The 57,671-nt window shown below is 66.2% G+C and carries 45 protein-coding genes and 6 tRNA genes (2 of these 51 only partly in view); 35 read left to right on the plus strand and 16 right to left on the minus strand.

What is annotated here, in order from left to right; all coding sequences use genetic code 11:
- The 4 genes from meaB to FHS28_RS01450 form a co-directional block, all read left to right on the plus strand.
- A protein-coding gene (gene meaB, locus FHS28_RS01435; protein ID WP_088449421.1) for a methylmalonyl Co-A mutase-associated GTPase MeaB crosses the window boundary here: on the plus strand, nucleotides 1–72 show its end. The gene continues 978 nt to the left of window position 1, outside the view; only the last 72 of its 1,050 coding nucleotides appear in the window; its start codon lies beyond the left edge, outside the window; its stop codon occupies nucleotides 70–72.
- The gene (locus FHS28_RS01440) at nucleotides 65–1,597 is read left to right on the plus strand and encodes an acyl-CoA carboxylase subunit beta (RefSeq protein ID WP_088449420.1); all 1,533 of its coding nucleotides are present in this window, start codon (nucleotides 65–67) and stop codon (nucleotides 1,595–1,597) included. Before meaB ends, FHS28_RS01440 begins: the two co-directional genes overlap by 8 nt.
- A gap of 285 nt (nucleotides 1,598–1,882) precedes the next feature.
- Complete coding sequence (locus tag FHS28_RS01445) at nucleotides 1,883–3,940, plus strand: acetyl-CoA carboxylase biotin carboxylase subunit (protein ID WP_088449419.1); 2,058 nt, start codon at nucleotides 1,883–1,885, stop codon at nucleotides 3,938–3,940.
- Between the two features lie 11 nt (nucleotides 3,941–3,951).
- Nucleotides 3,952–4,416, plus strand: coding sequence for a VOC family protein (locus FHS28_RS01450; protein ID WP_088449418.1), 465 nt, complete (start codon nucleotides 3,952–3,954; stop codon nucleotides 4,414–4,416).
- Between the two features lie 138 nt (nucleotides 4,417–4,554).
- Here the strand turns inward: FHS28_RS01450 and FHS28_RS01455 are convergent, their stop codons facing one another.
- Nucleotides 4,555–5,691, minus strand: a complete 1,137-nt coding sequence (locus tag FHS28_RS01455; RefSeq protein WP_088449417.1) for an acyltransferase family protein — start codon at nucleotides 5,689–5,691, stop codon at nucleotides 4,555–4,557.
- Between the two features lie 135 nt (nucleotides 5,692–5,826).
- Nucleotides 5,827–7,638: a vWA domain-containing protein gene (locus FHS28_RS01460; RefSeq protein ID WP_221193658.1), complete on the minus strand. Its 1,812-nt coding sequence runs from the start codon at nucleotides 7,636–7,638 to the stop codon at nucleotides 5,827–5,829.
- Between the two features lie 489 nt (nucleotides 7,639–8,127).
- Here FHS28_RS01460 and FHS28_RS01465 point away from each other — a divergent pair, with 489 nt between their 5' ends.
- The 25 genes from FHS28_RS01465 (at nucleotide 8,128) to FHS28_RS01585 (ending at nucleotide 32,087) form a co-directional block, all read left to right on the plus strand.
- Nucleotides 8,128–8,292, plus strand: a complete 165-nt coding sequence (locus FHS28_RS01465) for a hypothetical protein (protein ID WP_170156651.1) — start codon at nucleotides 8,128–8,130, stop codon at nucleotides 8,290–8,292.
- Between the two features lie 174 nt (nucleotides 8,293–8,466).
- Entirely contained in the window at nucleotides 8,467–10,137 is a 1,671-nt protein-coding gene (locus FHS28_RS01470; protein ID WP_088449416.1) for an NAD(P)/FAD-dependent oxidoreductase, read from the plus strand.
- Between the two features lie 136 nt (nucleotides 10,138–10,273).
- Nucleotides 10,274–11,167, plus strand: coding sequence for a LysR family transcriptional regulator (locus FHS28_RS01475; protein ID WP_088449415.1), 894 nt, complete (start codon nucleotides 10,274–10,276; stop codon nucleotides 11,165–11,167).
- A gap of 46 nt (nucleotides 11,168–11,213) precedes the next feature.
- Nucleotides 11,214–12,644 (plus strand): 3-isopropylmalate dehydratase large subunit, encoded by a 1,431-nt coding sequence (gene leuC / locus FHS28_RS01480; protein WP_088449414.1) that lies wholly within the window; start codon nucleotides 11,214–11,216, stop codon nucleotides 12,642–12,644.
- 1 nt (nucleotide 12,645) lies between these two features.
- On the plus strand, nucleotides 12,646–13,296 hold the full coding sequence (gene leuD / locus FHS28_RS01485) for a 3-isopropylmalate dehydratase small subunit (protein ID WP_088449413.1): 651 nt from the start codon (nucleotides 12,646–12,648) through the stop codon (nucleotides 13,294–13,296).
- Between the two features lie 17 nt (nucleotides 13,297–13,313).
- Nucleotides 13,314–14,441 carry a 3-isopropylmalate dehydrogenase gene (gene leuB / locus FHS28_RS01490; protein WP_088449412.1) on the plus strand — a complete coding sequence of 376 codons (1,128 nt, stop codon included), beginning with the start codon at nucleotides 13,314–13,316 and terminating at the stop codon, nucleotides 14,439–14,441.
- Nucleotides 14,442–14,532: 91 nt separating this feature from the next.
- A complete protein-coding gene (gene asd / locus FHS28_RS01495) occupies nucleotides 14,533–15,663 on the plus strand; it encodes an aspartate-semialdehyde dehydrogenase (RefSeq protein WP_088449411.1) in 1,131 nt (376 codons plus the stop codon).
- A gap of 487 nt (nucleotides 15,664–16,150) precedes the next feature.
- The gene (locus FHS28_RS01500; protein WP_310736721.1) at nucleotides 16,151–18,802 is read left to right on the plus strand and encodes a motility hub landmark protein FimV; all 2,652 of its coding nucleotides are present in this window, start codon (nucleotides 16,151–16,153) and stop codon (nucleotides 18,800–18,802) included.
- 100 nt (nucleotides 18,803–18,902) lie between these two features.
- Nucleotides 18,903–19,685: a tRNA pseudouridine(38-40) synthase TruA gene (truA, locus tag FHS28_RS01505; protein WP_088449409.1), complete on the plus strand. Its 783-nt coding sequence runs from the start codon at nucleotides 18,903–18,905 to the stop codon at nucleotides 19,683–19,685.
- A 50-nt stretch (nucleotides 19,686–19,735) separates the two neighbouring features.
- Nucleotides 19,736–20,377 carry a phosphoribosylanthranilate isomerase gene (locus FHS28_RS01510; RefSeq protein ID WP_088449408.1) on the plus strand — a complete coding sequence of 214 codons (642 nt, stop codon included), beginning with the start codon at nucleotides 19,736–19,738 and terminating at the stop codon, nucleotides 20,375–20,377.
- 112 nt (nucleotides 20,378–20,489) lie between these two features.
- A complete protein-coding gene (gene trpB / locus FHS28_RS01515) occupies nucleotides 20,490–21,821 on the plus strand; it encodes a tryptophan synthase subunit beta (protein ID WP_375140717.1) in 1,332 nt (443 codons plus the stop codon).
- A complete protein-coding gene (gene trpA / locus FHS28_RS01520) occupies nucleotides 21,818–22,615 on the plus strand; it encodes a tryptophan synthase subunit alpha (RefSeq protein WP_088449407.1) in 798 nt (265 codons plus the stop codon). The genes trpB and trpA overlap by 4 nt, the downstream gene beginning before the upstream one ends.
- Nucleotides 22,616–22,655: 40 nt before the next feature.
- The gene (gene accD, locus FHS28_RS01525; protein WP_088449406.1) at nucleotides 22,656–23,528 is read left to right on the plus strand and encodes an acetyl-CoA carboxylase, carboxyltransferase subunit beta; all 873 of its coding nucleotides are present in this window, start codon (nucleotides 22,656–22,658) and stop codon (nucleotides 23,526–23,528) included.
- 273 nt (nucleotides 23,529–23,801) lie between these two features.
- Entirely contained in the window at nucleotides 23,802–25,058 is a 1,257-nt protein-coding gene (gene folC / locus FHS28_RS01530) for a bifunctional tetrahydrofolate synthase/dihydrofolate synthase (RefSeq protein WP_375140718.1), read from the plus strand.
- A gap of 24 nt (nucleotides 25,059–25,082) precedes the next feature.
- On the plus strand, nucleotides 25,083–26,063 hold the full coding sequence (locus FHS28_RS01535; RefSeq protein ID WP_088449404.1) for an SPOR domain-containing protein: 981 nt from the start codon (nucleotides 25,083–25,085) through the stop codon (nucleotides 26,061–26,063).
- 6 nt (nucleotides 26,064–26,069) lie between these two features.
- Nucleotides 26,070–26,609: a CvpA family protein gene (locus FHS28_RS01540; RefSeq protein ID WP_088449403.1), complete on the plus strand. Its 540-nt coding sequence runs from the start codon at nucleotides 26,070–26,072 to the stop codon at nucleotides 26,607–26,609.
- 10 nt (nucleotides 26,610–26,619) lie between these two features.
- Nucleotides 26,620–28,131, plus strand: coding sequence for an amidophosphoribosyltransferase (gene purF, locus FHS28_RS01545; protein WP_088449402.1), 1,512 nt, complete (start codon nucleotides 26,620–26,622; stop codon nucleotides 28,129–28,131).
- 71 nt (nucleotides 28,132–28,202) lie between these two features.
- Nucleotides 28,203–29,387 carry an O-succinylhomoserine sulfhydrylase gene (locus tag FHS28_RS01550; RefSeq protein WP_088449753.1) on the plus strand — a complete coding sequence of 395 codons (1,185 nt, stop codon included), beginning with the start codon at nucleotides 28,203–28,205 and terminating at the stop codon, nucleotides 29,385–29,387.
- Complete coding sequence (gene gltX / locus FHS28_RS01555) at nucleotides 29,384–30,856, plus strand: glutamate--tRNA ligase (RefSeq protein ID WP_088449401.1); 1,473 nt, start codon at nucleotides 29,384–29,386, stop codon at nucleotides 30,854–30,856. The genes FHS28_RS01550 and gltX overlap by 4 nt, the downstream gene beginning before the upstream one ends.
- Nucleotides 30,857–31,151: 295 nt before the next feature.
- Nucleotides 31,152–31,227, plus strand: a tRNA-Ala gene (locus FHS28_RS01560).
- 38 nt (nucleotides 31,228–31,265) lie between these two features.
- Nucleotides 31,266–31,341, plus strand: a tRNA-Glu gene (locus tag FHS28_RS01565).
- 195 nt (nucleotides 31,342–31,536) lie between these two features.
- A tRNA-Asp gene (locus FHS28_RS01570) sits at nucleotides 31,537–31,613 on the plus strand.
- A gap of 77 nt (nucleotides 31,614–31,690) precedes the next feature.
- Nucleotides 31,691–31,766: transfer RNA gene (locus FHS28_RS01575), tRNA-Ala, on the plus strand.
- Between the two features lie 47 nt (nucleotides 31,767–31,813).
- Nucleotides 31,814–31,889: transfer RNA gene (locus tag FHS28_RS01580), tRNA-Glu, on the plus strand.
- A gap of 121 nt (nucleotides 31,890–32,010) precedes the next feature.
- Nucleotides 32,011–32,087: transfer RNA gene (locus tag FHS28_RS01585), tRNA-Asp, on the plus strand.
- 592 nt (nucleotides 32,088–32,679) lie between these two features.
- On the opposite strand, the gene lexA is transcribed toward FHS28_RS01585, so the two are convergent.
- Nucleotides 32,680–33,357, minus strand: coding sequence for a transcriptional repressor LexA (gene lexA / locus FHS28_RS01590; RefSeq protein WP_088449400.1), 678 nt, complete (start codon nucleotides 33,355–33,357; stop codon nucleotides 32,680–32,682).
- 54 nt (nucleotides 33,358–33,411) lie between these two features.
- Here lexA and FHS28_RS01595 point away from each other — a divergent pair, with 54 nt between their 5' ends.
- Nucleotides 33,412–34,356, plus strand: a complete 945-nt coding sequence (locus FHS28_RS01595; RefSeq protein WP_088449399.1) for an asparaginase — start codon at nucleotides 33,412–33,414, stop codon at nucleotides 34,354–34,356.
- A gap of 64 nt (nucleotides 34,357–34,420) precedes the next feature.
- Here FHS28_RS01595 and FHS28_RS23820 read toward each other — a convergent pair whose 3' ends face one another.
- The 9 genes from FHS28_RS23820 to dapC all read right to left on the minus strand — a co-directional run bounded on the left by FHS28_RS23820 (nucleotide 34,421) and on the right by dapC (nucleotide 44,473).
- Nucleotides 34,421–34,792, minus strand: coding sequence for a GFA family protein (locus FHS28_RS23820; RefSeq protein WP_445677837.1), 372 nt, complete (start codon nucleotides 34,790–34,792; stop codon nucleotides 34,421–34,423).
- 387 nt (nucleotides 34,793–35,179) lie between these two features.
- Nucleotides 35,180–35,614, minus strand: a complete 435-nt coding sequence (locus FHS28_RS01605) for an organic hydroperoxide resistance protein (RefSeq protein WP_088449397.1) — start codon at nucleotides 35,612–35,614, stop codon at nucleotides 35,180–35,182.
- Between the two features lie 45 nt (nucleotides 35,615–35,659).
- Nucleotides 35,660–36,178, minus strand: coding sequence for a MarR family winged helix-turn-helix transcriptional regulator (locus tag FHS28_RS01610; RefSeq protein ID WP_088449396.1), 519 nt, complete (start codon nucleotides 36,176–36,178; stop codon nucleotides 35,660–35,662).
- A gap of 120 nt (nucleotides 36,179–36,298) precedes the next feature.
- Nucleotides 36,299–38,371, minus strand: coding sequence for an ABC-F family ATP-binding cassette domain-containing protein (locus FHS28_RS01615; protein WP_088449395.1), 2,073 nt, complete (start codon nucleotides 38,369–38,371; stop codon nucleotides 36,299–36,301).
- A complete protein-coding gene (gene prmB, locus FHS28_RS01620) occupies nucleotides 38,368–39,237 on the minus strand; it encodes a 50S ribosomal protein L3 N(5)-glutamine methyltransferase (protein ID WP_088449394.1) in 870 nt (289 codons plus the stop codon). The genes FHS28_RS01615 and prmB overlap by 4 nt, the downstream gene beginning before the upstream one ends.
- Entirely contained in the window at nucleotides 39,234–40,400 is a 1,167-nt protein-coding gene (dapE, locus tag FHS28_RS01625) for a succinyl-diaminopimelate desuccinylase (RefSeq protein ID WP_088449393.1), read from the minus strand. The genes prmB and dapE overlap by 4 nt, the downstream gene beginning before the upstream one ends.
- A 377-nt stretch (nucleotides 40,401–40,777) precedes the next feature.
- Nucleotides 40,778–41,938, minus strand: a complete 1,161-nt coding sequence (locus FHS28_RS01630; RefSeq protein WP_088449392.1) for a PilT/PilU family type 4a pilus ATPase — start codon at nucleotides 41,936–41,938, stop codon at nucleotides 40,778–40,780.
- Between the two features lie 365 nt (nucleotides 41,939–42,303).
- The gene (gene dapD, locus FHS28_RS01635; RefSeq protein ID WP_088449391.1) at nucleotides 42,304–43,125 is read right to left on the minus strand and encodes a 2,3,4,5-tetrahydropyridine-2,6-dicarboxylate N-succinyltransferase; all 822 of its coding nucleotides are present in this window, start codon (nucleotides 43,123–43,125) and stop codon (nucleotides 42,304–42,306) included.
- A 100-nt stretch (nucleotides 43,126–43,225) separates the two neighbouring features.
- Nucleotides 43,226–44,473, minus strand: coding sequence for a succinyldiaminopimelate transaminase (gene dapC / locus FHS28_RS01640; RefSeq protein WP_088449390.1), 1,248 nt, complete (start codon nucleotides 44,471–44,473; stop codon nucleotides 43,226–43,228).
- 265 nt (nucleotides 44,474–44,738) lie between these two features.
- On the opposite strand from dapC, the gene FHS28_RS01645 reads away from it, so the two are divergent.
- Nucleotides 44,739–47,579, plus strand: a complete 2,841-nt coding sequence (locus tag FHS28_RS01645; RefSeq protein WP_184293989.1) for an ImpA family metalloprotease — start codon at nucleotides 44,739–44,741, stop codon at nucleotides 47,577–47,579.
- Nucleotides 47,580–47,663: 84 nt separating this feature from the next.
- Here FHS28_RS01645 and FHS28_RS01650 read toward each other — a convergent pair whose 3' ends face one another.
- A complete protein-coding gene (locus FHS28_RS01650; RefSeq protein WP_088449388.1) occupies nucleotides 47,664–48,089 on the minus strand; it encodes an SET domain-containing protein in 426 nt (141 codons plus the stop codon).
- Between the two features lie 87 nt (nucleotides 48,090–48,176).
- The gene (gene queF / locus FHS28_RS01655; protein ID WP_088449752.1) at nucleotides 48,177–48,608 is read right to left on the minus strand and encodes a preQ(1) synthase; all 432 of its coding nucleotides are present in this window, start codon (nucleotides 48,606–48,608) and stop codon (nucleotides 48,177–48,179) included.
- 275 nt (nucleotides 48,609–48,883) lie between these two features.
- Between queF and smc the strand changes: the two genes are divergently transcribed.
- Both smc and FHS28_RS01665 read left to right on the plus strand, forming a co-directional pair.
- Nucleotides 48,884–52,396, plus strand: coding sequence for a chromosome segregation protein SMC (gene smc / locus FHS28_RS01660; RefSeq protein WP_088449387.1), 3,513 nt, complete (start codon nucleotides 48,884–48,886; stop codon nucleotides 52,394–52,396).
- A gap of 92 nt (nucleotides 52,397–52,488) precedes the next feature.
- Complete coding sequence (locus FHS28_RS01665) at nucleotides 52,489–53,586, plus strand: cell division protein FtsZ (RefSeq protein ID WP_088449386.1); 1,098 nt, start codon at nucleotides 52,489–52,491, stop codon at nucleotides 53,584–53,586.
- Between the two features lie 64 nt (nucleotides 53,587–53,650).
- On the opposite strand, the gene FHS28_RS01670 is transcribed toward FHS28_RS01665, so the two are convergent.
- The gene (locus tag FHS28_RS01670; protein WP_088449385.1) at nucleotides 53,651–54,778 is read right to left on the minus strand and encodes a hypothetical protein; all 1,128 of its coding nucleotides are present in this window, start codon (nucleotides 54,776–54,778) and stop codon (nucleotides 53,651–53,653) included.
- Nucleotides 54,779–54,856: 78 nt separating this feature from the next.
- Nucleotides 54,857–55,720: a pectate lyase gene (locus FHS28_RS01675; protein WP_221193664.1), complete on the minus strand. Its 864-nt coding sequence runs from the start codon at nucleotides 55,718–55,720 to the stop codon at nucleotides 54,857–54,859.
- A gap of 730 nt (nucleotides 55,721–56,450) precedes the next feature.
- On the opposite strand from FHS28_RS01675, the gene ku reads away from it, so the two are divergent.
- Nucleotides 56,451–57,254: a non-homologous end joining protein Ku gene (ku, locus tag FHS28_RS01680; protein ID WP_445677838.1), complete on the plus strand. Its 804-nt coding sequence runs from the start codon at nucleotides 56,451–56,453 to the stop codon at nucleotides 57,252–57,254.
- A gap of 118 nt (nucleotides 57,255–57,372) precedes the next feature.
- Nucleotides 57,373–57,671, plus strand: partial view of a DNA ligase D gene (ligD, locus tag FHS28_RS01685; protein WP_088449383.1) — the start only. The gene runs 2,641 nt beyond the window's last position; the window shows 299 of its 2,940 coding nt (coding positions 1–299); the start codon lies at nucleotides 57,373–57,375; its stop codon lies beyond the right edge, outside the window.

Here is a 57,671-nt window from a genome sequence, read left to right on the forward strand (position 1 = left end):
GGCCGGCTGGCCGCCTCGACGGCGGCCCGCCAGCTGCTTGCACGATTCTCCGGAGACAACGCAGATGCATGACATTCAACAGATGCTGGAAAACAAGCGCGAGCAGGCGCGCCAGGGCGGGGGTGAGCGCCGGATCGCGGCCCAGCATGCCAAGGGCAAGCTGACCGCCCGCGAGCGGCTGGACCTGCTGTTTGACGACGGCACCTTCGAAGAGTGGGACATGTTTGTCGAGCACCGCTGCGTCGACTTCGGCATGGCCGACCAGCGCATCCCCGGCGACGGCGTGGTCACTGGCTACGGCATGATCAACGGGCGGCTGGCCTTTGCCTTCAGTCAGGACTTCACCGTCTTCGGCGGCGCGTTGTCCGAGGCCCATGCGGAGAAGATCTGCAAGGTGATGGACCAGGCCATGAAGGTTGGCGCGCCGGTGATCGGCCTGAATGATTCCGGCGGCGCGCGCATCCAGGAGGGTGTGGCTTCCCTGGGCGGCTATGCCGAGGTGTTTCAGCGCAATGTGATGGCCTCCGGCGTGATCCCGCAGATCAGCATGATCATGGGGCCGTGCGCCGGTGGCGCGGTCTATTCGCCGGCCATGACCGACTTCATCTTCATGGTGAAGGACTCCAGCTACATGTTTGTGACCGGGCCGGAAGTGGTCAAGACGGTGACGCATGAGGAAGTCACCGCCGAAGAGCTGGGCGGCGCCACCACCCACACCAGCCGCAGCGGCGTGGCGGATCTGGCGCTGGACAATGATGTCGAAGCCATCCTGATGCTGCGGCGCTTCTTCAACTACCTGCCGCTGAACAACCGCGAAAAGGCGCCGTGCCGCCCCAGCGGCGACCCCGGCAGCCGTCTGGACCATTCGCTGGATACGCTGGTGCCGGACCACCCGAACAAGCCCTACGACATGAAGGAGCTGATTCTGAAGGTGGTGGACGACGGCGACTTCTTCGAGCTGCAGCCCGAGAATGCGAAGAACATCATCACCGGTTTTGGCCGCATGGAGGGGCAGACGGTGGGCATCGTGGCCAACCAGCCGCTGGTGCTGGCCGGTTGCCTGGACATCCGCAGCAGCATCAAGGCGGCGCGCTTTGTGCGCTTCTGCGATGCCTTCAACATTCCGGTGATCACCTTTGTGGATGTGCCGGGCTTCATGCCGGGCACCAGCCAGGAGTACGGCGGCATCATCAAGCATGGGGCGAAGCTGCTGTATGCCTATGCCGAGTGCACCGTGCCGAAGGTGACGGTGATCACCCGCAAGGCTTATGGCGGCGCGTATGACGTGATGAGCTCCAAGCACCTGCGTGGCGATGTGAACTTCGCCTGGCCGAATGCCGAGATTGCGGTGATGGGCGCGAAGGGCGCGGTGGAGATCATCTTCCGCGAGGACAAGAACGATCCGGCCAAGCTGGCGGCGCGTGAGGCGGAATACAAGGCGCGGTTTGCGAATCCGTTCGTGGCGGGCGCGCGGGGCTTCATTGATGACGTGATCCAGCCGCATGAGACGCGCAAGCGGATCTGCCGCTCGCTGGTCATGCTCAAAGACAAGCAGCTCGACAACCCCTGGCGCAAGCACGGCAACATTCCTTTGTAGCGATGGTGCCCCCCAGTCGCTGGCGCTCCTGCCCCCGAGGGGCGCCGGGAGGATGGGCCCCCCAGTCGCTGGCGCTCCTGCCCCCGAGGGGCGCCGGCCAGCGGCCCGGCAAAGCCGGTTCCGCGGCCGTAGCTGGAGGATGGGCCCCCCAGTCGCTGCGCTCCTGCCCCCAAGGGGCGCCGCCCAGCGGCCTGGCAAAGCCAGTTCCGCAGGCGTGGCTGGGTGGGGGTGGCGCATTTGTTTGGTTTTGTGTGTGCTGAGAGGCACTGAGGAACAGGGAAAGCCATGTTCAAAAAGATTCTGATTGCCAACCGGGGCGAGATCGCCTGCCGCGTGATCCAGACGGCCCGCCGCATGGGCATTGCGACGGTGGCGGTGTATTCGGAGGCGGACAAGGAAGCCCGCCATGTGGAACTGGCCGATGAGGCCGTGCTGCTCGGGCCCGCACCATCGCGCGAGTCGTATCTGGTGGCGGACAAGATCCTGGCCGCCGCCCGTCAGACCGGCGCCGAAGCCATTCATCCAGGCTACGGATTTCTGTCGGAAAACGAAGACTTCGCCCGGCGCGTGGAAGAGGAAGGCCTCGTATTCATCGGGCCCAAGCACTATTCCATCGCGGCGATGGGCGACAAGATCGCTTCGAAGAAACTCGCCGGCGAGGCTCGCGTCAACACCATCCCCGGCCACAACGAACCGATCGAGTCGGCGGAAGAGGCGGTGCAGATCGCGCAGCGGGTCGGTTACCCGGTGATGATCAAGGCCAGTGCGGGCGGCGGCGGCAAAGGCCTGCGCGTCGCCTTCAACGACAAGGAATGCTTCGAAGGCTTCACCAGCTGCCGCAACGAGGCCCGCAACAGCTTCGGCGACGACCGCGTCTTCATGGAGAAGTTCGTCGAAGAGCCGCGCCACATCGAGATCCAGGTGCTCGGCGACAGCCACGGCGAGGTGGTCTATCTGTGGGAGCGGGAATGCTCCATCCAGCGCCGCCATCAGAAGGTGATCGAGGAAGCGCCGTCGCCCTTCATCAGCGAGGCCACCCGCCGCGCCATGGGCGAGCAGGCCGTGGCGCTGGCCAAGGCAGTGAAGTATCAGAGCGCCGGCACGGTGGAATTTGTGGTCGGCAAGGACCAGAGCTTCTACTTCCTGGAGATGAACACCCGCCTGCAGGTGGAGCATCCGGTCACCGAATGCATCACCGGGCTGGATCTGGTGGAGCAGATGATCCGCGTGGCCGCCGGCGAGCGCCTGTCTTTCCGTCAGGAAGACCTCAAGCGCGACGGCTGGGCCATTGAATGCCGCATCAATGCGGAAGATCCGTTCCGCAACTTCCTGCCCTCCACCGGCCGCCTGGTGAAGTACCAGCCGCCGGAGACCTCGATGGCGGCGGCGCAGCCGGAGCGCTTCGGCGTGCGGGTGGATACCGGCGTCTATGAAGGCGGCGAGATCCCGATGTTTTATGACTCGATGATCGCCAAGCTCATCGTGCATGGCACCGACCGCGCCGATGCCATTGCCAAGATGCGGGAGGCCCTCAACGGCTTCGTGATCCGCGGCATCTCCAGCAACATCCCGTTCCAGTCGGCGCTGCTGGCGCATCCGGATTTCCAGGCGGGGCATTTCAATACCGGCTTCATCGCGCAGCACTATGCGGGCGGTTTCCATGCGGAGGATGTGCCGCACGAAGATCCGAACTTCCTGGTGGCGTTGGCCGGATTCATTCGACGCAAGGCCCGGGAGCGGGAAGCGGGCATCAGTGGCCAGTTGCCCGGCCATGAGGTCAAGGTGGAGACGGACTACGTGGCGGTGGTGAACGAAGGCGGCGGGCGCTTCAGTCGGCATCCGATCAGCATCACCGAATATGTCGGCAGCCTGGGCGAAGCGCTGGTCACGGTGGGCGAGGGCGGTGCCGCGGGCTCGTACCGCATCGTCAGCCAGTCGCGGCTCAATGACATCCGCATCAGCGGCACGGTCAATGGCCTGGCCTTCACTGCGCAGGCCGAGCGCGGCACGCCCAAGGCGCCGCTGGCCTATCGCATCCAGCACAACGGACGGGCCATCGAGGTGACGGTGTTGTCGCCGCGGGCGGCGGAGCTGCATCAGCTCATGCCCTACAAGGCGCCGCCGGACACCAGCAAGCAGTTGCTGTCGCCGATGCCGGGGCTGCTGGTGCACATCGCTGTGCAGCCGGGGCAGACAGTGCAGGCGGGCGAGCGTCTCGCGGTGATCGAAGCGATGAAGATGGAGAACATCCTCACCGCCAGCCAGGACGTGAAGGTGGCCGAAGTGTTGGCCAAGACCGGTGAGAGCCTGGCGGTGGATCAGCCGATCCTGCGCTTCGAGTGAAGAGGCCTGAGATGAGCAACAAACCCTATCGCATCCTGGGCATCCAGCAGATCGCCATCGGCGGGCCGGACAAGCAGGCGCTCCGGCGCCTCTGGGTGGACGTGCTGGGGCTGCAGGTCACCGGGCAGTTCACCTCCGAGCGTGAGAATGTGGACGAGGACATCTGCACCATCGGCAGCGGTCCGCATCGGGTGGAGGTGGATCTGATGCAGCCGCTGGATCCCGACAAGAAGCCGGCGGTGCACACGACCCCGCTCAACCATGTGGGGCTGTGGGTGGACGACCTGCCCAAGGCAGTGGAATGGATGACGGCCCACGGCGTGCGCTTCGCTCCCGGCGGCATCCGCCGCGGGGCTGCGGGCTTCGACATCTGCTTCATTCACCCCAAGAGCAACGACGAGTTCCCGATTGCCGGGGAGGGTGTGCTGATCGAGCTGGTGCAGGCGCCGCCGGACGTGGTGGCGGCGCTGGGTTGAGCGTTCGGGGCTGGGGCTGGGGCTTGAGCTTGAGCTTGAGCTTGAGCTTAAGCAGGGCGGAACCTGCCGGACCCGCGAGTTCCGGGTGCTGAACTACTTGAGTCAGTGAAATGACGATGCCGGACAGATCTGGGGCTCTCAGGAAGCCGCTTGCGACGGGCTCTGAGGCGACCCGGGCACCACTTCCGGCACCGCCACGCTCGCCGCGACCTTGGCCGCCCCACTGCTCCCCTTGAATTTCAGGATCCGCTTCTCCAGCAGTTCCCAGGACAAGGCTGCCACCACACAGGTGAAGGCGAATTGCGCCAGGATCAGCAGCGCCGGTGCATAAGGCAGCCAGCCGAAGCTGCCCGCGTAGTCGGCAAACGCCGGCACGAAGTAGTGGTAGATGTAGAAGCCATAGCTGATGGTGCCCAGATACCGCAGCGGCTGGATCTCCAGCGCCCGCACCAGCCAGCCGTCCTGCGCCGCCGGGAGGTAGCTGAGGATGGCAAAACACATCATCAGCGCGCCCAGCTCCCGCAAGCCCCGCAGCGGCCCCGGCGAGGTGAGGGAGGTCAGCGCCAGTGCCACATCCAGGAACAAGGCCAGTCCGGCACCGAACACCACCAGCAGGCCCACAGGCGCCATCGGCTGCCGTCCCGCCGCCCGCGCCAGGGCGACCAGCCCGCCACAGGCCATGAAGGCGAAGAAGGGCAGGTCCGGCAGATAGGGCTGCGGCACCCGCTCGAAATGCGAGAAATCGTAGACGGCGGCCACCACGGCCAGCCCGAGCAGGCCCAGCGTGATGCGGCGATGCTGCGACGCCGCCACCCACAGCAGCAGCGGCGAGGCCAGCATGTAGAAATGCTGTTCGATCGACAGGCTCCACAAATGGGAGATGCTGCTCCACGAATGCGACTTGAACTGCACGTAAATGTTGCCGAGCAACAAGGCGTAGTAGGGCAGCCCGTCGCTGCGCAGGCTCTGGCCGCGGAAGGCGAACATCAGCATGGCCCACGCCAGCGCCAGGTAATAGATCGGGAAGATCCGCAGGGAGCGGCTCTTCCAGAAGCTCTTGAGTTCCGCCATGGGCGCGCTGCGGCCAGCGTCCACCTTCGCACGCTGCGCATGCAGGATGCCGACGATCAGAAATCCGCTGAGCGCGAAGAAGATCTTCACTCCCAGGCCACCGAGGTTGTAGCCGTGCAGGACAAAGTGCTCCACGAACACCAGCAGCACACACAGCGCGCGAACGCCGTCCAGACCGGCGATGCGGCCCTTTGAATTGGTCATTGTTTCCCCCTGACGGCCGCGATGGTAGCGGCCGACTGGGGGAATGGTCGTGACACCCTGTGAGCGGGCTGTCCCTTCTCTCTGGAAGACGTTGTACGGCGGCCGCCCACTGGCCCCAGGAGGGGGCGCGTCGTCTTATTGCTTCAGCGTGGCCGACAACTCCGCCAGGCGAGCGAACTCGGCCCGGTGCCCATAGCGATCGTCCCCGCGCGAGTCACGGGCCAGCTGAACAAACTGTGCCGGGCCGTAGTCGCCAATCAGCGAACTGCCCCGCAGCCACTGGCCCCAGGCCGCCACCGCCACTGCAAAGCGGGTGTCGGCATCCAGACCCGCCACGCTCGGCAGCGTCGCCGGGCGCGCGACGGGTAGTTCCGTCAACCGGCTCTGGGTTTCGCCGGGCTGCTTGTAGCGCAGCTTCACCCAGGCCAGTTCATTCGACTTTGCCTGGCCCGACGTCGCTTGGCCTGCTGCGCTCTTGCTGCCCGGGCTTCCTCCGCCGCCCTTGCCACCGTGGCCACCCTTTCCGCTGTCAGGCGCCTCGTCGCCTTGCGTGCCATAGCGCAGAGGATCGACCGTCCCCTTCGCACCGCGGGGAATGAACTCATACAGCGCGGTCACCTGATGGCCGGCACCGATGTCACCCGCATCCACCTTGTCATTGTTGAAGTCCTCGCGCTTGAGTGCATGCAGCTCATAACCGATCAGCCGGTATTCCTGCACCACCGCCGGATTGAATTCAAGCTGCAGCTTCAGGTCCTGGGCAATGATGGCCAGCGTGGAGGTCATCTCGTTCACCAGCACCTTGTGGGCTTCCTGCAATGAATCGAGGTAGTGATAGCTGCCGTTGCCCACATCGGCCAGGCGCTTCATCAGGGCCTCGTTGTAGTTGCTGTCGCCCACGCCCAGCGTCGTCAGGCTGATGCCCAGCTTGCGCTGCTCTTCGACCAGCGCCTTCAGGATGAGCGGGTCGGTCACGCCGATGTTGAGGTCGCCGTCGGTCGCCAGCAGCACCCGGTTGATGCCGTCCTTGATCAGCGCTTCCCGGGCCTGCGCATACGCCAGGCGGATGCCGCCCTCGCCATAGGTGCCGCCTCCCGCGCGCAGCTGGTCAATGGCCTGGTTGATCCGCTCCTTCTGGTCCCCGGGCGTCGGTGGCAGCACCACCTGCGAGCCGCTGGCATAGGTGACCAGGCTCACCCGGTCCTGCGGCCGCAACTGGGCCGTCAGCAGTTTCAGCCCGGATTGCACCAGCGGCAGACGATCCTGCGGCCCCATGGAGCCGGAGACGTCCACCAGGAACACCAGGTTCGCCGGTGGCAAGGTGGACTTGGCCACGTCCTTGCCCTTGACGGTGATGCGGATCAGGCCGCGGTCCAGATGCCAGGGCGAGGCCATGACCTGGGTGCGGACCTTGAAGGGGTCCTTGGCGTCCGGTGCCGGGCCGGCGTCATCAAATCCGAAGTAGTTGACCAGTTCCTCCACGCGCACCGCGTCCTTGGGCGGCAGTTGCCCTCGGTTGATGAACCGGCGCACATTGGCGTAGCTGCCGGTGTCCACGCTGGCGCTGAAGGTGGAGACCGGCTGCTCCGCCACCCGCTGCCACGGATTCTCGGTGTAGGACTCGTACTTGGCCGTGTCCGGTTGCGCCTGCCATTGGGGCTGGTAGGACGGCGGCAAGAGCCGGCTGCGGCTCATGGTCCCGGTCGCCGGCGGAGCCACGGACATTGGCGCGGCCGTCGGCGGTCCTCCGACAAATTCCTTCATGGCCGGCGCCGGCATGATGAGCGCTTCGGGCGGGGGTGGCGGGGGCAGGGGTGTCGGGCTGAGTGGCGCGCTTGGGAGCAGCACCTCAGGAGGCGCTTTGGCGTCGTGGCGGGACTGCGGCGGGGGGTCGCCATTGGCGCAAGCCGTGAGCAGCGCCACGGCCGCCGTCAGCATGCTCACCATCAGCGGCGCTGCGGTGGCGGACCCGATGCCACGGGTGAGTGGGGCGCCCCTGGCACGCCGACGCCCCGAAACCGCTGGACCGGCTTGACTGGCCTGGCTGCCCTGGCTGTCCCGGCCGGGCTGCCACTGCGAAGCCTCCTGATTCCAATCGCTCAAATCGCGCATGCTGTTGCTCTCCCTGTACCGGCGGCGGGCGCCGGTTGTGCTGCATGGATGAAGTCCTGCTCCTCACACCGCGGTCGCCCGCAGGTGCGCATGGTGCACAACGTGTCACCGTCGGCGCGGTTGACCTGGCCCCCCTTGTGGTGGGGAGCCGCCAAAGGAGGGGCTGAGCTGATGTAAACTCGCCGGCTTCACCGAATTTCCGACGCTGCTCGAAGCACGTTCTGACCGGCGGGGTGCCAGGCAAGGCCAGGGGTCCCGTCAGCGTCACGGCTGGCGAGTTGTGACTTCGGTTGGGTGTCTGTTCAATTCATTACCGGAGCCAACATGGGCAACAAGATCATCACGGAAGCCGATCGCCGCGCTACCCCCCGTCCCGTGCCCCCCAAGGGCGTGACCGTCACCACCGTGCGCGGCCAGAAGAGCAGCCTGGAGCGTGGTTCGCATACCCGCAGCAAGAAGAACCCGGGCAAGCGTCCTCATTCGGGTTGATTCCGGATTGATGTCGGCTTGAGAGGAGCCGGTCCTGCGGACCGCTGGCTCCCCTCACCGCCCTCACTGCCGACTGACAGGCCCACGCCCTCCGGCGGGGCCTGTTTTCATTTCTGAAAGGCTCTGCAAGACTGCAGGCGCCCGCTTCACACCCCCTCTGCTCGATCAATCGCCATGATCCGCATCAACGAACTTCGCCTGCCGCTCAACCATCCGGAAGAGGCCCTTCGCCCGGCCATCGTCTCCCGTCTGGGCATCCCGGACGCCCACCTGCAGTCCTTCACCGTCTTCAAGCGCAGCTACGACGCGCGCAAGAAGGCCGCCATGGTGCTGATCTACAGCGTCGACTGTGAGGTGGAGAACGAAGCAACCGTGCTGCAGCGCCTGCAGGGCGATGCCCACGTCAAGCCGTCGCCCGACACCTCCTACCAGTTTGTCGGCCATGCGCCGGCGGACTTCTTCGCCGAGCAGCGCCCGCGCCCGGTGGTCATCGGTTTTGGCCCCTGCGGCATCTTTGCGGCGCTGATCCTGGCGCAGATGGGTCTGCGGCCCATCGTGCTGGAACGCGGCAAGCAGGTGCGCGAACGGACCAAGGACACCTGGGGCCTGTGGCGCCAGAGCGAGCTGGACCCCGAATCGAATGTGCAGTTCGGCGAGGGTGGCGCCGGCACGTTTTCGGACGGCAAGCTCTACAGCCAGATTTCCGACCCCCGCTATCTCACCCGCAAGGTCCTGACCGAGTTCGTCAAGGCCGGCGCGCCGGAGGAAATCCTCTTTGTGAGCAAACCCCACATCGGCACCTTCCGGCTGGTGAGCATGGTCATCAAGATCCGCGCCGAGATCGAGCGGCTGGGCGGGGAGATCCGCTTCCAGCAGAAGGTGACGGACGTGCTGATCGAGCCGGATGCCCAAGGCGTGCGCCATGTGCGGGGCGTGAAGCTGGCGTCCGGTGAGGAACTGCGTGCCGATCATGTGGTGGTCGCGCTGGGCCACAGCGCGCGTGACACCTTCCAGATGCTGCATGAACGCGGTGTCTACATGGAAGCGAAGCCGTTCTCCATCGGCTACCGCATCGAGCATCCGCAATCCATCATCGACAAGGCCCGCTTCGGACCGAACGCGGGCCATCCGATTCTCGGCGCGGCGGACTACAAGCTGGTACATCACGCCTCCAACGGCCGCTCGGTCTACAGCTTCTGCATGTGCCCGGGCGGTACGGTGGTGGCGGCGACCTCCGAGCCGAACCGGGTGGTCACCAACGGCATGAGCCAGTACTCCCGCGCAGAGCGCAACGCCAATGCCGGCATCGTGGTGGGCCTGTCCCCAGAGGACTACCGGCAGGACGGCAAGAAGGACGGCAGCACCGTCAATCCGCTGGATGGCCTGGCCTTCCAGCGCTATTGGGAGTCACGTGCGTTCGAGCTGGGGGAGGGCGGTTACCGCGCTCCCGCCGCGCTGGTGGGCGACTTCATCAAGCGGCAGCGCAGCACGATGCTGGGCGCGGTGGAGCCGAGCTACAAGCCGGGCGTCACGATGACCGATCTGCAGCAAAAGGGCCGCGGCAGTCTGCCGGAGTATGCGCTGGATGCCATCCGCGAGGCACTGCCGGCCTTCGAGCGGCAGATCCGCGGCTTCTCGATGAATGATGCGGTGCTCACGGGTGTCGAGACACGCACCTCCTCGCCGCTGCGCATCACTCGCGGCAAGGACTATCAGAGCCTGAACGTGCGGGGGTTATATCCCGCTGGCGAGGGCGCCGGTTACGCGGGCGGCATCATGTCCGCCGGGGTGGACGGCATTGAGGTGGCCGAGGCGCTGGGCCACGCGGTGCTGGCCGAGCGCTGACGACGGGCCGGGCGCACGGCCAGGGGATGGGGCGCGCAATCCCTAGGCTTCGTTGTCTGCGAAGGGACTATCATGCATGTGGGTAGTCCCAGCCCTTGAGGCGAAGGCTACAGTTCAACCTAGCCAGAAGCCCACCATGCGCCTCGATCTCACCACGCTCAACCTCGTTTTGGCCATCGAACAGACCCGGTCGATCACCCGGGGCGCCGAGCGCGAGCACCTGGCGCTGGCCGCCGCCAGCAAGCGGATTTCCGATCTGGAAACGCGTCTGGGCGTCCAGCTCTTCGAGCGCCGCGCCCGGGGCGTGGAGCCGACGGAAGCCTGCCGGGCGCTGGTCCGCCACATCCGCTCGCTGCATGCGTCCCTGCATGCGCTGGAAAGCGAAGTGGTCGAATTTGCCCGCGGCATCAAGGGCCATCTGCGCATTGCCGCCAATGCCGGCGCCATTGCAGAAGCGCTGCCGCCCGACCTGGCGGCGTTCTCCCAGGCCCATCCCCAGATCCGCATCAGCCTGGAAGACCAGACCAGCGCCGAAGTCCAGGCCGCCGTGGCCGAAGGGCGCGCCGATGTCGGTGTGTTCACCACGCCGCTGCTGGACAACCGGCTGCAGACCTGGTCGTACCGCCAGGGGCGCCTGTCGGTGCTGGTGCCCAATCGCCATGCCTTGGCCGACCGCACGTCGGTCAGCTTCGACGACCTGCTGGACCACGACCTGGTGGGTCTGCACAGCGGCGCCGCCGCCCAGGAGCTGATGCTCCAGGAAGCCATGGCCCGGGGCCGCACCCTCAAGGCCCGCCTGCAGGTGCGCGGTTTTGATGCCATCGCCCAGCTGGTGGAAGCCGGCATGGGCGTGGCGGTCCTGCCCGATGCCCCGGCCCGGCGTTTTGCCCAGGTCTTTGACGTCCGGCGTCTGGATCTGGATGAAGCCTGGGCCCGCCGCGACTATGTTCTGGGTGTGGCCCGTCAGGAGCGCCTGCCCACCGTCGTGCAGCGCTTTGTGGATGCGCTGTGCCCGCCTCCCGCCAAGTGATTCGCTCAGCGATCGCCCAGTGACCTTGCAGTGATGGAAGAAGCCCATGACTAACCCCCACGCGACCTCCCGCACCCTCTACGACAAGCTCTGGGATGAGCATGTGGTGCACACCGAAGAAGACGGCACCGCGGTGCTGTACATCGACCGCCATCTGGTGCATGAAGTGACCAGTCCGCAGGCCTTCGAAGGGCTGGACATCGCGGGACGCAAGGTGTGGCGGCTGTCCGCCAACCTCGCGGTCAGCGACCACAACGTGCCGACCACCGACCGCAGCGAGGGCATCGCCGATCCGGTGTCCCGCCTGCAGGTGGACACGCTGGACGCCAACTGCGACCGCTTCGGCATCACCCAGTTCAAGATGAGTGACCGCCGCCAGGGCATCGTCCACGTGATCGGCCCGGAGCAGGGCGCCACGCTGCCCGGCATGACGGTGGTCTGCGGCGATAGCCACACCTCCACCCACGGCGCATTCGGCGCACTGGCCCATGGCATCGGCACCTCGGAGGTCGAGCATGTGCTGGCCACGCAGACGCTGCTGGCCAAGAAGGCTAGGAACATGCTGATCCAGGTGGACGGTCAGGTGGCGCCGGGCGTTGGCGCCAAGGACATCGTGCTGGCCATCATCGGCCGCATCGGCACCGCCGGCGGCACCGGCTACACCATCGAATTCGCCGGCTCTGCGATCCGTGCGCTGAGCATGGAAGGTCGCATGACCGTCTGCAACATGGCGATCGAAGCCGGTGCGCGCGCCGGGCTGATCGCGGTGGATGACACCACCATCCAGTATGTGAAGGGCCGTCCGTTCTCGCCGACCGGCGTGGAATGGGATCAGGCCGTGCAGTACTGGCGCACCCTGCATTCGGACCCTGGCGCGCAGTTCGACAAGGTCGTCACGCTGGATGCCGCGCAGATCCGCCCTCAGGTCACCTGGGGCACTTCGCCGGAGATGGTGCTGTCCATCGAGGACCGCGTGCCGGATCCGGACAAGGAAAAGGACGCCGTCAAGCGCGGCGCCATGGAGCGGGCACTGCACTACATGTCGCTGGAGCCGAACAAGGCGATCAACGACATCCGCATCGACAAGGTGTTCATCGGTTCCTGCACCAACAGCCGCATCGAGGACATGCGCGAGGCCGCTGCCGTGGTGCGCCGCCTGGGGGGGCGCATCGCCAGCAATGTGAAGCTGGCGCTGGTGGTGCCGGGCTCGGGTCTGGTCAAGGCGCAGGCCGAGGCCGAAGGGCTGGACCAGGTCTTCAAGGCCGCCGGCTTTGAATGGCGGGAGCCGGGCTGCTCGATGTGCCTGGCGATGAATGCCGACCGGCTGGAGCCGGGTGAGCGCTGTGCCTCCACCAGCAACCGGAATTTCGAGGGCCGGCAGGGCGCCGGCGGGCGCACCCATCTGGTGAGCCCGGCCATGGCGGCTGCGGCGGCCATGGAAGGCCATTTTGTTGACGTTCGCAAGATCGGAGCCTGACATGGATCAGTTCACCATTCACAAGGGTCTCGTGGCGCCGATGGACCGCGAGAACGTCGACACCGACGCGATCATCCCCAAGCAGTTCCTCAAGTCGATCAAGCGCACCGGCTTCGGCCCCAACCTGTTCGACGAATGGCGCTACCTGGACCACGGCGAGCCGGGCCAGGATCCGGCCAGCCGCAAGCCCAATCCGGACTTCGTGCTGAATCAGCCGCGGTATCAGGGGGCCTCCATCCTGATTGCCCGGGCCAACTTCGGCTGCGGCTCCAGCCGCGAGCATGCGCCCTGGGCGCTGCAGCAATACGGGTTTCGCGCGCTGATTGCGCCGAGCTTTGCCGACATCTTCTTCAACAACACCTTCAAGAACGGCGTGCTGCCGATCGTGCTGCCGGAGCATCAGGTGGCCCGCCTGTTCGACGAAGTCGCGGCCTTCCCGGGCTACCAGCTGACGGTGGACCTGCCGCGCCAGGTGGTGGTCAAGCCCGATGGCGAAGAGCTGCCCTTCGAGGTGCAGCCCTTCCGCAAATACTGCCTGCTCAACGGTTTTGACGACATCGGCCTGACCCTGCGTCACGCTGACAAGATCAAGGCCTTCGAAGCCGAGCGCATCGCCACCAAGCCCTGGCTGAACCACCAGCTTCCACGTTAAACCCTGGGGAAGATCCCATGAAGATTGCAGTTCTGCCGGGTGACGGCATTGGCACCGAAATCATCGCCGAGGCGGTCAAGGTCCTGAAGGTGCTGGACCTTCCGCTGGAGATGGAGACGGCCCCGGTGGGTGGCGCTGCCTACGAGGCGGCCGGCCATCCGCTGCCTGAGGCGACGCTCAAGCTCGCCCAGCAGGCGGATGCGGTGCTGTTTGGCGCGGTGGGTGACTGGAAGTACGACAAGCTCGAACGCGCGCTGCGCCCGGAGCAGGCGATTCTGGGTCTGCGCAAGGCGCTGGGGCTGTTCGCCAACTTCCGCCCGGCCATCTGCTATGAGCAACTGACCCATGCCTCCAGCCTCAAGCCCGAACTGGTGGCGGGGCTGGACATCCTGATCATCCGCGAGCTGACCGGCGACATCTACTTCGGCCAGCCGCGCGGCCGCCGCACCGCGGTGGACGGCCATTTCCCCGGCAGCGAAGAGGCCTTCGACACCATGCGCTACTCGCGCCCGGAGATCGAGCGCATCGCCCACGTTGCCTTCCAGGCGGCCCGCCTGCGCAACCGCAAGGTCACCAGCGTCGACAAGGCCAATGTGCTGGAGACCTTCCAGTTCTGGAAGGATGTGGTCACCGAGGTGCATGCCCAGTATCCGGACGTGGAGCTGGAGCACATGTACGTGGACAACGCCGCCATGCAGCTGGTGAAGGCGCCGAAGAAGTTCGATGTGGTCGTCACCGGCAACATGTTCGGCGACATCCTGTCGGACGAAGCGGCGATGCTGACCGGCTCGATCGGCATGCTGCCGTCCGCCTCGTTGGACAAGAACAACAAGGGACTGTATGAGCCCAGCCACGGCAGTGCCCCGGACATCGCGGGCAAGGGCATCGCCAATCCGCTGGCTACAATCCTTTCCGCTGCCATGATGCTCAAGTTCTCCCTCCACCAGCCCGAAGCCGCCGCTCGTATCGAGCAGGCGGTTCAAGCCGTGCTGGCCCAGGGTCTGCGCACTGCGGACATCTGGAGCGAGGGCACCCAGAAGGTGAGCACCCGCGAGATGGGGGATGCCGTGGTGGCTGCGGTCCAATCCGGAACTGCAGCCGGCGCGACCAGCACCACCAAAACCACCAAAACCATCAAGAGCTGACAGCTCCGGTTCGTCTCGCCCCTGCACAAACCCGGCGAAGCGAGTCGGGCAGAGGTCAGAGGGTTTGTGGACATCCAACAAGGAACGCAAGATGACGACATTGGTAGGACTGGTGGGCTGGCGCGGCATGGTCGGCTCGGTGCTGATGGACCGCATGGCCCAGGAGCGGGACTTCGACCTGATCGAGCCGCTGTTCTTCAGCACCTCCAACGCTGGCGGCAGCGCGCCGGCGTTCGCGAAGAACGAGACCAAGCTGCAGAACGCGTTTGACCTGGAACAGCTCAAGCGCTGCGACATCATCATCACCTGCCAGGGCGGCGACTACACCAGCGAGGTCTACCCCAAGCTGCGTGCGGCCGGCTGGAGCGGTCACTGGATCGATGCAGCGTCCACGCTGCGCATGTCCAGCGATGCCGTCATCGTGCTGGATCCGGTGAACCTGCCGGTCATCGAGCAGTCGCTGGCCAAGGGCGGCCGCGACTGGATCGGCGGCAACTGCACCGTCAGCTGCATGCTGATGGGCGTGGGCGCGCTGTACAAGGCCGGGCTGGTCGAGTGGATGTCCACCCAGACCTATCAGGCGGCATCCGGCGGTGGTGCGCAGCACATGCGTGAACTGCTGACCCAGTACGGCACCCTCAACGCCGAAGTGCGCGCCCTGCTGGATGACCCCAAGAGCGCCATCCTGGAAATCGACCGCCAGATCATCCAGAAGCAGCGCAGCCTCTCCGCCGACGAAACCGCCAACTTCGGCGTTCCCCTGGGTGGCTCGCTGATTCCCTGGATCGACAAGGATCTGGGCAACGGCCAGTCCAAGGAAGAGTGGAAGGGCATGGCCGAGACCAACAAGATCCTGGGGCAGGGCGAGGGCTTCGGCACCGCGGCCATCCCGGTCGATGGCTTCTGCGTTCGCATTGGCGCGATGCGCTGCCACAGCCAGGCGCTGACCTTCAAGCTGAAGAAGGATGTGCCGCTGGCCGACATCGAAGAGATGATCGCCGCGGACAACGAATGGGTGAAGGTGGTGCCCAACACCCGCGAGGCCACCATCCGTGACCTGACGCCGGTGGCGGTGACCGGCACCATGACCATCCCGGTGGGGCGTCTGCGCAAGATGGCGATGGGCCCCGAGTACCTGGGGGCCTTCACCGTGGGCGACCAGCTCCTGTGGGGCGCGGCCGAACCGCTGCGCCGCATGCTGCGCATCCTGCTGGCACGCTGAACGCTCAAGGTCGAGCGCTGAGCGCCGACACCGGCCCCCCGACGGATCCTTGGCGTTGAATGCGCCTGCGGCGCCAGGATCCCCCGGCGACCGGGTAACAGCGGTCGCCGGCTGTCACCAAACCCGCCCTGGCTGAGCCCTCTTCCGGGGGCCTGTCGGGGCGATCCCGCTTCCTGTGGGGTCTCTCTGGACCTACGTCACAGACTTCGCGTTGCCCGTACGCGACAAGCTGGTAACCGGCTGTGAACCATGGCCAGTTCATCCATGCTATTCAGGGTCTTTCTCAGCAACGGAGCGTATATGCTTGCCACCGTTGTGATTTTCTACCGCGGGAACGGAGCGGGCATTGCCAAACGCTCGCGTCACACAACAACAATACGTCATGACAGGCGGTCCAAGTTTTAGGGGCCGCTTTGTTGCTTTGGGGGACGCCTTGAAAAAACATGCAAGCGCTTATGCGCGATTTGCCCTGAGCCAAGTGGCTGCGGTGACTGCTCTGAGTCTCGCAGCGGGTTCGGCCTGGGGGTTGGGACTGGGCAAGCTGACGGTGCAATCGGCGCTGGGGGAGACTCTGCGCGCCGAGATCGACGTCACCAGTCTGACGCCCGAGGAAGCAGCTTCGCTGAAGCTGAAAGTGGCGAACCCCGAGGCCTACCGGGCCAGCGGTCTGGATTACAACGCCGTGCTGACCAGTGCCCAGGTGCAACTGGCGCGTCGTGCCGACGGTCGTCCTTATCTGCGGGTCACCAGTGACCGCGCGGTGCAGGAGCCGTTCGTTGACGTCATCCTGGAGCTGAACTGGTCCAACGGTCGACTGACGCGTGAATTCACGCTGCTGTTCGATCCGCCCACCAGCAACGTGGCGCGCAGCAACGACAGCGGCACCTCGCCGGTGATCTCCGCTCCGGCCGGCTCGGCTCAGGGTTCGGGCTCGGCACCGGTGGCCAGTTCCAATGGCCGCGCCGCCTCGGCAGCGCCGATGCCGCCGGCTCCCGCCGTGACCGCCCGCCCGAAGGGCAGCGCTGCGGCACCGGCCCCGGCCACCGCCAAGGCGCCCGCACCGGCCCCGGCGACTGGCGCCAGCGAATACACGGTCAAGCAGGGTGACACGCTCTCCCGCATTGCTTCCAAGACGCAGCCTTCGGGCGTGTCGCTGGACCAGATGCTGGTCGGGCTGTATCGCAACAACCCGGACGCCTTCATCAACAACAACATGAACCGGCTCAAGTCCGGTGCCGTGTTGCAGGTGCCTGGCAGCGATTCGCTCACCAGCATCACCCCGCAGGAAGCCCGTCAGGTCATCCAGGCACAGAGCAGCGATTTCGGTAGCTACCGGTCGCGTCTGGCGGAAGCCGCTCCGACCCTGAAGCAGACCGACAGCGAGCGCCAGGCCAAGGGCCAGGTGCAGGCCGCGGTGGATGAGCGCAAGAGCGCTGCAGCCCCCACCCCGGACAAGCTGACCCTGAGCAAGGGTGCTGCTGCCGACAAGGCCGAAACCAAGGTCTCCAAGGAGACCGAGAAGAAAGACTCCGCCGCCCGCGTGGCCGAGCTGACCCGCAACGTGGAAGAGCTGAAGAAGCTCAGCGCTGCGGCCAAGCCGGCGTCCGCCACCGCGCCTGCGGCTTCGCCCGCACCGGCCCCGACGCCTGCACCGGCCCCCGCACCGATGGCTGCGCCGTCCGTACCGGCCGTGACCGTGGCTGGCAACACCCCGCCGACTGCCGCGTCGGAAGCCTCCAGCGTGCTGGCCGATGCGGATGCCGCATCCGCGCCGGTCGCTGCTTCGGCACCGCCCGTGGCCCGTCCGATGCCTCAGCCTCAGCCCCAGCCGGAAGAGCCGGGTCTGCTGGAATCCCTGAAGGACTATCTGCCGGCCATCGGTGCCGCGCTGCTGGTCATCGTCGGGGGTGTGGGTTATCGCACCTGGAAGGCCAAGAAGGACGCCGCCAACCGCGGTGAAACCGCCTTCGCCGAAAGCCGCCTGGCACCGGACTCGTTCTTCGGCCACAGCGGTGGCCAGCGCGTGGACACCCGTGACGGCGCCGCCAGCGGCCAGTCGTCGATGAGCTATTCGCTGAGCCAGCTGGATGCCATCGGCGACGTGGATCCGGTGGCAGAAGCCGACGTCTACCTGGCCTATGGCCGGGACCTGCAGGCCGAAGAAATCCTGAAGGAAGCGCTGCGCGCCAATCCCGAGCGTCTGGCCATCCGCCTGAAGCTGCTGGAGGTCTACGGCAAGCGTCGCGACATCAAGGGCTTTGAGCAACTGGCTGTGCAGCTGTATGCCGAGACCCGCGGTCAAGGCGAAGACTGGGCCAAGGTGCAGGAACTGGGCCGTCAGGTGGATCCGGAAAATCCGCTGTACCAGCCGGGCGGTGCGCCCGTCCTGCTGGGCGACGATGAGGACCGTCCCGAGCCGATGAACGCCAGCACGCTGCCCGCCGCCGGACTGGTGCCGCCGCCTGCCAGCCGCGCTGCGCCGGCTGCTGCTGCCGCCGCTGCTGCTGCGGCCGTGGCTGCCGCGCCGCGTGACACCGGCCCGTCCAGCCTGATGGATCTGGACCTGGACCTGGACCTGGGTTCCAACCCGGCTCCGGCCCCGGCCATGGCTTCGACCCAAGCGCTGCCCAGCGCCGTGAATCAGCCCGACCTGGGCATGGATCTGGACCTGAGCACGCCGCCGTCGGCCCCATCGGCAGCGGCCGCCCGCGACGAACTCTCGTTCGACCTGGGTGACCTGGCCGACACGCCGCGCACGGCGCCGAAGTCGGCTCCGGCCCAGGCGCCGGAGTCGCTGGACTTCGACCTCGGTGGCATCGATCTGGATCTGCCCGCCACGTCCAGCCCGGCCCCGGGCCAGACGCTGGACATGGCTTCGCTGGACCTGCCTGACCTGGACGTTCCCGCTCCCGCACCGGTGCCTGCCGCCGATACGATGAGCCTGGACGACCTGGGTGTGGACCTGGACAGCATCGACCCGAACGATGACGACGCGCTGCAGCGTCAGCTGGAACTGGCGGAAGAGTTCCGTCAGATCGGCGACACCGAAGGCGCCCGCGACGTGCTGCAGGAACTGGTGGCCAAGGCCTCCGGCCCGCTGCGCGACCGTGCCCAGGCGATGCTGAACCAGCTGCGTTGATCGCAGGCTGAAGGCAGCCGCTGCCTCCAGCGCAGCGGCTACACTTGATCAAAGGCGCTCGGCCACAGCCGGGCGCCTTTTGTTTTTGTGAGGGCAGGGGATGCGCGTTGCGCTGGGTGTGAGTTATCGCGGGACCGCTTACAAGGGCTGGCAGAGTCAGCCCGGTGGCGGCACGGTGCAGGATGCACTGGAGGCGGCGCTGGGGCAGTTTGCCGCCCAGCCCATCCGCACCATCTGTGCCGGCCGCACCGACACCGGCGTGCACGGGCTCAACCAGGTGGTGCACTTCGACACCCCGGTGGACCGGGAACCCTTCTCCTGGGTGCGCGGCACCAACCGCTACCTGCCTCCGGACATTGCGGTGCAGTGGAGCGCCTTTCCCGGCGACGACTTCCATGCCCGCAACTGGGCCCGCGGCCGACGCTACTTTTATCTGCTGCTGGAATCGAATGTGCGGCCGGCCATTGAGCAGGGCGCCGTCGGCTGGACCTTCCGTCCACTGGACGGGGATGCCATGCGTGATGCAGCCGCCCGCCTGATCGGCGAGCACGACTTCAGCTCCTTCCGCTCGGCGGAATGCCAGGCGGCGTCGCCGATCAAGCAGTTGCGGCGCATCGACATCCAGCGCCGTGGGGCCTACTGGCGCTTCGAATTTGATGCGTCCGCCTTCCTTCATCACATGATCCGCAACCTGATGGGCTGCCTGATTGCGGTCGGCAGCGGCAATCGGCCGGCGTCGTGGATGGATGAGGTGCTGGCAGCCCGCTCGCGGGATGCGGCTGCCCCGACCTTTTCGCCGGATGGCCTGTATTTCGTCGGGCCGTATTACGACCCGCATTTGCAGCTGCCTGAACGCACGGCGGCGATGGACTGGCTGCCCTGAGCGGACCCGAGCGGCGGCGAAGGGCGCCGAAGGGCTGCACAATGCCGCCCATGACCCGAACCCGAATCAAGATCTGTGGCCTGACCCGTGAGGCCGATGTGGATGCTGCCGTTCAGGCCGGCGCGGACGCCATCGGGCTGGTGTTCTACGACAAGAGCCCCCGCGCCGTGACCGTCGCGCGCGCGGCCGAGCTGGTGCGGCGCCTGCCGCCCTTCGTCACGCCGGTGGGACTCTTCGTCAACGCGGCAATCGCAGAGATCGACGCCGCGCTGCAGGCGCTGCCGACGATGACGCTGCAATTTCACGGCGACGAGACGCCTGAGGACTGCATGCGCTGGAATCGCCCTTATTTGCGTGCGGCCCGCATGGCACCCGGCTTTGATTTGTTAGACTTCGCTCATCGTTTCTCCAGCGCCCAGGCTGTCCTGCTCGACGCATTCGTTGACGGGTATGGTGGGGGTGGAAAGGTGTTTGATTGGTCACTGCTGCCTCCAAGCGTTCCCTCTCCGGTCGTTTTGTCTGGTGGGTTGAGTGCAGCCAACGTGATCGATGGCGTGCTGAAGGTACGGCCCTGGGCCGTTGACGTCAGTTCCGGTGTCGAGGTCGCCAAGGGCCTCAAGGACACCGACAAGATCCGCCAATTCTGCGACGCTGTGCGCCAGGCAGACCAGCAGCTGTCTTCCGGCCATTGAGCGTTGCCCTCTATGAGGACACCTCATGTCTTCCACCATGCTTGATCGTTCCACCGCGCCCCAGGGCGCGCTGAGCAGCACGTCCGATGTGCCCGTCTCCCTGACCACGCCGTTGCAGGGGTATGCCCAGCCGGATGCCGCCGGCCGCTTCGGCCCGGTGCAGACGCCGGCGTCCAGCGGCTACTACGGCGGCCGCTTTGTGGCCGAGACCCTCATCCATGCGCTGGATGAGCTGAACGCAGCCTACGAAAAGTACAGCAAGGACCCGGAATTCATCCGCGAGTACCAATACGAGCTGGCGCATTTCGTGGGCCGCCCCAGCCCCATCTATCACGCCCGCCGGCTGAGCGAAGAGCTCGGGGGTGCGCAGATCTTCCTCAAGCGGGAAGACCTCAACCACACCGGCGCCCACAAGGTGAACAACACCATCGGGCAGGCACTGCTGGCCCGCCGCATGGGCAAGAAGCGGGTGATCGCCGAGACCGGCGCCGGTCAGCACGGCGTGGCCACCGCCACCATCTGCGCCCGTTACGGCATGGAATGCGTGGTGTACATGGGCGCGGAAGATGTCAAGCGTCAGTCGCCCAATGTCTACCGCATGAACCTGCTGGGCGCGACCGTCGTGCCGGTGGAGTCGGGTTCCCGCACCCTCAAGGACGCGCTCAACGAAGCCATGCGCGACTGGGTCACCCACATCGAGAACACCTTCTACATCATCGGCACGGTCGCGGGTCCGCATCCCTATCCGATGATGGTGCGGGACTTTCAGCGCATCATTGGCGACGAATGCCTGATCCAGATGCCGGAGATGATCGGCCGCCAGCCGGATGCGGTGATTGCCTGCGTCGGCGGCGGCAGCAACGCCATCGGCATCTTCTATCCCTACATTCCGCATGAAGGCGTGCGGCTGATCGGTGTGGAAGCGGCCGGACACGGCGTGGACACGCCCAAGCATGCTGCCACGCTGAGCGCCGGCACCCCGGGCGTGCTGCATGGCAACCGCACTTACCTGCTGCAGGACGAGGCCGGCCAGATCATCGAGACGCACTCGATTTCCGCCGGCCTGGACTATCCGGGCGTGGGTCCGGAGCATGCCTACCTGAAGGACATCGGCCGTGCTGAATATGTGGGGGCCACCGACGCGGAAGCGCTGGCGGCGTTCCATCGCCTCTGCCGGACCGAAGGCATCATCCCTGCGCTGGAGTCCAGCCATGCGCTGGCCCATGCGATGAAGCTGGCGCCGACGATGCGTCCGGATCAGCACCTGCTGATCAACCTCTCCGGCCGCGGCGACAAGGACATCGGCACCGTGGCCGACCTCTCCGGCGCGACCTACTTTGACCGTCCGTCGATGGGCGGCCACGCGGTCAAGGGGGGCGCCGAGCTGTCCGGGAACGGCGCCCATCATGGCTCGCATGGCGGTGCCCAGGGAGGTGCGCAATGAGCCGCATCCAGTCCACCTTTGAGCGCCTGAAGGCTCAGGGTCGCAAGGCCCTCATCCCCTACGTCACCGCTGGCGATCCCTATGCCGACGTGACGGTGGAGCTGATGCTGGCCATGGCCCGTGCTGGCGCCGACGTGATCGAGCTGGGCATTCCCTTCTCCGATCCGATGGCCGACGGCCCGGTCATCCAGCGCGCCAGCGAGCGGGCGCTGGCCAAGGGCATCACCTTGCGCCAGGTGCTGGCGATGGTGCGCGAATTCCGGACCCAGGATGCCGACACCCCGGTGGTGCTGATGGGCTATGCCAACCCGATCGAGCGCATGGGCCCCGAGGCCTTTGTCACGGCGGCCAAGGAAGCCGGCGTGGACGGGGTGCTGGTGGTGGACTATCCGCCGGAGGAAAGCGACGCTTTCGCCGCCTCCCTCAAGGCTAGCGGTCTGGATCCCATCTTCCTGCTGGCGCCCACCTCCACCGACGAGCGGGTCCGCCGCATTGGCGAGCTGGCCAGCGGTTACGTCTATTACGTCTCGCTGAAGGGCGTCACCGGGGCCGGCCACCTGGACACCAGCGCGGTGGCGGACGCCATGCCGCGCCTGCGGGCCCATGTGAAGATTCCGCTGGGCGTGGGTTTTGGCATCCGGGACGGCCAGACGGCGGCCGCGGTTGCGCGCGTGTCGGACGCGGTGGTGATCGGTTCGGCACTCGTCCAACTGATCGAGGTCCAGACGCGCGATAATGTCGCCAACCAGGCTGCGGCCTTCATTCGAGACATCCGCCAAGCGCTGGACCGCTGATCGACCGATCAGCGGGCTGTCGCCCACCAAGGAGCCCGCCATGAGTTGGCTTGAGAAACTGCTACCGCCCAAGATTCAACAGACGGACCCGGATCAGCGCCGCACGGTGCCCGAAGGTCTGTGGATCAAGTGCCCGTCCTGCGAAACCGTCCTCTACAAGACGGACCTGGAGCAGAACGTCAACGTCTGCCCCAAGTGCTCGCACCACCACCGCATTGGTGCCCGTGCGCGTCTGGACGCCTTCCTGGACGGCGAAGGCCGTTACGAAGTCGGCCAGGAAGTGCTGCCGGTGGACGCCTTGAAGTTCAAGGACAGCAAGAAGTATCCGGACCGGCTCAAGGAAGCGCTGGAATCCACCGGAGAGACCGATGCACTGGTGGTCATGGGCGGCTCGGTGATGAGCGTGCCTGTGGTGGCCGCCTGCTTCGAGTTCGACTTCATGGGCGGCTCGATGGGCTCCGTGGTGGGCGAGCGTTTTGCGCGGGGTGTGGAAACGGCGCTGGAGCAGAAGACCCCGTTCATCTGCTTCACCGCCACCGGCGGCGCGCGGATGCAGGAAGGTCTGCTCTCGCTGATGCAGATGGCCAAGTCCAATGCGGCGCTGACGCGTCTGGCCAAAGCCAAGCTGCCCTACATCAGCGTGCTGACCGACCCCACCATGGGCGGCGTGTCGGCCAGCTTCGCCTTTGTGGGTGACATCGTCATCGCCGAACCCAAGGCCCTGATCGGCTTTGCGGGCCCGCGGGTGATCGAGAACACCGTGCGCGAGAAGCTGCCCCCCGGCTTCCAGCGGGCCGAATTCCTGCTGGAGAAGGGCGCCGTGGACATGATCGTGGACCGCCGCAAGCTGCGCGAGACCATTGCCCGCAGCCTGGCCATGCTGCAGCGCCAGAGCGCTGACGCGGTCGCCTGAGTCGCTGCTGCACACATCGTCCGCGTCTGTTGCACTGAGGTGCTCGGCGCAGCCCTGGGGACGGTCTCCAGGGCGCCTTGAATCAATGGCCAGCCGGCAACGGACTGGCCGTGTTTGTTTTGGGCCTAGATTCGCATGACAAGTTCTGGCGTTCCCCCTGTTCCCGCCGCGGCGTCCGTGGCGTCCCTTCCTGCCGGGTTGTCGGCAGATCCCCAGCAGGCGCTGGACCAATGGCTGGCCCACTGCGAGCGGCTGCACCCCAAAGAGATCGACATGACCCTGGCCCGCGTGGCCCAGGTGCGTGAAGCGCTCGGCCTCAGCTTTGGCGAGACGCCGGTGGTGATGGTGGCGGGCACCAACGGCAAGGGATCGACCTGCGCGATGCTGGAAAGCGTGGCGCTGCAGGCCGGTTACCGGGTGGGGCTCTACATCAAACCGCATCTGGTGCACTTCCAGGAGCGCTGCCGGGTCGATGGCCGCCCGGTGGATGCAGCCTCGCTGCTGCCGCACTTTGCCGCGGTGGACGCGGCCCGCGGTGATCTGGCCCTGACCTATTTCGAATTCACCACCCTGGCCATCCTGCACCGGCTGGCGGCCGAGCCGCTGGACCTGGTCATTTTGGAAGTCGGGCTGGGTGGACGGCTGGATGCCGTCAACGTGATCGATGCCGACTGCAGCGTCATCACCAGCATCGACCTGGATCACACCGAGTACCTGGGTCCGGACCGGGAGTCGGTCGGGCGCGAGAAGGCGCACATCATGCGGCCGGGCAAGCCGGTGGTGGTGTCCGACCCGATGCCGCCGGCCAGCATTGCCGCCCACGCGGAAGCGGTGGGCGCCGACCTGCGTCAACTGGGCCGAGACTTCACCTACAGCGGCGACCGCCAGCAATGGCAATGGGCGGGTCGCAACCGACGCTACAGCGGCATGTCCTATCCCGCGCTGCGGGGGGTGAACCAGCTGCTCAACGCCGCCGGGGTGCTGGCCGTGTTCGAGGCGCTGTATGAGCGACTGCCGATCAGCGCCCAGGCGGTGCGCGCCGGGCTCGCACTGGTGGAGCTGCCCGGCCGCTTCCAGGTGGTGCCGGGCTCGCCGATGCTGGTGCTGGACGTGGCCCACAACCCCCATGCGGTGGCCGCGCTGGCCCAGAACCTGGACCAGATGGGTTTTTATCCGCGCACCCGGGCCGTCTTTGGCGCGATGGCGGACAAGGACCTGGCCAACATTCTTTCGCGCATCGCGCCGCTGATCGACCACTGGCACTTCTGCGACCTGCCCATCCCCCGTGCGGCGACCGCCCAGGCGTTGGTCCAGCGTTTCGAGGAGGGCAGGGCACAGGGCCTGCTGAAATCCCCGGCTGATGTGGGCACGAGTGTGCATCCGGACCCGGCCACCGCATTGGCCGCCGCCGCATCGCAGGCAGACCCCGCTGATAGAATTTTGGTCTTTGGTTCCTTCTACACCGTCGGGGGTGTGCTCAAGCATGGGCTGCCCCGTCTGGGGGCTGGCGTGGTGCCAGAGCTCCCTTAACGCCAGCATAGGCATTGAAGCTCCATGGGTCTGTTGTCTTTTCTGAAGCGCGGCGGTGCTGATGACGGCGCCAAGGCGGTGAACACCGCCCCCGCCGGTCGACAGGCCCGCAGCAACCGGGCCTCGACCGAGGCGGTGGATGATGTCCAGCAGCTGCGGCTGCGGGTGCGTCGTCGCCTGATCGGCTCGGTGGTCCTGGTGGTGGCCGCGGTGCTGATCTTCCCGCTGCTGTTCGAGACCCATCCGCGTCCCATCCCGGTCGATCTGCCGATCGAGATTCCGCGCAAGGAAGGTGCGGCGCCCCTGAACGTGCCGGGCCCCAAGGTGGCCCGCACCGACGATACGGTCGATCCCAAGGAAGCCGGCCGCGCCGCCATCATCCAGGAAACCGCCGAGCAGGCCGCCGCTGACCGGGCGGTGCCGCCGCCCGAGACCGCCCAGGCCCCGCGGGACCTGCCGGTCGATCCGGCCGCCCGCAGCGATGTGAAGCCCGAGGCCAAGGCCCGTATGGCGGAACCGGCGCATGCGGAGACGAGTCCGAAAGCCGCGGACAAGCCGGTCGACAAGCCGGCGCAGATCCGTGTGGTCGAAGCCAGGCCGGTCAGGCCCGAGGTGAAGGTGGAAGCGAAGCCGGAGCCGAAGGTCGAAGCCAAACGTCCTGCGACCTCGAATGAATCCGCCCGCGTGCAGGCGATGCTGGACGGCCATGCCGCGGACCGCAAGGCCGCCGACGCCGCCGCCGCAGACCGCAAGGCGGCAGAAGCTGCGCCGAATGGCAGCCGGTTCATCGTCCAGGTGGGTGCCTACGCGGATGCCAAGGCCGCGCAGGACGCGCGCAGCAAGGTGGAGCGCATGGGCCTGAAAACCTATACCCAGGCGGTGGACACACCGGATGGCAAGCGCATCCGCGTGCGGGTCGGCCCCTTTGGCAGCCGGGATGAGGCGGACAAGGTGGCCGCCAAGGTCCGCAGCGGTGGGCTCAGCTCCGCGGTGCTCACGCTCTGACGGCGCATGATGAGCTGGGTCGACCTCGCACTCCTGGCCATGCTGGTCATCTCCGTCCTGCTAGGCGTGTGGCGGGGTCTGGTGTTCGAGGTGATGACCATCGTGGGCTGGCTGGTGGCCTGGATGGCCGCGCCCTTCGTCGCGCCGTGGATCGAGCAGGTGCTGCCGCAGGACAAATGGAGCCCGACGCTGCTGCATGCGTTGGGCCTGGTGCTGGCCTTCCTGCTGGTGCTGCTGCTTTGGGGCCTGGGGGCCAAGCTGGTGCGGGCGCTGATCCAGGCCACGCCGCTGAGCATCATCGACCGGCTGGGTGGCGCGGTCTTCGGCGTGCTGCGCGGTGTCTTGCTGGGGCTGGTGGTGGCGGTGGTCGTGGGCATGACACCCGCGGTGCGCTCGCCGGCCTGGAACGAATCGCTGCTGGCGCCCTGGCTGCAGGGCACCCTGGTGCAGGTCCGGCCGCTGCTGCCGCAGGCCCTGCACGACTACATTCCCATTCCGGCCTCACCATCACAAGTGGTCAGGTCTCATCGTTTCTCAGTGATTTGAAGGATCAGCCATGTGCGGCATCGTCGGTGTAACCTCCAAAGCGCCGGTCAACCAGCTCATTTATGACGCGCTGCTGCTGTTGCAGCACCGTGGGCAGGACGCGGCCGGCATCGTCACCATGCAGGGCAAGAAGTGCTTCATGCACAAGGCGCGCGGCATGGTGCGGGACGTGTTCCGCACCCGCAACATGCGGGCGCTGCCCGGCACGGTGGGCCTGGGTCAGGTCCGCTACCCGACTGCCGGCAATGCCTACAGCGAAGAAGAAGCTCAGCCCTTCTACGTCAACGCCCCCTACGGCATCGTGCTGGTCCACAACGGCAACCTCACCAATGCCCATGCGCTGAAGGACCAGCTGTTTGAAGTGGACCGCCGCCACATCAACACCGAGAGCGATACCGAGGTGCTGATCAACGTGCTGGCGCACGAGCTGGAAATGGCCGGTCGCGAGCTGCCGCTGACGCCGGCGTCCGTCTTCAAGGCGGTGGCCGAGGTGCACAAGCGGATCAAGGGCTCTTATGCCGTCATCGCGCTGATCGCCGGCCACGGCCTGCTGGCTTTCCGCGATCCATATGGCATCCGTCCGCTGTGCTTTGGCCAGTCGGCCGAGGGCGATGTGATGGTTGCCAGCGAAAGCGTGGCGCTGGAAGGCACCGGCCACCAGCTGACGCGCGATGTGGCCCCGGGTGAAGCGCTGTTCATCGACACCGCCGGCAACATCCATACGCAGCAGTGCGCCGAGAATCCGACGCTCAACCCCTGCATGTTCGAGTTCGTCTACCTGGCACGCCCGGATTCGGTGATGGACGGCATCTCGGTCTACCAGTCCCGCCTGAACATGGGCGAGACCCTGGCCCAGCGCCTGATCTCCACCATCCCGCCCTCGGAAATCGACGTGGTCATCCCGATCCCTGAATCCAGCCGGCCTTCGGCCATGCAGCTGGCACATCGCATCGGCAAGCCCTATCGAGAAGGTTTCGTCAAGAACCGCTATGTGGGCCGGACCTTCATCATGCCGGGCCAGTCCACCCGCAAGAAGTCGGTGCGTCAGAAGCTCAATGCCATTGGCCTGGAGTTCAAGGACCGCAATGTGCTGCTGGTCGATGACTCGATCGTGCGGGGCACCACCTCCAAGGAGATCGTGCAGATGGCCCGCGAGGCGGGTGCACGCAAGGTCTACCTGGCTTCCGCGGCGCCGCCGGTGCGTTTCCCCAATGTCTATGGCATTGACATGCCCACCAAGGAAGAGCTGATCGCCCACGGCCGTTCGATCGAGGAAATCCGCCAGTTCATCGGCGCCGACGCCCTGATCTATCAGGATGTGGATGCGATGAAGCGGGTCGTGGCCCAGCTGCGTCCGGGACTGAACGGCTTTGAGGCGTCCTGCTTCGATGGCAGCTACATCACCGGTGATGTCAGCGCCGAAGACTTCGCCACCATGCAGGCGCAGCGCAAGTCGCAGGCGGAAGAAGACGATCTGCCGGCGCGCAGCCGCCTGGCCCTGCAAAGTGGAGGGGACCAGTGAGCAGCCAGGACGCCCAGCCGAACGCCAAAAAGGGCGGCATCCCGCGCGTGGCCTTGCCGGAAGACGCGCGCATGGCCACGCTGGCCGTGCGTGAGGGCCTGCCGCCGACGCCCTGGGGCGAGAACTCCGAAGCCCTGTTCCTGACCAGCTCGTTTGTGCATCCGGATGCCGCGACCGCCGCGCGCCGGTTCGCCAACGAGGAAGAAGCGTTTGTCTACAGCCGCTTCTCCAACCCGACCGTCATGATGATGGAGCGCCGTCTGGCGGCGCTGGAAGGCACGGAAGCCTGCATCGGCACGTCCTCCGGCATGTCGGCCATCATGCTGCTGGTGATGGGTCTGCTCAAGGCCGGGGACCATGTGGTGTGCTCGCGCTCGGTGTTCGGGTCCACGATCAAGCTGCTGCAAGGAGAGTTTGGCAAGTTCGGCGTGCAGGTCAGTTTCGTGTCGCAGACCGACCTTTCCGAGTGGAAGGCCGCGCTGCAGCCCAACACCCGCTTGCTGTTTGCCGAGACGCCGACCAATCCGCTGACAGAGATCTGCGATGTGGCCGCATTGGCCGAGATCGCCCATGGACACGGCGCCCTGCTGGCAGTGGACAACTGCTTTGCCTCGCCCGCGCTGCAACAGCCGGCCCGATTGGGTGCCGACTTCATCATCCATTCCGGCACCAAATATCTGGACGGCCAGGGCCGGGTGATCGCCGGCGCCATCTGCGCCAGCACGCACTACATCGACAACGTGTTCACGCCGGTGATGCGCAGCGTCGGCATGTCGCTGTCGCCCTTCAATGCGTGGGTCGTGCTCAAGGGCATGGAAACGCTGGGCGTGCGCATGAAGGCGCAGACCGAAGGCGCCGCTGCACTGGCCGAATGGCTGGAAGCGCATCCTTCGATCGAACGGGTCTACTACCCAGGGCTGAAGTCCCACCCGCAGCACGCGCTGGCCATGCGCCAGCAAAACGGGCAGGGCGGGGCGGTGGTGTCGTTCGTCGTGCGCAGCGCTGCTGGCGCAGACGATGGCGGCCGCGCTGCCGCCTTTCATGTGATCGACCACACCCGCATCTGCTCCATCACCGCCAATCTGGGTGATACCAAAACCACCATCACCCATCCCGCCAGCACCTCGCACGGGCGCCTGACCGAGGCGCAGCGTCAGGCTGCCGGCATCACCCAGGGACTGATCCGCGTGGCGGTCGGCCTGGAAGACATTGAAGACCTGAAGGCCGACCTGGCCCGTGGCCTGAACTCGCTATGACCTCCACTGTGATCCGCACCCGCATTGCACCGTCCCCGACGGGTTTCCTGCACCTGGGCACCGCCCGCACGGCGCTGTTTTCCTGGGCCTATGCCCGCCACTACGGCGGTCAGTTCGTGCTGCGCATTGAAGACACGGATGTGGCCCGCTCGACGCAGGATTCGGTCGAGCAGATCCTGGCTTCAATGAAGTGGCTGGGCCTCGAGTATGACGAGGGGCCGGTCTATCAGATGCAGCGCCTGGAGCGCTACCACGCGGTGGTGCAGCAGATGATCGAAGCGGGCACCGCTTATTACTGCTACTGCACCCCGCAAGATCTGGACGAGATGCGCGAAGGCCAGAAGGCCCGCGGCGAGAAGACCCGCTACGACGGCCGCTGGCGCCCGGAGGCCGGCAAGACGCTGCCGCCGGTCCCGGCCGGTGTGAAGCCGGTGGTGCGGTTCAAGAATCCGCTGGAAGGCGATGTGACCTGGGAGGACCTGGTCAAAGGCCCGATCACCATCAACAACCGCGAGATCGATGACCTGATCATCATGCGGCCGGCCGATGGCGGCGCAGAGGCCGGCGGCAATGCCAATGGCGATGCGCAGAGCGGGCAGGGCGCTGCTGCACGGCTGGGCGTGCCGACCTACAACTTCGCCGTGGTGGTGGACGACTGGGACATGGCCATCACCCATGTCTTCCGTGGCGACGAGCACATCAACAACACGCCCTGGCAGATCAACATCTTCCGCGCGCTGGGCGCGCCGCTGCCGCAGTTCGGCCATATCCCGGTGATTCTGGGCGACGACGGCCTCAAGCTGTCCAAGCGCCGCGGTGCGGTCAGCGTCACCGCCTATGAAGAGAACGGCTATCTGCCGGAAGGCATGCTGAACTATCTGGCACGCCTGGGCTGGAGCCACGGCGATGACGAACTGTTCACGCGTGAGCAGCTGGTCCAGTGGTTCGACGGCACCCACATCCACAAGAGCCCGGCCCAGTGGGATCCGGCGAAGCTGGAATGGGTCAACGCCCACTACATCAAGCAGGCGGATGACGAGCGTCTCGCCACCCTGGTGACCGCTCAACTGGCCAAGCGGGGTCTGTCGGCGCCGGAGCGCCTGCCTGCCCTTTGCGCCTTGTTCAAGGACCGTTGCAGCACCACCGTCGCGCTGGCGGATTGGCTGTCGATGTATGTGGCGCCGGTCACGCCGTCGGAGGAAGACAAGGCGACGCATCTGACGGATGCGGTCAAGCCCGCGATTCGGACCCTGGCCGACAAGCTGGACGCGCTGGCCGCGGCAGACTGGACCAAGGCCGCCATCAGCGCTGCCATCAAGGAAACCATCACCGCCCACGGCCTGAAGATGCCGCAACTGGCGATTCCGGTGCGGGTGCTGGTGTGCGGTCGTGCACAGACGCCGTCGGTCGATGCTGTGTTGGAACTGTTCAACAAAGAAATTTTGGTGAACCGCTTGCGTTCCGTTTAAAACTCGTTCTATACTCTCGTTCTCGCTTGAACAGCGCGAAACGAAATCAGAAACAACTGATGAGTTTGAAGAGGGAAGTCGTAAAGAAGTAGCAAGTGAACCGGTCTCACCCATGTGATGGCAGGGAAACTTGGCAAAACAACCCTCAGCAAACCGCTCGCAGCGTTAGTTTCTAAAATCAGTGAAAAATCTGGTTTAGAATATAAGGCTCAGCAGTCAGCAGTATGTGGACGACGGAGTTGCCCGAATTGAGGAGTTTGATTCAACCAGTGCTGGATGAATCAGGTTTCAAAAAGGGGGTATAGCTCAGCTGGGAGAGCGCTTGCATGGCATGCAAGAGGTCAGCGGTTCGATCCCGCTTACCTCCACCAAATTCAAGGTGGCGCGCAGTTCAAGAGAAGAAGGTTTAGTCCCCTTCGTCTAGAGGCCTAGGACACGACCCTTTCACGGTTGTAACAGGGGTTCGAATCCCCTAGGGGACGCCAAGTTGATGTGCTTGGTTACTGACTGGAAAATTGGATGATGCGTTCGTTAATTCGAAAGAATCATCAAAAAACTCTGGTATAGTAACGAAAACGTCGCAAGTAATTGCAATGTTGTTCAAAACCGCGAAAGCGGTTGAGACAGCAAGATGCAAAGACAGTCACAAGCCGAAAGGCGAGCCGATTGTCAGCGTATCTGGAGTGGTAGTTCAGTTGGTTAGAATACCGGCCTGTCACGCCGGGGGTCGCGGGTTCGAGTCCCGTCCACTCCGCCAACAATCTATCTTTGCTACTGGACTCGAGTTGGTCCACTGATGCAAAGCAGTGCGCAAGCGCTGCGATCAAGCATTCGGGGGGTATAGCTCAGCTGGGAGAGCGCTTGCATGGCATGCAAGAGGTCAGCGGTTCGATCCCGCTTACCTCCACCAAGTTTTCTTGGTGGCTGACGCGAGAGCGGTAGCAATGAAAGAGTGAAGTCCCCTTCGTCTAGAGGCCTAGGACACGACCCTTTCACGGTTGTAACAGGGGTTCGAATCCCCTAGGGGACGCCAAGTTTGACAAGGCTTGGCTCGCAGAAGTGGAGCGCCGAACTCGTTCGGTCGTTCAATCACTGCGGCGCAGCTTGTCCAAAGGATTGAGGCAACAGAACAGTGAATAACTGGCCTTGAATCTGGAGTGGTAGTTCAGTTGGTTAGAATACCGGCCTGTCACGCCGGGGGTCGCGGGTTCGAGCCCCGTCCACTCCGCCAATCTTCAGACCCCGCTAGCGCAAGCTGGCGGGGTTTTTGTTTTGGTGCTATCTAAAGCTGTCACGAAGACGCTAGGTCAGGATCGCTGGAGTATCTGGACGGCTCCGATCTGCTCTCCATGAGCTTCAACCCGTGCGCCTCATTCCGTCAGGTGCCCGGGGTTGCCAAACTCAAACCCGGGTTGCCGGGATGGCTCCATACTCGGGCGCGGATAAGCGCATCATTGCCGGGCTGCAGTTGTGATACCTCGCCGCAGCTTGCCGGCATTCCATCAAGCGGCGCCATTCGAAACCCTCCGCCTCAACCACGCGGATATCCGCGTGCGGCAATGTCGTCGCGAGAACGCACAAAGAAAAAGGCACCTCCGAAACTATCGGTGGTGCCTTTTTACCTTCTCCGCGCCCGCCCGAAGAATCTCGCAGCGCAACGCAAGCTTAAACCAAATCGGTGAGACAGTCGCTGACAGCAGCGGAGCATCCCGACAACGGCAGTTCAGCTCCTCACCGCGCGCAGATGCCCTCGAATTCCAACGGTCAGACGCGCCGGGGCTCTTCAACCGTGCGAACAGCGTGACGCACGGTGCAGCAGTGAATCAGTTGAATCCCGCCCGAATCAGCCCGACCGCCAAACCTTCCAGGGCAAACGACTCATCACCCGCCAGCACCTCGATCGGTTGGAAGTCGGTGTTTTCCGGCAGCAGGCGGACGCCTCCCGCGTGACGCTGGAAACGCTTCACCGTCACCTCATCGCCCAGTCGCGCCACGACGATCTGGCCATTGCGCGCCTCACTGGCTTTCTGAACTGCGAGCAGGTCGCCGTCCATGATGCCGATGTCTTTCATGCTCATGCCGCGCACCCGCAGCAGGTAGTCCGGCACGCGGGAGAAGGTGGAGGGGTCGACGCTATAGTGCTGCTCGACATGTTCCTCCGCCAGGATGGGCGCGCCGGCAGCAACCCGGCCGACCAGGGGCAGCGACAGTTGCGCCAGGCTCGCCAGGGGCAGCGCAAACTGACTGTGCTCACGCGCCTGGTTTACCTGCTTGAGAGCAGGTGAGGGCAGGCGGATGCCGCGCGCCGTGCCGCCCACCAGTTCGATGACGCCTTTGCGGGCCAGCGCCTGCAGATGTTCTTCGGCTGCGTTGGCGGAACGAAAGCCCAGCTGCTGCGCGATTTCTGCGCGGGTGGGCGGAGCGCCGGTGCGCTCGATGCTGCGCCGGACCAGGTCAAAGATCTGTTGTTGGCGTGCGGTGAGTTTTGGTGGTGTGTTCACGGTTGACCTGAGTATCCATCCAGTGCTCTGTATTTTTATCCAGGAGAAGCCAAATTGCAAAGCGGTAACGAGCGAATTGTGATCATCGGCACCGGCGGCACCATTGCGGGCGCCTCCGGATCGGCGACAGACAACGTCGGCTACAAGGCCGGGCAGCTGTCCGTCGGCTCGCTGGTCGCCGCCGTGCCGGCGCTGCAATCAGCCTCGCTCGAAGCGGAACAGCTCGCGCAGCTGGACAGCAAGGACATGGATGAAGGGACCTGGGCCCGACTGGCGCGCCGGGTGCAGCACCATCTGGACCGGGACGATGTGCGCGGCATCGTGATCACCCACGGCACCGACACGCTGGAGGAAACCGCCTACCTGCTGCAGCGGGTGCTGGCGCCGCGCAAGCCCGTCGTGCTGACCGCGGCCATGCGTCCGGCCACCGCGCTGCAGGCGGACGGTCCGCAGAATCTGCTGGATGCGGTGTCGCTGGCCCAGACGGCTGGGGCGCAGGGCGTGGTGGCCGTCGTGGCCGGGCAGGTGCTCCACGGTCTGGAGATTCGCAAGACTCACACCTATCGCCTGGATGCGTTCCAGCCGGGGCCGGACACCGGTCTGCTCGGTGTGATGGAAGAGGGCGTCGTTCGCCAGTTCCGGGACTGGCCGACCGGGGAGGCGCTGGGCGCCACGCTGCTGCCCGAGGCGGCAGATGCCTGGCCCTGGGTGGAAGTCCTGGCCAGTCACGGCGGCGCACGCGCGCAGGCGGTGCAGGCCTGGCAGCAGGCAGGTCTGAAGGGACTCGTGCTGGCTTGCACCGGTAATGGCACGATCCATCAGGCGCTGGCGGCGCCCCTTGAGGCGCTGCGTCAGGCGGGCGTGCCGGTCTGGCGCACGACTCGCTGCGCGCAGGGGCGGATCGTCGGTGCTGCGGATGAAGCCGCGGCCAGCCTCACGCCTTGGGCGGCGCGTGTTGAACTGACCCTGCAGTTGCTGCAGCAGTCCGCCACCGGGTGAGTTGTTCAGGGCGGCTCGGCGCTGAGTGGGGCACTGTGCTGCCTTCGCCAACGGTGTGCCGGGCCTACTCGTCCAGGAAGGTCCAGGTCTTGGCGCCATCAAATCGGCGCACATGGACCTGCTCAAGCAGCTCAGGCGGGAACATTCTCAGGTTGACGCCGTGTTTGGCGCCGTCCTCTGGCGCCAGCGGTTCCCAATGGGTCGCACATCCACAGCGCACGCATCGCAGGGTGCGCAGGGTCTTGTCGCCCCAGATGTAGGCCTCCAGTGCGTCGTCTGCGGCGTGAATCCGGACGCTTGTCCAGTCGAACATGCCCCAGATCGCTCCCAGCCTGCGGCAGATGGAGCAGTTGCATTCGGTGGCGCGCGCCGGCATGTTGGGCAGCGCCAGTGTCACGGCGCCGCAGTGGCATGAGCCCTGTAGAAGATCTTCCACCCTCGTGCCTCCCCGACGGGTGATTCATCAACACCTGCGGCGTCTGCGGGCGCCACCAGGCAGTCCCCTGGAGCGCAGTGGAACCAGGCGCGTCCATCATCGTCCAACCGCGGACCGTGACCAGCCCGCTTTCAGGGGGCACGGCAGCCGCAGATGGGCAGCGGGCGGGGAATGGGCTGGCTTGGGTCGCGGCTCCGAGCGGGGCGAAGCGGTTGGGATCGGGCCAGAGAGGGTCGGAGCGGCAGAGCGGCCCAGAACGGACAAAGCGCGCCGCCCACTGACATCGCTCATCGAGCAATTCCAGCGAGCCGGCGCGCCTTGCGCGGGCATCCAATCCCGACGATCACTCCCGGCCGGAGGGCCGATTGGCCCCCGGCCGACGGTGCATCAAGCCACCGTCAGGGTGACGTCCACGTTGCCACGGGTCGCGTTCGAATACGGGCAGACTTCGTGGGCTTCGGCCACCAGCTTTTCCAGCGCGGCGCGGTCCATGCCCGGCACCGAAATCTTCATGGCCACGGCGATGCCGAAAGCACCCGGCTTGTTGGCGTGCGGGCCGATCGACACATCGCTGGTGATCGACACTTCTGCCGGCAGGGCCACCTTGTTGCGGGCCGACACGGCCTTCATCGCGCCAATGAAGCAAGCCGAATAACCGGCCGCGAACAGCTGTTCCGGGTTGGTGCCGTTGCCGCCGGCGCCGCCCAGTTCCTTCGGGGTGGACAGCTCCAGGTTCAGGGCGCCGTCCGAAGACTTGGCGGTGCCGGCACGGCCTCCGGTGGCGGTGGCGGTAGCGGTGTAGAGGGCTTTCTCGATGGCCATGTGGCGCTCCTTGAGGTTATAGAAGATGTGGTGATAGGACCCGGATCAGCCCGGGGGAAGGGTGCGGTCCGCCTGCTCCAGATGATGGAGCACACTCGACCGCAGATCTTGCAGCTGCCGTGTCAGCGCCTGTAGCTCATCCAGGCTGCAGGCACTGGCACAAGCCAGTTGTTCGGGGATGGAGACCGCCTGCTCCCGCAGCTGGCGGCCGCTGTCGGTCAGGTGGATGTCGACGCGGCGTTCATCCTGCTCGCTGCGGCGCCGCTGGACGAGACCTTGCGATTCCAACCGCTTGAGCAGCGGGGTCAAGGTGCCCGAGTCCAGGCCCAGGCGTTGCCCCAGCGCGGAGACGGCGAGCCCATCGGTTTCCCACAGCACCAGCATCACCAGGTACTGGGGATAGGTCAGGCCCAGCGGAGACAGCAGCGGCTTGTACAGCTTGGTCATCGCCAGCGAGCTGGCATACAGGGCAAAACACAGCTGCTGGTCCAGCCGCAGCCAGTCGATGCCCGCCGCTTCAGGAGCGGCAGCGACCGGGGTGGAGGACAGGGCTGCGTTCGACATGGGCTCTACTGTAGTGAACAATTAAATTGCACACAATCAATAGGGTCTTAGAGAGGGCGGCGCCCCTTCCTGGAGTCGCCGCCCGAGGAGTCGAGCACCCGACGAATCAAGCCGACCCAATCAAGCGGCCGACTGGAGCGCGTCCACCTGCTCGCTCAACGCCAGCCAGCGCATTTCCTTCTCATCGACCTCATCACCGATGGCCTTGAGCCGCTTGCCGGCATCGGCGATCTGCGCTGGATTCAAAGTGCCACCGGCCAGCTGCGCTTCCAGACCATCGCGCTCGGTATGCAGCGCCTTGAGCCGGGCGTCGATCTGCTCCATTTCCTTGCGCAGCGGGCGTGTCTGCTCCGCCACCCGCTGACGCGCCTGTCCGGCGGCCTTGCGGTCTTCGCGAGAGGCGATCGGTGCAGGGGCGGGTGCCGGAGGCGCCACAGGCGCTGGCGGCAGAGCGGAAACACTCCCCGCAGCGGACGCCGACGAGCCGGCCGACCCTGCAGCGCCCGCGGTACCGCCAGCGGCCGTGCCTGTGCCACCCGCCGACTTCTCCCGCTTGGCCAATTCCTTGGCCTGCCGCGCGGCTTCCTTGGACTGCTCCAGCAGCCAGCGCTGATAGTCGTCCAGATCACCGTCGAACGGCGCCACCTTGCCGTCAGCCACCAGCCAGAACTCGTCACAGACCTCCCGCAGCAGGGCGCGATCGTGACTGACCAGCATCACCGTGCCTTCAAACTCGTTCAGCGCCATCGACAGCGCTTCGCGGGTCTGCAGATCCAGATGGTTGGTGGGTTCGTCCAGCAGCAGCAGATTGGGGCGTTGCCAGACCAGCATCGCCAGCACCAGCCGGGCCTTTTCACCGCCGGAGAGGCTGCCGACCGCCTGATTCACCATGTCGCCGACGAACCGGAACTGCCCGAGGAAGTCCCGCAGTTCCTGTTCCCGCGCGGACGGGCTGACTTCCTTGGCCAGCCGCACCATGTGCTGCAGCGGACCTTCATCCGGTCGCAGCACGTCCATCTCCTGCTGCGCAAAGTAGCCGATGGACAGGCCCTTGCCTTCGGTGATGGTGCCGCCCAGCGACGGCTGCATGCGGGCGATCGTCTTGACCAGGGTGGACTTGCCCTGACCATTGGCGCCGAGGATGCCAAAGCGCTGCCCCGCCAGCACCGACCGGTCCACGCCCCGCACGATGACCTTTTCATCGCCTTCCGGCGCGCCCGGCGTCAGATAACCCACCGACACCTGATCAAACATCAGCATCGGATTGGGCAGGCTCAGCGGCTCACGAAAAGAGAAGCTGAAATCCGCCGAGGTCAGCACCGGCGCCAGCCGCTCCATCCGCTCCAGCGCCTTCACCCGGCTCTGGGCCTGCTTGGCCTTGCTGGCCTTGGCCTTGAAGCGGTCGATGAATTTCTGCAGATGGGCCATGCGGTCCTGCTGCTTGTCGAATGCGGCCTGCTGCAGCACCATGCGCTCGGCCCGCATCGCTTCGAAGGCGGTGTAGTTGCCGCCATAACGATGCAGCTTGGCCTCGTCCAGATGCAGCGTCACCTTCGTGATCGCATCGAGGAATTCGCGGTCGTGGCTGATGACGATCAAGGTGCCGTCATACCGCTGCAGCCAGGCTTCCAGCCAGACCAGGGCGTCCAGGTCCAAGTGGTTGGTGGGCTCGTCCAGCAGCATCAGGTCAGCGGGGCACATCAGCGCCCGCGCCAGTTGCAGCCGCATGCGCCAGCCGCCGGAGAAGCTGTTCACCGGCGCGTCCACCTGCGCGCCCTTGAAACCCAGACCCATCAGCAGCGCCTGGGCGCGGGCCGGTGCGTCGAAGGCGCCAGCATCCATCAGCAGGCCGTGGGCGTCTGCGATGGCATGGCCGTCGTCCTCGGCCTCGGCCTTGGCCAGCGCTTCGCGGGCGGCCATCAGGCGGGTGTCGCCTTCCAGCACGAATTCGGTGGCGGGCATGTCGGTCTCGGGCATGTTCTGGGCCACTTCGCCCACCGCCCACTGACGCGGAATCTCGACATCGCCCTTGTCGCTGTGCAGACGGTCGGTCAGCAGCGCAAACAGGCTGGATTTGCCCGCGCCGTTGCGGCCCACCAGGCCGACCTTTTCACCGGGTTGCAGGGTGACGCTGGCATCGTCCAGCACCACCTTCGTGCCACGCCGCAGCGTGATGTTGCGCAGCGTGATCATCGGGCAGCCACCAGTGCGTCGCGGGTCAGGAGCAGAACCTGGTCTTCACCGGCGGACGTGTCCAGCCAGGCGGCTTCCAGGGTGGGGAAGGCGGCTTCGAAAAATGCGCGCTCATTACCGATTTCCAGCACCAGCACCCCATGCTCGGTCAGATGGTCCGGGGCCTTGGCCAGCATCTGACGGATGAAGTCCATGCCGTCGCTGCCGCCGGCCAGGGCCAGTGCGGGTTCAGCCTGATATTCGGGTGGGAGGGCCTGCATCGAGGCGGTGTTCACATACGGCGGGTTGCACAGGATCAGGTCATAGGCACCGTCCGCCGGCGTCAGACCATCGCCCTGCAGCAGGCGGATGCGGTCCGCCAGGCCATGGTTGTCGACGTTGATCCGCGCCACGGCCAGCGCGTCGGGGCTGAGGTCGATGGCGTCCACCTGCACCTCCGGCCAGGCCATCGCGGCCAGCACGGCGAGGCTGCCGTTGCCGGTGCACAGGTCCAGCACCCGCTCTGTCTGATCGGACAGCCAGGCGTCGATGGTGGCGTCCGCCAGCAGCTCGGCAATGAAGCTGCGCGGCACGATGGCCCGCTCGTCCACATAGAACGGCACGCCCTGCAACCAGGCTTCCCGGGTCAGGTAGGCGGCCGGCTTGCGGCTCGTGATCCGGTCCTGCACCAGTGCGGCCACGGCCTGCACCTGCTCGGCGGAGACCGCGTCCTGCGCATGCGCGTCCAGCGCGTCCAGGGGGACGCCGAGTTTCCACATCACCAGCCAGGCGGCCTCGTCAAAGGCGTTGGTGGTGCCATGTCCAAATGAAACGCCCGCCTCTTGGAGGCGGGCGGCCTGGGCCTCAATCAGTTCCAGCAGCGTCACAGCAGCAAATGCTCCAGCGTGCGGCGGTAGATGCGCGTCAGCGGCGCGATCTGGTCCAGCGGCACGAATTCGTTGATCTTGTGGATGCTCGCATTGAGCGGTCCGAATTCCACCACCTGCGGACAGATGCGCGCGATGAAGCGTCCGTCCGACGTGCCGCCGGTGGTGGAGAGTTCCGTCGCCACGCCGGTTTCTTCGGCAATGGCGGCGCTGAGGGCGGCCGAAAGGCTGCCCACAGGCGTGAGGAAGGGGTCGCCGGACAGGGTCCAGTCCAGCTGGTAGTCCAGGCCGTGTTCATCCAGCAGGGCGTGCACCCGCTCGCGCAGGCCTTGCGGGGTGGACTCGGTGGAGAACCGGAAATTGAAGTCCACCACCATCTCCCCGGGGATCACATTGCCCGCGCCGGTGCCGGCCTGGACGTTGGAGATCTGGAAGGTGGTGGGCGGGAAGTAGTCGTTGCCGGCGTCCCAGGTCATGGCGGCGAGCGCGGCCAGTGCTGGTGCCGCCTGATGGACCGGGTTGCGGGCCAGGTGCGGATAGGCCACATGGCCCTGGATGCCCATCACCCGCAGCTTGCCGGAGAGCGAGCCGCGGCGGCCGTTCTTGACCGTATCGCCCAGCCGATCGACCGAGGTGGGTTCACCGACGATGCAGAAGTCCAGGCGTTCACCGCGCTGCTTCAGCCGCTCGACACAGACGACGGTGCCGTCCCGCGCGGGGCCTTCTTCATCACTGGTGAGCAGGAAGGCGATGCTGCCCGCGTGGTCCGGATGGGCGGCGACGAAGTCTTCGGCGGCCACCACCATGGCGGCCAGCGAGGTTTTCATGTCGGCGGCGCCGCGACCGAACAGATGGCCGTTGCGCACGGTGGGCACAAAGGGGTCGCTGGTCCAGCGGGTCAGTTCGCCGGTGGGTACGACGTCCGTGTGGCCGGCGAACACCAGTCGCGGGCCGCTGCCAGCGCGACCGTCCTTCACCGCCCAGAGGTTGGCCACTCGGAAGTCGGCGGGGCCACTGTCCATGCGTTCCAGGCGGAAGCCCAGGGTCTGCAGCCGATCGCCGATCAGGTCCAGGCAGCCGGCGTCATGCGGCGTGACGGAGGGACGGGCGATCAGTTGTTCCAGCAGTGCGAGCGTGCGGCTTTCCACCTCGTCTCCGTGCATGGACGAGGACAAGGGGGAGGACGAGGACTCGGCACCGGTCGCGGAACCGGGGGCGGTGCCGGCAATGGATCCGGGCGCAGACGCTGGCAGTGAGGAAGACATGGGGGAAGGGGCGGTCACTTCCCGATTGTCGCCCAGGTTGGCGCTGCCGGGATCGCTGTGACCGACTCGCTGCGGCTGACTCGCTGTGACCGACAGGTGCGGGCCGGGTGCATCCACGTCATGCAGGGAAGCGAGACGGAGGTCAGGCGCGCACACCTACACCGTGCCAGCGGCGCTCAAGCGAGCTGTCAACGTTGCGCAGCCGCGCCCGCACACACCGTCGGCCGTGCTGAACTGCGCGGTCACCTGTGCCGCGACGAGCCCCCCGCCGCGTGTCAGCCTGGCTGAACGTCCAGCGTGATGGAGGTGAAGCTGGCTTCGTCCGCGGCGGGTTCTTCTTTCTTGTTGCCCGCCTGCTGCTTGCCGCCGGTCATGTCGTTCTGCAGACGCCAGAGCAGGTTGGTGGGCGAGTCGGCGAAGGCCAGGCCTTCTTCGCGGGTGATCACGCCGGAGTTGATCAGCTGGGCGAAGTGTTCCTCGAAGCTTTGCGAGCCTTCGGCGATGGATTTTTCCATTGCTTCCTTGACGCCGGCGAAGTCGCCTTGCTCGATCAGTTCGGAGATCAGCTTGGTGTTGAGCAGGATTTCGATGGCGGGCACGCGGCCGCCCTGGGTGGAGCGCAGAAGGCGCTGGGAGACGACGGCTTTGAGGCCGGCGCCCAGGTCGTTCAGCATGGCCGGGCGGGATTCCGGCGTGTAGAAGGACATGATCCGGTTCAGGGCGTGATAGCTGTTGTTGCCGTGCAGGGTGGCGAGCACCAGGTGGCCGGACAGGGCGTAGGAGATGGCCGCGGTCATGGTGTCGCGGTCGCGGATTTCGCCGATCAGGATGCAGTCGGGGGCCTGACGCAGGGCGTTTTTGAGGGCCACTTGCAGGGTGGCGGTATCGCGGCCCACTTCGCGCTGGTTGACCAGCGAGCGCTTGTTGGCGAAGAGGTATTCGACGGGATCCTCGATGGTGAGGATGTGGCCGGTCATGGTCTGGTTGCGGTGTTCCAGCATGGAGGCGAGCGTGGTGCTCTTGCCGGTGCCGGTGGCGCCGACCATCAGGATCAGGCCGCGTTTTTCGGTGACCAGTTTGCCCAGGATGCCGGGCAGGCCGAGGCTGTCCAGCGAGGGGATGACGTGGGGGATGTGGCGGAAGACGGCGGCGATGGAGCCGCGCTGGCGAAAGCCTGACAGCCGGAAGCTGCCGACCTTGGGGATGGACACGGCCAGGTTCAGCTCGCCGGTCTGATCCAGTTCGGCGAGGTGCTGCGGATCGATCACCTCGGCGATGAGTTGTTTGGGCTGGGTGGGGGTGAGCAGCTGGTCGGACACCTGCACCATTTGGCCGTTGATCTTGATCAACACCGGCATATTGGCCGACAGATAGGTATCCGACGCGCCTTTTTCGGCCATCAAGCGGAGGATCCGCTCCATATTTCCAGTGCTCATGTGTCCCTTCCCGTGGCCGTTGGCCTGAATCCGGCATTATCGAATTTGTATCACTGGCTACGGAGCGCCCCATTTGAAAAAGGAGGTAATTTCTGACGCCGCGCTCCCGCCTCGCGCCCCCGCGCACCCAGGGAAAACGCCACCATCCCCCGCACCCCAAGAACGACAAAGGGCGACCGCTCACCCTGAAAAGATGAGCCAGTCGCCCTGTCGCCCGCCCCCAGCGAAGGCTGGGAGATCCGGCTTTGCCGGGCCCCGCCTTGCCCCCTGGGGGGCGCGCGCAGCGCGTAGGGGGGGGCAACAAACCCCACCGGGCCCCGCCTTGCCCCCTGGGGGGCGCGCGCAGCGCGTAGGGGGGGACTAAATCATGCCCTCAACAGATCGTTGATGGAGGTCTTGGCGCGGGTCCCGGCATCCACCTTCTTGACGATGATGGCCGCATACAGGCTGTACTTGCCGTCATTCTTCGGCAGCGAGCCGCTGATCACCACCGACCCGGCCGGCACGCGGCCATACGTCACCGTATCCGTCTCCCGGTCATAAATCGGCGTGCTCTGGCCGATGTACACCCCCATCGAAATCACCGAGTTCTCCTCGACGATCACGCCTTCCACGATCTCCGAACGGGCGCCAATGAAGCAGTTGTCTTCAATGATGGTCGGGTTGGCCTGCAGCGGCTCCAGCACGCCACCAATGCCCACGCCACCGCTCAGATGCACATTCTTGCCAATCTGCGCGCACGACCCGACCGTCGCCCAGGTGTCCACCATCGTGCCCTCATCCACATACGCGCCGATGTTCACATACGACGGCATCAGGATCACATTGCGGGCCATGAAGCTGCCGCGGCGGGCCACCGCCGGCGGCACCACCCGCACGCCGGTGGCGCGCAGCTGCTCGTCGCTCATGCCGCCAAACTTGGTGGGCACCTTGTCGAAGAAGGTCATGTCGCCGGCGCCCATCTGACGGTTGTCATTCAGACGGAAGGAGAGCAGCACCGCCTTCTTCACCCACTGGTGCACCGTCCAGTCGCCCACCGCCTTGCGCTCCGCCACGCGCAGCTGGCCCGCATCCAGGGCGGCCAGTACCTCGTCCACCGCCTTGCGCACGTCCGGCGAATTGGCGGGGTTCAGGTTGGCGCGGCCTTCCCAGGCGAGGTCGATGATGGATTGCAGGTCTTGCGTCATGGCAGTGTCTCGGTGAAGTGTTGGGAGAGGGCGGCGCGGCAGGAAGGCCCGCCGCCAGGGTGTCTGAAGAAGAAATCCGGAACCGGGGCGGGCGAGACGCTCAGCGCGCGCCGGGCCCGCGCGCGTCCGGGAACCGGCTGCGGGTGTAGGCCACGATGCGCTCAGCCGCTTCCAGGCATTCCGCCTGCTCGGCCACCAGCGCCAGCCGCACCCGGCCGGCACCCGGATTGATGCCGTGGGCCTCACGCGCCAGCAGGCTGCCGGGCAGCACGCCCACATTGTATTGAGCGAGCAGTCCCTGGGCGAAGCCGATGTCGTCGCCGTCCGGCACGCCCACCCAGAGGTAGAAACCGGCATCGGGCAGGGCCACGTCCAGCACCTGCGCCAGCAGCGGCGTCACGGCGGCAAACTTGGCCCGGTATTGCGCGCGGTTCTCCACCACATGGGCTTCGTCGTTCCAGGCGGCCACGCTGGCGGCCTGCACCATCGGGCTCATCGCGCTGCCATGGTAGGTGCGGTAGAGCAGGAAGCGCTTGATCCAGGCGGCATCCCCCGCCACAAAGCCGGAGCGCATGCCGGGCACGTTGGAACGCTTGGACAGGCTGCTCAGAGCGATCAGGTTGCGGAAGTCCGGCCGGCCCAGTTGCACCGCGGCCTGCAGGCCGGACAGCGGCGCCGCGTCGGGGCCCTCGCGGAAGTAGATCTCCGAATAGCATTCATCCGAGGCAATGACGAAGCCGTGGCGGTCACTCAGCTCGAACAGCGTTTCCCACTCGGACAGCGGCATCACCGCGCCGGTCGGATTGCCCGGAGAGCAGACATACAGCAGTTGCGTCCGTGCCCAGGTGGCTTCGTCGATCTGCGACCAGTCCGCCGCGAAATTCCGGGCCGGGTCGGAGTTGGCAAAGGCGGGCGTGGCGCCGGCCAGCAGGGCCGCGCCTTCGTAGATCTGATAGAACGGATTGGGGCAGACGACGGTCGCCCCCGGCCGGGTCGGATCGATGACGACCTGGGCCAGCGAGAACAAAGCTTCCCGCGATCCGATCACCGGCAGGATCTGCGTGGCCGGGTCGACCGTCAGGCCGTACCGGCGCTGGATCCATCCGGCGATGGAATTCCGCAGCGCCGGCGTGCCCAGCGTGCTGGGATAGTTGGACAGCCCCTTGAGGTTGGCCATCAAGGCCTCTTCCACCAGCTTCGGGGCCGGATGGCGAGGCTCGCCCAGCCCCAGGGAGATATGGGTCAGGGACGGATTCGGGACGATGTCTTGCGTCAGCGCGCGCAGGCGTTCGAACGGGTAGGGGTTCAGGAGCGCCAGGCGGGGGTTGACCGGGGTGGTGGTCGACATAGCTGCTGGGGTGTCAGTGATCATCGAATCATAGTGGGCCGAAGCCCTGCGCCGAGCGGTTCCGGGCGGCCCCTGACCCTCCCGGCTTCCTTCAATCGGCAACCATGGGTTGCCCGCGCCGTGCGGGTGTCCGCCCCTGGGGAGCGGGTCTCCGCGCGGCCGGCGCTTGTAAGAAACGGCCATGAAACGACGATGAAACGCCCATCGCCCACAGTCCCGTCCATTCTAAAAAGCCAGCCCGCGCCTGACGCACGGGCCCCGCGCCATGACACCGACGAGACGACCCCTGGGCACCCACGCACTGCTGATGCGACAGCGCACGCTGTCCGCGCTTCCCTTTACCGCCATGAAGGCCCGACTGCTGATCGCGGCCCTGGTGATGATCCTGGTGGGGTGTGGCGGTGGATCGGGCAGTGGCGGCGGAACCTCCGGCGGCACCGGGCCAGATGGCGGCGGCGGCCCCGGCACGGGCACATCCAACCCGGGGGACGTGCGCATTGCCGCGGCGCTCACGTCCGGCGATCCCGCCGGCCTGGCCGATACCGACACCGCCACGCTGCTGGAGCGGGCCATTGCCGAAGCGACCAGCCGCCGGCAGTCGGAATCCGCAGTCCTGTCGGCGCTGTATGGCGACACCGCCACGCCGCTGGACTTGACGCTCAACGTCGGCACGAACAGCGTCAGCATCCTGCCGCTGAGCTCCACGACTGCGGTGTCCAGCATCAAGTCGGACAACGGCACCCCGCTGGCCGCCGTGGTGGTGGACGGCAAGGGCCGCGGTCTGGCCTACGGCGCGGACGTGCTGCAATGGATGTCCGCCACCACCAAGGAGCAGCAGCACTATCCGCTGTTCCTGCGCCAGATCCGCTGGCTGGTGACCGGCAGCGGCACCGGCACCCTGCCGGCCACGCTGAAGATTGCCACCGCCGGCTACAGCGCCAGCACCGTCAAGAACTTCCTCACTCGCGCTGGCAGCACGGCGGAGGCCCTGGACTGCGCCGTGGCCGATCCGGCCAATACCTGCTGGACCAGCGCCGACCTGATCGTCCTGGGCGGCAGCGTGCCGACGTCCAGCGGTTTGACGGCGCTGATCCGCAGCTACCTGGCGGGCGGCAAGGCGGTGGTCTACATGCATCCGAACTGGGTCCAGTCGGCGGGCGGCTCGCAGGTGCTGGCGGGCCTGGGCATGAAGATGGGCGGTTATCCGGGCAATTACTTCGCGCCTGCGGCAGGCGTGTCGGTCTCCGGCACCCGCACCGTGGCGGATGTGCTCGGCGCCAAGACCACGCTGAGTGAATTGCCGGCGTCGCTGAAGTTGCTGCAGGCCAGTGCCCCGGCGGTGGACCTGAAGACGGATGCGTCCGCCCTGACGCCGTTCCGGGACCTGCTGGCCGAGCTCGGCAATCTGCAAAGCACCGGCCAGGCCATCTTCAACGACGACCCCCGTTTCCTGCTGCATCGCCTGCTGGTGCTGTGGGCGGACCAGCAGCGTCCGGGCCTGACTTACGGCAAGGTCAGCCGCAGCAATGCGGCCGCCTTCCTGCGCACCTATGCGGTCGACGCCTTCCAGTGGTTCGCCCGCAGCAGCGCCAAGGCCGCCACGGCCGGGCAGGGCGATTACATGCCCGCGAGCGCCCAGACGCTGACCCCCAGCACCACGGCGGAAGAGCTGCGCATCACGCTGCCGCAGTCCGGCGGCACCACCCTGATCGGTCGAGGCGCGCTGCCCGCCCGGGGGGTGCAGGTGGAAGTGGTGGATGCGGCCGGTGCCACGCTGGGCCTGCAGACCAGCCTGCTGCGCACCTGGGGCAATCCGCTGACGGAGGAGGGCGACACCTATGCCCGCCCGCTGCGTCCGCATTCCTTCAATATTCCGCTGAACACCGCCGGCGCGACCGCCTTCGTGTCGCCCAACGGCGGCCCGCTGATGCTCAGCTACAGCGGCGCGACGGCCGGCAGTGTGGTCACCCTGCGCATCAAGGGTGTGATCCGTTATGCCCACTTCGACTACACCACCGCCATGAGCGAGAGTGACATCGCCGATGCGGTCGCGGCCCTCAATGCCGGCACCTACGGCTGGCAGACGACCAAGGTGGTGGGCGGCGAGATCCAGCAGATCATGGCCTATGCGAAGAGCACCATCGGCACGCTGTCGCCCTCGGTCTATGCGAACACGCACATCAAGGATGGCCTGTTCATGAGCAACCATCTGGCCAACGGCTACAACGATGCCGGCATGAGCGCCAAGGTGAGCAGCCTGTGCGGCACCTTTAGCTGGACGTGCACCGGCCCCCTGCACGACACGCCGTCGGTGCAGCATTTCGTGGGCTGGATCGCCACCTGCGGCTACCTCTGCTCGGGCAACCCGATCGACGGCTATGCCGGTATCGGCCTGGGTTGGGGCTACGCCCACGAACTGGGTCACAACACGGTGCAGCGCGTGATGCGCATCGTGCCGGACGGCACCACCGGTTGCAGCACCGAGTGCGACAACAACATCCTGGCCAGCGCCACCGCCCTGCGGGCCTACGCCATGCTGGGCCTGGAGATCAGCAGCGGCCATCCGCTGGACCATGCGGGCCTGTATGCCGCCATCAAGGCCAACCGGGCCTCCGGCCTGAGCGGAGATGCGCTGGTGGCCGACCAGACGCGCCGCATCTGGAACGACAGCTCGCAGGACATCATGCGCGCGGTGCACTTCCAGCTGGCCTTCCTGTTCAGCAAGACCCGCAGCGGCCTGAACCAGCCGACGCTGGACAGCACGATGGACTTCTTCGGCCTGCTGACCAAGGGCGACCGGCTGGTGGCCAAGTCGTTCACCACGGCGACGGCGGCCAGCTACGGCATGGGGCGTTACACCACCAACACCATCACCAACCATGAGCTGCTGTATGTGCTGAGCTCCCGCATCATCGGGCAGGATCTGCGCAAGGTGTTCTGGATGTATGGCTTGCCGCTGAGTGACACGGCGCTGGGCTCGGTGGCCGACCTCAACCTGCCGATGGCGTCCCGCAGCTTCTATGCACTGCCGGCGGGCAAACACAACCAGCTGGCGACCGGCCAGTGGCTGGATGTGGAGGCGGGTCAGCCGGCCTGGCCGTTCTGACCGGCTTCACGGTCGGCGTTTCCAAAAGGTTTGGGAGCCGGGTGGCGGGGCGCTGCGTCCCTGCGGCCGGTGGAGGCCGACCCCTCAGAGCCAGTGACGACACCCCGGTGCGCCGCACTGGCAGGGCAGCCGCCCTTCATGATGGGTAAGGCCGTAATCGACGGTGAGTTCCTCGCCGTCGGCAATGTCCCGCAGCGCCAGGAACTGCACTTCACCGTCCTCCACCTGGATGCGGGCATTGGGCTCGCAACTGTGGTTGGTGAAGCGTAGCGCGTCCTGCGAGCGGCTGGCGTCGATGGCGCGTGCCGGTGAAAGCTCCACCAGCATCAGCCGTCCGCCGCCCTGGGCGCGACGGCGCGCCTCCGCCACGGTGATCGACTCACCGGTCAACTGACCCAGCCGCTGCCCCGCGCGGATCGGCTGCTGGGCAAACACGCCATAGCCGTCAATGCGGCTGCGCCGCAGCGCCACCGCCACGTCGGTGTGTCGGGGATCAAAGCGCAGCGCCATCGGCCCGCCTCAGTTCCGACATCGACGAACGCCGCGCGGCCGTCTCCGCACACTGGGCTGAAGGCGGCCGCGCGTTCATGGCTGCAATCAGCGCAGCAGCCCGGATTCGAAGCTGTGCGACGGGATGTCCACCGCCGGCAGCGGCTTCCAGCCCTTCTTGCGGTGTTCCGCCACCACGTTGGTGTAGATGCCGCCCCGCACATACCACTTGGCGGTGATGCGGATATAGCGCGGATTCGTCACCTTCACGATGTCGTCCAGGATGGTGTTGGTCACCTTCTCATGGAACGCACCCTCGTTGCGGTAGCTCCAGAAGTACATCTTCAGGCTCTTGAGCTCGACGCAATATTCATCGGCAATCATGTCGATGGTGAAATGCGCGAAGTCGGGCTGGCCGGTCAGTGGGCAGTGGCAGGTGAACTCGGGCACCTGGAACTGGATGACATAGTCACGCTCCGGTGCGGGGTTGGGGAAGACGTGGATCTCCTTGCTCGGTGCGCTCGGCGGGTTGGGCGGCATCTCGCGCATCTTGGGCTGGGCAGCCGGCTTGCCGGAGGCGCGCTTGGCAGTGGTCTTGTCGGTGTTCTTGGCGCCAGTCTTGGCAACGGGCGCGGAAGTCTTGGCGGAAGCAGTCTTGGCCATGGTGGGTTCGGGATCTTGTTCGGAGAAAAATGCGGCCCACAGGCGTGGCCGGTGGTGACAGGGGGCGATGGTATCATCCGGCGCGAAACAAGCGCCCCGTCAAGGGGCGTTTCCACAATCAAATCAAAGGCTTAGGCAGCTCTCCAACCCCGATGCGACTGAACTCGATCAAGCTCTCGGGCTTCAAGTCCTTCGCCGACCCGACCAACTTCCAGTTGCCCGGGCAACTGGTGGGCGTCGTCGGACCCAACGGTTGCGGCAAGTCCAACATCATGGATGCCGTCCGCTGGGTGCTGGGCGAAAGCAAGGCCAGCGAACTGCGTGGGGAATCCATGCAGGACGTGATCTTCAACGGCTCGGGCAACCGCAAGCCGGCCAGCCGGTCCAGCGTGGAGCTGGTCTTTGACAATGCCAGCGCCCGCGCCGGCGGCCAGTGGAACCAGTTTTCCGAAATCGCGGTCAAGCGGGTGCTGACCCGCGACGGCACCAGCAGCTACTTCATCAACAATCAGCCGGTGCGTCGCCGGGACGTGCAGGACGTGTTCCTGGGCACGGGCCTGGGCCCGCGGGCCTACGCCATCATCGGCCAGGGCACCATCAGCCGGATCATCGAGTCCAAGCCGGAAGAGCTGCGCATGTTCCTGGAGGAGGCCGCCGGGGTTTCCAAATACAAGGAACGCCGCCGAGAGACGGAAAACCGCCTCAAGGACACCCGCGAAAACATGACCCGGGTGGAGGACATCCTCCGCGAGCTCAACAGCAACCTTGACAAGCTGGAGCGCCAGGCCGAGATCGCCGCCAGCTATCGCTCGCTGCAGGACCAGGGCACCCTGAAGCTGCACCAGCTCTGGTTCCTGAAGCATCGCGATGCCTCCGGCGAAGCCACCCGCGTCAAGACCGAACATGCCGAGGCGGTGAATGCGCTCGAAGCCCGCATGGCCGAGCTGCGTCACCTCGAGGCCGAGCTGGAAACCGTCCGGCAGGCCCACTATGCCTCGGGCGACGACCTGCATGCGGCGCAGGGCCGCATGGCGGAAGCCCAGCTGGAAGTGAGCCGGCTGGAAGAACGCATCCGCTATGTGGTGGAAGGCCGCCAGCGGCTGGAGCAGCGGCTGGTGGAACTGCAGACGCAGAACCAGCAGTGGCAGGAACGCGCCGAGCAGGCCCAGGCCGAGCTGGATGAGGTGGCCGGGCAGATCGCCCAGGCGGAAGAGCAGAGTGAGATCCTGGCGGCCCAGGCCGAAGACCAGGCGATGAAGCTGCCCGAGGTCGAAGACCAGCTGCGCGCCGCGCAGAGTCGCGCCAATGAACAGCGCAGTCAGGTCGCCCAGGTGCAGCAGCAGATCCAGGTGCTGGCCGCGGAAAGCCGAAGCGTCGATGAGCAGCTCCGCGGTCTGCGCGGACGCCGCGACCGGCTGGCGCAGGAACGCCAGGGTCTGGCCGCGCCGCAGCATGAGAAGCTGGACGAAGTCCGGCGACTGAGCGCTGCCGCCGATGAGCAGCAGGCCATTGCCGACGCCCGCCTGTCCGAACTGGCTGAAGCCGTGCCGCAGGCCGACGAGCAGCGCCAGTCCGCCCAGCAGGAGGCGCAAGCCCAGGCCGCGCGCCTGACCGACATCGCCGCCCGTCTCGCCGCCCTGCGCGCCCTGCAGGAGAAGGTGCAGACGGAAGGCAAACTCAAGCCCTGGCTGGCCCGTCACGGTCTGCAGGACCTGCAAGGCCTGTGGACCCAGCTGCACATCACGCAGGGATGGGAAAACGCCCTGGAAGCGGCGCTGCGCGAGCGCATGGGCGCCTTGTCCGTCGGCCGCCTGGAGACGGTGCAGGCCTTCGTGCAAGACCCGCCCCCGGCCCGGCTGGCGTTTTACGCCGCACCCCAGAGCGAGATCAGCAACACCCATCGGGCGCTCACACCGCTCACCGACCTGCTCAAGCTGGAATCACCGGGCCTGCGCGCCCTGATGAATGACTGGCTGGAAGGCATCTACACGGCGGAGTCCATTGCCCAGGCGCTGGCCGACCGGCCGAAGCTGAGCCATGGCGAGGTCATCATGACCCGCGAAGGCCATGCGGTCAGCCAGTTCGCGGTCAGCTTCTATGCCGCCGACAGCGAAACCGCCGGCCTGCTCGCCCGCGCGCAGGAGATCGAGCAACTGGCCCTGGAGCAGCGCGCCCAGACCCTGATCAGCGACGAAGCCCGCGCCCAGGCCATCCGCGCCGAAGCGGCTTACACCGATGCAGCCCAGCGCCTGGCGGTGCTGCGTCGGGAAGCCACCGACACCCAGTCGCGTGCCCATCAGCTGCAGGTTGAACTGCTGCGCCTGACGCAGCAGACCGAAGCGGCGATGTCCCGCCGCACCCAGCTGGACGAAGAACTGGCCGACATCGACGCCCAGCAGGAAGGCCTGATGGAGCGCCGCATGGAAGGCGAGGCCCGCTTCGAGGAGCTGGACCTGCAACTGGCCACGACCCAGGAGCGTCATGCCGAGCTGGACGAAGCCGTCATCCAGGCCGAACGCAAGCTCACCGAAGCCCGGGAGCAGCAGCGGGTGCTGGAGCGCCGGGCCCAGGAGGCGGTGTTCAGCGCCCGGGCGCTGGCGGCCAAGCGCGGTGAACTGCAGCGCAGCATCGAGACCTCGCGCCAGCAGGTGCAGGTCAACGAGCAGACCATCCAGAACATGGGCCGCGAGCGCGAGGAACTCGATGACGCGGCCGCCCAGGCCGGCCTGCAGGATGCGCTGGCGCTGAAGGTGGAGCGCGAAGCCGCGCTGGCCACGGTGCGCGCCGCCTACGACGACCTGAGCCTGCGCCTCAAGCGCGGCGAAGAGCAGCGCCTGGGCATCGAGCGCGCCCTGGAGCCGATGCGCGAACGCATCACCCGGCTGCAACTGGACGAACAGGCCGCCGCGCTCGGCGGGCAGCAGTTCATGGAACAGCTGGTCGCCGCGAATGTAGACCTGGAAGCACTGGCCAAGACCGTCGAAGACGGCGGCGTCAAGCTTTACGGACTGCAGGGCGAGATCGACCGCATCAACCGCGAGATCGCGGCGCTGGGGGCCGTCAATCTGGCGGCGCTGGACGAACTGGGCGCAGCGCGCGAGCGCAAGACCTTCCTCGATGCGCAATATGCCGACCTGACCTCCGCCATCACGACGCTGGAAGACGCCATCCACAAGATCGACCTGGAAACTCGCGACCTGCTGGGGACGACGTTCCACCAGGTCAATGAGCATTTCGGGCGGATGTTCCCCAGCCTCTTCGGCGGCGGCCAGGCCAAGCTGGTCATGACCGGCGACGAAATCCTGGATGCCGGCGTGCAGGTCATGGCCCAGCCGCCCGGCAAGAAGAACAGCACCATCCACCTGCTGTCCGGCGGCGAAAAGGCCCTGACCGCGATTGCGCTGGTGTTTGCCATCTTCCAGTTGAATCCTGCGCCGTTCTGCCTGCTGGACGAGGTGGACGCGCCGCTGGACGACGCCAACACCGAGCGTTATGCCCGGCTGGTGGCGGAAATGAGCAAGGTGACGCAGTTCCTCTTCATCTCCCACAACAAGATTGCCATGGAAATGGCCAAGCAGCTGATCGGGGTGACGATGCAGGAACAAGGGGTGTCCCGGATCGTGGCGGTGGACATGGAGTCCGCGCTGGCCATGGCGGAGCAGTAAGCCTTGACAGACCATCATGTCCCAGGCGGCGCGCCGCAGCGACCGGGCGAGGAATCGCCGGCAGCGCCCCGGGAGACGGAGACAATGACGCCATGACGACCGACTGGAGCCTTACCGCCATGCTGGCCGCCCTGGGCGGCGTGGTGCTGGTAGGCGTGCTTGCCCAGGGCTGGTGGAGCGCTCGGCGCGCCGGCCCCAAACGTGCCGCCCCCAAGGGCGCTTCCAAGGCCGCCTCCTCGGACCGCCATGAGCCGAGCCTCGCAGGGGGCGGTGGCGCTGCGGCGGCGGACGGCATGCCCGCCGACCCGCTGCCCGACCTGCGCACCCTCGACGAGACGGTTCCGGCCGTGGCCCGGGTCCGCAAGACGTCCACCCGCATTGATGCGCTGATCGACGCCCTGGCGACGGTGACGCCCGAAGCGCCGGTGAGCGGCGAGATGGCCTTGTCCCACCTGCCGGGCAGCCGCCGGGCGGGGACCAAGCCGTTCCAGATCGAGGGGCTGAATGCGGCCACCGGCGATTGGGAGCTGCCGCAACCGGGTCAGCGGTATTCGGAGTTCCAGGCGGGCCTGCAGATGGCCAACCGCAGCGGGGCGCTGAACGAAATCGAATATTCGGAGTTCATCCAGAAGGTGCAGGGGTTCGCTGACGGCCTGGGTGCGATGGTGGAATTCCCGGACATGCTGGACGTGGTGGCCCGCGCCCGCGAGCTGGACCAGTTTGCGGCCAGCCATGATGCCCAACTGGCCATCCGTCTGCGGGCCAAGGGCGCGGCCTGGACGCTGGGCTTCGTGCAGCAGGGCGCTCTGCGCCATGGCTTTGTGCCGGGATCGATCCCGGGGCGGCTGGTGATGCCGTCGCCCGATGATGGCGCACCGCCGGTGCTGGCCCTGCAGTTCGATGCGCAGGCGGCGCTGGCGGATGATCCGCAGACCTCGTCCCTGCGGGAGCTGACGCTGGCGCTGGACGTGCTGCAGACGCCGGAAGCGCAGGAGCCGTTTGCGATCTGGCAGGAATCGGCGCGGCATCTGGCGCGGGACTTTGAGGCGGACATCTGCGACGACCGTGGGCAGGTGCTCAACCTGCATGCGTTCCAGGCCATCGGGCAGGAACTGGACGCGCTCTACAAGGCACTGGCCGCGCGGGATCTGGCGGCCGGAACACCGGTCGCCCGGCGCCTCTTCAGCTGACGTCGCCCGGCGCGGCTGGCTTCAGGGGCGCTGGACGGTCCCTTGCGGCCGCATCATGGCCGCTTCATGGCAGTCCTGAGTCTGAGCCTGACGCCTGGGCTTGTGTGTCTTCGTCGGGAAGCGCGGCGCCACCCGCCAGCGCCTGTGTCTGCCACACCTCCTGCGTAGGATCAATGTCCCGGAAGGTCCTTGCCAACGCCCACTGGGCTTGCTGGCGCAGTGACGGATCGGCAATGCGATGCACCAGATCCACCGCTTCCTGCGGCGACTGGCGGGCCAGTTCGTCCTGCGTCGCATGCTGGGCGATGGAGGCATCCAGGGCCGGACTGGCCCCTTGTGACCGGATCCACGTCCGCGCGGCCGAGCCATCCAGTGCCAGCCAGCGATTGAGCGACTCGGTTAGCAAGGGCCGACCGATGGCCGGGGGCAGGGTACTGGCGAACACGGTGGCGGACCGGGCATCCTGATTCGCCCAGCGATCATTGACCACAGCCAGCAGATGGGTGCCACCAGCGGCCGGTCGAGTACCGTCACTCGGGCCTGATCCACTCTCCGCGGCGGCGCTCTCTCCAGCCGCAGCTTCAGCCCCAGCCGCAGCCGAGGCTGCCATCCGCTTCGCGGCCCAGAGGGCTGCCTGCGTCGGGGCGATGTCGGTCCAGCGCGCGACCGTTGCATCGGTCCATGCCCCGCGTAGCGAAGCCTCCAGACCGGGCGTCTCATCGAGCCCCTGGAGCATCCCCTCAAACATCCTGCGCTGCCACAGCGGCTCCAGCAGAGGCTCCACCAGCGCCTGCGCCCAGGCCGGACGCCGTGCTGCCCACGCCAGTGCCTGCTGCCAGGCACGCTCGGGCGACGGGCCCAGCATCGCGGCAAGCTGTGCCTGCCATTTCTCCAATGAGGCGTCCACTGCGTCGGCATCGGCTGCAGGGCGGCTGAGTTCGGCCTGTGCGGTGGCTGCGGCCAGGTGGCGCCAGGGGTCTGGGGCTGCGGCACCGGCTGCATCGGCGGGTGGGGCCGTGGCGCTCTGCCAGTTCCCAATGACCCCTACCATCACCGTCAAGCAGAACGCTGTGAACACGGCCAGCACGCCGCGCAGACCCCGCCACCGTTTCGTGGCGTGCAGGCCCGGACGACCCGGTCGGTGCCGAGCGAGCGGGGTCATCGAGCCGTCGGTCGAAAAGGTCTGTCGCATGGGTCCTCGCACGGTGGATGAGCCACCCCGGGGGGGGGCCTGCCAGGCACCCTCCCGAAGGCGGGTGCCCCCGGTGCCTCACTTGAAAATGCAGGCCCGCGCAATGTTGCTGCTGTTCGTGTCCTTGCCAGGCTCGCTGCCCTTGCCGGTGCCGACATAGGTGTCACACTTGGTCTTGGAGCCCGAATACACGAGGTCCGAAATCGTCGCCACGTCATACTTGCCGGAGATGCCGGACTTGCTGTCGTAGCTGCTGTTCACCCCCACCACCGCCACATTCACGGTGCCGATGCGCACGCCGGAGACGGTCACCTTGCGGGCGTACTGGGTGGAGCAATTGCCACAGGAGCGGTAGAGCTTGCCCACGTTGTCCACGTAGAAGTCAGAGATGACCACCGTGCCGTCGCCGTTGTGCTGGAACACCTTGTCCGCGGCCTTGAAGGCGGCGCCGCCGGAAATGGTCAGCTTGCTGGTGACCCCACTGAGCTTGATGGCGGTGGCAGCGTCCTCGCCCACGTCGGCCCAGTAGACATTGGTGATGTTGCACTGGCCGTAGCAGTGCACGCCGTCCGCGCCGCCGGCGGCAAGGTTGGTGCCGCTGCCCAGCGATCCGTCCCCAATGACGACGTTCTTCACCGTGGCGCCGTTGTTCAGCTTGAACATCGGAATCTGGCTCTCGCTCTGGGTGCCCTTCATGTTGGAAGCGGTGCCCACCAGGCAGACCCACTTGCCATAGATGGCGGTGCCATCCCAGGTGGCGCCGGCGGCCACTTCAATCGTCGAGCTCACATTGACCTTGGTACAGCTCGGCACCGAGCGCACCCCAGGCGCGGCATGGGCCGGCGTGGCCAGGAACAGCGCCATCATGGCGATCAGGGCAATGAGGGCGGAGGCGGCATGCGGCAGCGCGCCGAACGACACACGTTCAATCAATCGGTTCATGGTTTTCCCTTAAAAAGAGGATGAAGGTTCACCCGGGGAAACGGCTGGAGGGGCCACCGAGGTGGCGTCCGCATCCGATGCATCCGGTGCATCCGGCACAGCCGGTACAGCGGGTACATCAAGTACAGCGGGTCATCGCGAGGGGTCGTCAGGACCCGTCTCTCCGATTCATGAAGGCTGTCGGCCGCTGCTTCGTCCCGCGCAGGGGGGCGAGCAGGGTGAAAGAGGGTGGATCACGCGGTTGTACGGACCGGATCGCCGTCCGTGTGCCCTTGTGATCGGTTGCGTCTGGCGTTGTCTCCCTGGGCCAGCCCATTGTGGGGATACCGGTACCGTGGAGCTACTGTAAGAGCTTGCAGGGGAGCGGGAATTGCCAGAGGAGGGCAGCCGGTGCAGCCAGCACCGGCCGTGATGGAGCCCTTGACCCATGCCTACCTCCCGTGCCCGAACCTCGTCGGACAGCAAGACGACCCAGACGTCCAAAGCCCCCAGGACCACCGCCAGACAAGGCGGCGCCGCCGATGCAGCGAAGGACGATGACGCGACACCGAGCCAGCGCGCGAAAGGGAAGGCCGCGCCAGGCGCTGCGAGGCGTGGAAGGTCCGTGGCGTCCAAGTCCGCGGCCCCATCCAGGTCAGCGGGGACAGGCACCAAGGGCCGATCGCCTCGTTCCTCGAAATCCTCCGCTTCAGCCACCGCGCCGGACGCCGCACCCGCCCCCCGACGGGCCATCTGGAAAGGCGCCATCAGCTTTGGCCTGGTGCATGTGCCGGTGGCGCTGTACCCCGCCACCCGGGATGAGTCGGTGGACTTCGACTGGCTGGACAAGCGCACCCTCGACCCCGTCGGCTACAAGCGCATCAACAAGCGCACCGGCCGGGAGATCGACAAGGAGCAGATCGTCAAAGGGGTGAAGCAGGAGAACGGGGATTACGTCGTGCTGAGCGATGACGAGATCCGCCAGGCTTATCCGGCCACCACACAGACCATCGCCATCGAGACCTTTGTGCCGGCGGACCAGATCTCCTTTGTGTATCTGGAACGGCCGTATTACCTCGCCCCGGTCGGCAAGACCGCCAAGGTGTATGCACTGCTGCGGGAGGCGATGTCGCAGGCCGGGTTGATCGCGGTGGCGCGGCTGGTCATCCACAGCAAGGAGCATCTGGCCGCGCTGCTGCCTGCCGGGCCCTGCCTCATGGTCGGCCTGATGCGCTGGGCCAGCGAAATCCGCCCCGCCGAAGACCTGGACCTGCCGGCGGAAGGGGTCAATGCCAACGGCATCAAGCCGAATGAGCTGAAGATGGCCCGACAACTGATCGAGGAGATGACCGCGGACTTTGAGCCGCACCACTATCAGGACGAGTTCGCCGTCGCCATCCGAACCCTCATCGACCGCAAGGTCAAGGCCGGGGAAGCGCAGTCGGTGGAGCCGCTGGAAGAAGCGCCGGCAGAGGCCTCGGGCAACGTGGTGGATCTGACTGATCTGCTCAAGCGCAGCCTGGGCGGCGGCCGCAAGCCTGCCAAGCGGGCCTGAACGGCGCGCCCGAGCCGCCTGGCGCCCGGGTGGGTCGACGCAGGTGCCTTCGCCACGGGCGCGCCATTTGCTGCGCAGTCAGCGTCACCCGACCCGATTGCACCCAGGGATCTGACCTATGCCATCACGCGCCCAACCTGCGGCCGAAGCGCCGCTCAGCCGCTACATCTCCAAGCGCAACTTCGAAAGTACCGCCGAGCCCAAGGGCCAGGTGGTGCGCCGCAAGGGGCAGCAGCCGCTCAGTTTCGTCATCCAGAAGCATTGGGCCAGCCATCTGCATTACGACTTCCGGCTGGAACTGGACGGCGTGCTGCTGAGCTGGGCGGTGCCCAAGGGGCCGTCCTACGACCCGCGCCAGCGGCGCATGGCGGTGCAGGTGGAGGATCATCCGGTGGCGTATGGGAGCTTCGAAGGCAC

The organism is Roseateles terrae (assembly GCF_014192155.1).
Classification (GTDB): domain Bacteria; phylum Pseudomonadota; class Gammaproteobacteria; order Burkholderiales; family Burkholderiaceae_C; genus Roseateles; species Roseateles terrae.

Bases quoted from the DNA above. Each gene is read 5' to 3' on its own strand.
- FHS28_RS01440 (WP_088449420.1), top strand. From the start codon at position 65: ATGCATGACATTCAACAGATGCTGGAAAACAAGCGCGAGCAGGCGCGC.
- FHS28_RS01445 (WP_088449419.1), top strand. From the start codon at position 1,883: ATGTTCAAAAAGATTCTGATTGCCAACCGGGGCGAGATCGCCTGCCGC.
- FHS28_RS01450 (WP_088449418.1), top strand. From the start codon at position 3,952: ATGAGCAACAAACCCTATCGCATCCTGGGCATCCAGCAGATCGCCATC.
- FHS28_RS01455 (WP_088449417.1), bottom strand. From the start codon at position 5,691: ATGACCAATTCAAAGGGCCGCATCGCCGGTCTGGACGGCGTTCGCGCG.
- FHS28_RS01460 (WP_221193658.1), bottom strand. From the start codon at position 7,638: ATGGTGAGCATGCTGACGGCGGCCGTGGCGCTGCTCACGGCTTGCGCC.
- FHS28_RS01465 (WP_170156651.1), top strand. From the start codon at position 8,128: ATGGGCAACAAGATCATCACGGAAGCCGATCGCCGCGCTACCCCCCGT.
- FHS28_RS01470 (WP_088449416.1), top strand. From the start codon at position 8,467: ATGATCCGCATCAACGAACTTCGCCTGCCGCTCAACCATCCGGAAGAG.
- FHS28_RS01475 (WP_088449415.1), top strand. From the start codon at position 10,274: ATGCGCCTCGATCTCACCACGCTCAACCTCGTTTTGGCCATCGAACAG.
- leuC (WP_088449414.1), top strand. From the start codon at position 11,214: ATGACTAACCCCCACGCGACCTCCCGCACCCTCTACGACAAGCTCTGG.
- leuD (WP_088449413.1), top strand. From the start codon at position 12,646: ATGGATCAGTTCACCATTCACAAGGGTCTCGTGGCGCCGATGGACCGC.
- leuB (WP_088449412.1), top strand. From the start codon at position 13,314: ATGAAGATTGCAGTTCTGCCGGGTGACGGCATTGGCACCGAAATCATC.
- asd (WP_088449411.1), top strand. From the start codon at position 14,533: ATGACGACATTGGTAGGACTGGTGGGCTGGCGCGGCATGGTCGGCTCG.
- truA (WP_088449409.1), top strand. From the start codon at position 18,903: ATGCGCGTTGCGCTGGGTGTGAGTTATCGCGGGACCGCTTACAAGGGC.
- FHS28_RS01510 (WP_088449408.1), top strand. From the start codon at position 19,736: ATGACCCGAACCCGAATCAAGATCTGTGGCCTGACCCGTGAGGCCGAT.
- trpA (WP_088449407.1), top strand. From the start codon at position 21,818: ATGAGCCGCATCCAGTCCACCTTTGAGCGCCTGAAGGCTCAGGGTCGC.
- accD (WP_088449406.1), top strand. From the start codon at position 22,656: ATGAGTTGGCTTGAGAAACTGCTACCGCCCAAGATTCAACAGACGGAC.
- folC (WP_375140718.1), top strand. From the start codon at position 23,802: ATGACCCTGGCCCGCGTGGCCCAGGTGCGTGAAGCGCTCGGCCTCAGC.
- FHS28_RS01535 (WP_088449404.1), top strand. From the start codon at position 25,083: ATGGGTCTGTTGTCTTTTCTGAAGCGCGGCGGTGCTGATGACGGCGCC.
- FHS28_RS01540 (WP_088449403.1), top strand. From the start codon at position 26,070: ATGATGAGCTGGGTCGACCTCGCACTCCTGGCCATGCTGGTCATCTCC.
- purF (WP_088449402.1), top strand. From the start codon at position 26,620: ATGTGCGGCATCGTCGGTGTAACCTCCAAAGCGCCGGTCAACCAGCTC.
- FHS28_RS01550 (WP_088449753.1), top strand. From the start codon at position 28,203: ATGGCCACGCTGGCCGTGCGTGAGGGCCTGCCGCCGACGCCCTGGGGC.
- gltX (WP_088449401.1), top strand. From the start codon at position 29,384: ATGACCTCCACTGTGATCCGCACCCGCATTGCACCGTCCCCGACGGGT.
- FHS28_RS01605 (WP_088449397.1), bottom strand. From the start codon at position 35,614: ATGGCCATCGAGAAAGCCCTCTACACCGCTACCGCCACCGCCACCGGA.
- FHS28_RS01610 (WP_088449396.1), bottom strand. From the start codon at position 36,178: ATGTCGAACGCAGCCCTGTCCTCCACCCCGGTCGCTGCCGCTCCTGAA.
- FHS28_RS01615 (WP_088449395.1), bottom strand. From the start codon at position 38,371: ATGATCACGCTGCGCAACATCACGCTGCGGCGTGGCACGAAGGTGGTG.
- dapE (WP_088449393.1), bottom strand. From the start codon at position 40,400: ATGCACGGAGACGAGGTGGAAAGCCGCACGCTCGCACTGCTGGAACAA.
- FHS28_RS01630 (WP_088449392.1), bottom strand. From the start codon at position 41,938: ATGAGCACTGGAAATATGGAGCGGATCCTCCGCTTGATGGCCGAAAAA.
- dapD (WP_088449391.1), bottom strand. From the start codon at position 43,125: ATGACGCAAGACCTGCAATCCATCATCGACCTCGCCTGGGAAGGCCGC.
- dapC (WP_088449390.1), bottom strand. From the start codon at position 44,473: ATGTCGACCACCACCCCGGTCAACCCCCGCCTGGCGCTCCTGAACCCC.
- FHS28_RS01645 (WP_184293989.1), top strand. From the start codon at position 44,739: ATGACACCGACGAGACGACCCCTGGGCACCCACGCACTGCTGATGCGA.
- FHS28_RS01650 (WP_088449388.1), bottom strand. From the start codon at position 48,089: ATGGCGCTGCGCTTTGATCCCCGACACACCGACGTGGCGGTGGCGCTG.
- queF (WP_088449752.1), bottom strand. From the start codon at position 48,608: ATGCCGCCCAACCCGCCGAGCGCACCGAGCAAGGAGATCCACGTCTTC.
- smc (WP_088449387.1), top strand. From the start codon at position 48,884: ATGCGACTGAACTCGATCAAGCTCTCGGGCTTCAAGTCCTTCGCCGAC.
- FHS28_RS01665 (WP_088449386.1), top strand. From the start codon at position 52,489: ATGACGACCGACTGGAGCCTTACCGCCATGCTGGCCGCCCTGGGCGGC.
- FHS28_RS01670 (WP_088449385.1), bottom strand. From the start codon at position 54,778: ATGCGACAGACCTTTTCGACCGACGGCTCGATGACCCCGCTCGCTCGG.
- FHS28_RS01675 (WP_221193664.1), bottom strand. From the start codon at position 55,720: ATGAACCGATTGATTGAACGTGTGTCGTTCGGCGCGCTGCCGCATGCC.